Consider the following 57,671-nt stretch of genomic DNA (forward strand, 5'->3'; position numbering starts at 1 on the left):
GGAAAGGAGTGGAATGCGCTGATTCCGAGCCGGTCGGCTTTCAGCCGCCGAGGGTGAACGCGAGTCCTCCCGCGCGCAGTTCGTCCTCGGTCTGGGTGAGTCCGCCGCGGTGGGAGACCTCGACCGTGTAGAACTTCGAGCCCGGCGCGATGTCGTCGACCGTGAACGGGAACTCGCAGCCCAGCTCCGTCTTCTGGCCGAGGCCCAGGCTTCCCATGGCGACGAGGGTTCCGGCGGCGTCGGTGACGTTGACCTGGGTGCCGAAGTCGATGTCGGAGTAGCCGTCCGTCCCGGAGCACAGTTCCTCGGGGTCCAGACCCGCGCCGATCCCGGTGACGGTGAGGGTCCCGTCAGTGCTGAACGGCCCCTCCACCTCCTCGGCCCGCTCGGCGCTCACGGAGGGCGAAGCGGACGCACCGGCTGAGGGCGCGTCGGTCCCGCCGCCACCGGCCAGGGACATCCCTGCCCAGCTCGCTCCCACCACGGCGGCGCCGAGCCCGGCACCGATCGCGAGGACCGTGCCGCGCGACAGCCGCGACCAGCGGGAGGCGGAGCCAGAAGTGGGGCCCGGCTCCTCGGCCGTCACCCCGGGCGCCTCGGGAGCCGTGTTCGGGGGAGGGGGGTGAGGCTGCTGCTCCGGGACGGACATCGCGGGACTTCCTTTCGGGCGGGTGGCGGAGGGCAAGCGAGGGGCGGGCGGTCCGGTCTCGGCGGACCGCCCGCCCTGGGTCCGCCGCGTCCCCCCACGAGCGCGGCGGCGTGTGCGGCGGCCGGTCAGCCGACCTTGGTCCACTCCTGGCAGCCGTTGGACTCGAAGTACTCGCCCTTGTTGACCGTCACCCGGCCCTGACCCTGGAGGTTGTCGTTGGCGATGATCGCGCCGAACTCACCGGAGGCATCCTTGGTACGCGCCCAGTAGCAGTTCTCGATGATGCTGCTCTTGTCGGGCCCCGCGGTCTTGTAGGTGCCGGCCTGCATGTCCTCGCCGACGAGGTACTGGCCGTCGCCCTCGACCGTGGTGGGCGGTCCGGGCTTCTTGGCGGGCTTCGGCGTGACGGTGACCTTCTCGGTGACCGTGGCGGCCGGCTCCGGCTTGCCGCCCTTGGCGGGCGCGGTCTCGGTGACGGTGGCGGCCGGGGCGGGGGCGGCGGAGTCGTTCTTGCCGCCGGACTCCCCGTCGCCGCCGATGCTGGCGCCGATCACGAGGGCGACGAGCGCGGTCGCGCCGTGGGTGAGCCATGTCTTGCGGCGCGACGGCTTCGGCGCCGTCGGCATGCCCGCCGGAGGCTGCCCGGCACCGGCCGGCGGAACCGGCATCGGCGGTACGGCGCTCCAGCTCGGCGCGTTCCCGAAGCCGGAGGGCTGAGGGGTGCTGGGCGGTGTCGAGGGCGGGTGGCTCATCGCGGTGATCCTCCGGTTCGGCGTCATGGCGCTTGGTGGTCACAAGGTGCCCGCCGTTCCGGTGATGCGCTGAGGAGATCACTGATAACCCGTATTATCAGGTGGGTTTCCTTCCGTGAACCGACCTCGCTGTAGATTACTGACGCCTGCCCCACTGAAGAGGGGTGGCCCGCGAGGCGAGGAAGCCGGCCTCGGTGACCCAGGGGAGAGGGGGACGCGTCCGATGACGACGCACACGACCGCGCGGACGCCCTCCGCCATCCTGCCCGAAACACCGGACTGGCGGATCACATACGCCGAGATCGCCGCCCTCGCCCAGGTCAAGCGCCCGGTCACCACCACGTGGGCCCGCCGCCACCCCGACTTTCCCGCGCCCGTCGCGCACGAGGACGGACGTCCCCTGTTCGACGCCCGCGCGGTTGTCGACTGGCTCGTCTCCACCGGCCGAGGCAACACCGACCACCGCCGGCTCCGCGCCGAGCTCGCTCTGCACACCCTGGCCGCCTGGCGCACCCCGTCCCTGTCCGCGTCCGTCCTGCTCGGCGCGCTGACCTCCTTGGTCTGCCTGCACCAGCAGCTTGACGCCCGCGTCGCGGACGGCCACCCCTGGAGCGCGCTCCTGGAACGGGCCGCCGACCTCGACCCCGACGACCGCTTCCTCCTCTCCGAACTGCGGGCCTTGCCCGACCCGGACCGCACCGGCCCGGCTCTCGCCCACCTCGCCGACGAACTGATCGACGCCGCCTACAACCCCGCCGAGGCCTTCGACTGGATCCTCCAGGCCCGCCACCGCCTCGGCTCCCACGACCCGGCCGCCGACGGACCCACCCCGACCGTGGTCCGCGCCCTCGCTGCCCTTTCCGGCGTCGACACCCTCGACGAGGGAGCAGTGGTCGCCGTCCCGCACGCCCGCGCCGGCGACCTCCCGGCCGCCCTCCACGACCGTGCCGCCGAGGACTCCGGCCACGTCTACCTCGCCGCCGACCCCGACCCGGCCCGCGTGCGCTTGGTCCGCCGGCGGATGCTGGTGCGCGGGGTGTACGAGTTCCGGCTCGACGTCGTCGAGGGCGAGGAACTGACCGCCGACGAGTGGGGCTACCCGAACCTCCTCGTCTGCGCCCTGCCCTACGAGGCCGCCGAGACCCGCGACGCGAAGGCGGTCCTGGAGCAGGTCGCCGCCCTCACCGACTACCTCGACACCGGAGCCACCGCCGTCGTCCTCGGCCCCGCCGACGTCTTCACCGGCCCGCTCTCCCGGCACGGCGACGCCGACCGCCTGCGCCGTTCCTTCCTGAAGCCCGGTTTACTCAAGGCGGCGATCAGCCTCCCCGACGGCGCCTACGCCTACCGCCCCGGCTACCGTACGGCGGTCTGGCTCCTCGCCCGCGTCCCCGAGGACCAGCGCACGGGTCTCGTTCTCCTTGCGGACTACTCCGCCCGGCCGCTGACTGAGCCTGTCCTGGACACGCTCGCCGAGGACATCTCCATCTGGCGTGCCTCGGGATGGACCTCCGACCGGCGTCACGAACCGCGCCACGCCGCGATCGTCCACGGCACCGACCTCGACGGCCGTCCCGGTGCCGCGTTCACGCCGCAGCACCGGACGTTGGCGTCCCGCCACACGCGGACGGTGGCGGAACGCCCGGCGGTCATCGCGGACCTGGAAGGGCGGCTGAGTGAACTCCACGAGCGTTCGCGTACCAGCGAAATTCGGCTACACGCCCAAGCGGAACTGCGCCCCGAGAACCAGCCGGTACGCCGTACGTCCGTCGGCCGTCTCCTGCGCACCCGTCGCCTGCGCCGCCGCCCCGGCCACCGCTTCGCCCCCGAACACCTCATCTCTGAGGGCCACTACACGGTCCTTACCCCCGAGGAGATCCTCGGCACCGCCCGCATCGGTGGCCGTCGCATCGACCGGGGCATCCTCCTCACGGCCTACGAGCACGCCCAGTTCACCGAACCAGGGGACCTTGTCGTTACTGCCCATCCGAACTTCGGCGTTCACGTCGACCCAGAGGGCGTCTCGCTGGTCGCGGCCCCGGCCCGCATTCTGCGCGTGCATCCCGATGCGGACCCGCCGGTACGACCCCGGGTGCTTGCCGCGCTGTTGCGTGCCGCTGCCGCCGAGCACGCCCGCACCAGCGGCGCCGTGCGCGCGTCCCGTCGGATCGAGGACTTGGTCGTCCCCGACCTGAGCCGCGCCGAGGCTGATCTCTACGAGGCCGTCCTTACCGAGATCGAGAACCGGGCGGCACTGCTGCGCGAGCAGACCGCCGCGCTCGACGAGTTGACCCGTGTGATGGCGGCCGGCATGACCGACGGCTCGCTCACCATTCAGCCACTTCCGTACACCGACGCCCACTAAAGGAGACGGTCCATCAAATGCCTGCAAGTAAAGGAAAGCCCGCTGATCAGGCGGAGCTGTTCAGCGCCTCCACCGCCAAGGAGATCCAGGACATCCTCTGGAAGGCAGCCGACAAGCTGCGCGGCTCCATCGACGCCGCCCAGTACAAGGAGTTCGTCCTCGGCCTGATTTTCCTGAAGTACGTCTCGGACGCCTTCGACGAGCGCCGCACCGAGCTCGCCAAGGAACTCATGGAGGAGGGCATCGCCGAGGACCGCCTCGACGACTTCCTGGAGGACCGCGACGAGTACACCGGCGCGCACGTCTTCTGGGTCCCGGAGACCGCCCGCTGGTCCTGGATCGCCACCCATGCCAAGGCCCAGGGTGTCGGCAAGCTCCTCGATGAGGCGATGGACGCGATCATGCGGGAGAACGCCTCCCTGACCGGTGTCCTCCCCAAGATCTTCAACCAGGACCGCGTCGACCAGAAGCGCCTCGGTGAACTCGTCGACCTCATCAGCGACGCCCGCTTCGGCGGCAGCGGGGACAAGCCGGCGCAGGATCTGCTGGGCGAGGTGTACGAGTACTTCCTGGGCAACTTCGCGCGGGCGGAGGGCAAGCGGGGCGGTGAGTTCTACACGCCGAGCTCCGTCGTCCGGCTGATCGTCGAGATCCTGGAGCCGTATGAGGGGCGGGTGTACGACCCGGCGTGCGGGTCGGGCGGCATGTTCGTGCAGGCCAGCAAGTTCATCCAGGCGCATCGGGGCCGGGGCCACAAGGCCGACATCGCGGTCTACGGCCAGGAGCTGAACGAGCGCACTTGGCGCTTGGCCAAGATGAACCTCGCCATCCACGGCATCGACGGCAACCTTGCTGCCCGCTGGGGCGACACCTTCGCCGACGACAAGCACCCGGACCTCAAGGCCGACTTCGTGATGGCCAATCCGCCCTTCAACATCAAGGACTGGGCGAGGGACGAGACCGACCCGCGCTGGAAGTACGGGGTCCCTCCGAAGAACAACGCCAACTACGCCTGGCTCCAGCACATGATCTCCAAGCTGGGGGAAAAGGGAACGGCCGGAATTGTGCTGGCCAACGGCTCCATGAGCTCCCAGGCCAGCGGGGAGGGCGAGATCAGGCAGGCACTGGTGGAGGCCGACCTGGTGGCGTGCATGGTCGCGCTGCCCTCGCAGCTCTTCCGCACGACCCAGATCCCGGCGTGCTTGTGGTTCCTGTCAAAGGACAAATCCCCCCAGGGGGCCCGGCGGCTTGATGACCGGCGGGGTGAGATCCTGTTCATCGACGCTCGTGAGATGGGCGAGATGGTGGACCGCGCGGAGCGCGTTTTCTCGGAGGTCGATCTGAAGAAGATCGCCGAAACCTATCACGCGTGGCGCGGTACGGAATCGGCGCGCCAAGCCCAAATGATTTACGAGGACGTGCAGGGATTCTGCCACTCAGCCGATCTGGAGGAGGTGCGGGAGCAGGGGTATGTGCTGACGCCGGGCCGGTATATGGCGGCTCTCGAGGCGGAGGAAGAGGACGCCGAGGTCATTGCCGAGCGGATCAGCGGTCTGACAGAGGAGTTGTACGGGCTGTTCAATGAGTCGGCGGAACTGGAGTTGACCGTCCGGAAGGCATTGGGGAGCATCGTATGAGCACGTGGGACTCCGCAACCATCGGTGATGTGTCACACGTGGTGACCAAGGGGACCACTCCCACCAGCATGGGACGCCCTTTCACCGCCTCGGGAATTCCTTTCGTCAAGGTTGAGTCCATCAAGGAGAACGGCTCCGTCGATCTGCGAAAGACGGCATTTATTGACGAGGAAACTCATGAGCTCCTGAGACGTTCCGCCCTGAGGGTCGACGACATTTTGTTCACCATCGCGGGCACTATCGGCCGTGCGGCACGGGTGACACCCGACATCGTGCCGGGAAACACCAACCAGGCAGTTGCTGTGATCAGACCGGACGCGCGCAAGGTGGAACCACGTTTTGTCCTTTACTGCCTTCGCGATGAACAGCGTGTCCGAAGGGCGCAGTCACGGGTCGTGCAATCCGTGCAGGCGAACCTGAGCCTGAGTGAACTGCGCTCGGTTGAGATCCTGTTGCCATCGCTCGATGAGCAGAAGGAGATCGTCTCCGTTCTGGGAGCTCTCGATGACAAGATCACCGTCAACGAGCGCATCGCGGCCAAGGCCGACGAGCTGCTACGGGTCATGTACCAGGGTGCTTGCAACCGTACTTTCGAATCGATCGCCATCGGTGCTCTGGGGAAACTGGTCAGGGACGGCGTGTCGGCTTCTTCTCTCACGGGCGAGGAGAGTTACATCGGCTTGGAGCACATGCCGCGGCGAAACATGTGGCTCACCGCTTGGGAGACCGATGCCGATATCACCAGTGGGAAATCGAGGTTTGCTTCGGGTGACGTACTTTTCGGGAAGCTGCGTCCTTACTTCCACAAGGTTGGCCTGGCGCTGAATCCGGGTGTCTGCTCTACGGACATTCTTGTGGTCCGGCCTGTAGAGGCGGTGCGTCTCGGATGGCTCCTGCTCGCGCTGTCGAGTGATGAGGTCGTTGCCCATGCGTCGGCTGTGGGCGACGGCACCCGGATGCCCCGGGCCAAGTGGAAGGACCTGGAGACGTTTCACGTGCCGTGGCCCGAAGAGGAACATGTCAGTCATCTGAATGATGTCGTCCGCTCCATGGCGGCGCGCATCGAGTTCTGCGTCGCGGAGTCCCGCGCGCTCGCTGCCCTTCGCGACACCCTTCTCCCTCGACTTATGTCCGGTCGCCTCCGCATCAAGGACGCCAAGAAGATTGTTGAGGACGCCACATGACAACGTCCCACGACGGAAACGAGCCCGACGACAGAACTCACCGCCGCCCCACCGAAGCCGACTGGGAGCTCCTCGCCCTCGACGAGCTCGCCGAGTTGGCCTGGCAGCCGGCCTCCGGTAACGCGTTCGCCCCCGGTTCCGACCACCGAAAGTCTTGGGACGACCTGATTCTCTACCCGGATCTCCAAGAGGCGATCGAGCGCCTGAACCCGGACCTGCCCCCGGACGCAGTCCGCGAAGCTGTGGCGACCGCCGCCACCCCCGGCTCCCAGGACACCTACGAGGAGAACCGGGCCGCCCACCGCCACCTCACCACCGGCATACGGTCCGTCACCTACACCGACTCCCACGGCGCCGAGCACAACCCCACTATCCGCCTCCTCGACCTGGCGGACCCGGACGCGAACACCTACCGTGCCCTCAACCAGGTCACGGTGATCGACGGCGACAAGAACCGCCGCTTCGACGTCATCCTGTACGTCAACGGCCTGCCCCTCGCCGCCATCGAGCTGAAGCGCGCCGGTGACGAGGACGCGACGCTCCAGACGGCCCACGCCCAGGTGGCGCGGTACGTCCTGGAGTTCCCGACCGCCTTCCGCTACAACACGATCGTCCTGCTCTCCGACGGCATCACCGCGAAGTACGGCACACCGTTCACCCCGTACGAGCACTTCGCCCCGTGGAACACGGACGAGTTCGGTGCCCGTGTCGACCCGCTGACTGCCGACGGTTTCTCGGAGTCGGGGCAGAACCTGGCGCTTCACGGCCTGTTCACCCAGTCCCGCTTCCTCGAACTGATCCAGTCCTTCATCAACTTCGTCCCGTCGAAGCGGATGAAGCGGATTGCGAAGCCGCACCAGTACCACGCGGTCACCCGCGCCGCCGAGGAGGTCCGCACCGCATCGGCGAGCAACGGCAAGGCCGGCGTTGTCTGGCACACCCAGGGTTCCGGCAAGTCGGAGGAGATGGTACTCACCACGACCATGGTGATGCGGGACCCGGCGCTGCTGAACCCGACCGTCGTGGTCGTCACCGACCGCACGGACCTCGACGACCAACTCTACTCGACGTTCCAGGAGAGCGAGATCCTTCCGGAGTCGCCCCGCCAGGTCGTCACCCGCGCCGAACTCCGGGAGGAGCTCGCGGCGAAGAGGACGGGAGGGATCCTCTTCACCACGCTCCAGAAGTTCGGCAAGACCAAGGAAGAGCGGGAGTCGGGCACCGACCACCCGATGCTCTCCGACCGCCGGAACATCGTCGTCATCGTCGACGAGGCCCACCGCAGCCACTACGACGACCTCAACGGCCTCGCCCGCCACCTGCGCGACGCACTCCCGCACGCCACACTGCTTGCCTTCACCGGCACACCGATTTCGGAGGCCGACCGCAACACCCGCGAGGTGTTCGGCGACTACATCGACGTCTACGACCTCAAGCGGGCCGCCGACGACGGCGCGACCGTGAAGGTCTACCACGAGAGCCGCGTGATCCAACTCGTCCTGGACCGCGACATCGACCCGACCACCATCGACGAGGAGGCCGACCGGATCACCGACGGCCTCGACGACACCGAGCGCCGACGCGTCGAACAGGCCGTGGCGACGATGAACGCCATGTACGGGGCGCCGGCCCGCATACGGGACCTCGCGGCCGACTTGGTGGACCACTGGGAGGCCCGCCGGGAGCGGATGAAGCCCTTCGTCGGCGCCTCCGAGTCGGGCGGGGCACCCGGCAAGGCGATGGTGGTGTGCGCGACGCGTGAGATTTGCGTACGCGTCTACGACGCACTGCGCGAGCTGCGCCCCGAGTGGCACAGCGACGAGTTCGAGAAGGGCACGATGAAGATCGTCTTCTCGTCGAACTCCCGCAAGGACCCGGACGCGCTGCTTGCCCACGCGCTGACCGACAGTCGCCGCAAGGCCGTCATCAACCGGGCCAAGGACCCCGACGACGAGCTGGAACTGCTCATCGTCAACAACATGCTGCTGACCGGCTTCGACGCCCCGCCGATCCACACCATGTACCTGGACCGGCCGCTCAAGGGCGCCAACCTGATGCAGGCCCTGGCCCGCGTCAACCGCCGTTTCCGCGGCAAGGAGGACGGCCTCCTCGTCGGCTATGCTCCGCTCACAGAGAACCTCCAGCGGGCCATCGCCGAGTACACCGAGGCCGACCAGCGCGACCGCACCCTCGGCCAGGACGTCGAGCGCGCACTGGACGAGCTGCGCAACGAGTACGACGTCCTGACCGGCATCCTGCGCGGCTTCGCCTGGGAGCCGTTGCTCGACCGGCCCGGTCCCAAGGCGTTCGTCGACGCGGCCCTGCGGAGCGCCGAGTACCTGCTCGACCCCCGCACGCCCGGCAACAACCCGGAGCAGCTCGACGATCCACGCCAGACACTGAGCCGCCGTTTCCGCGAGCACGCCTACCGCCTTGAGCGCTTCTGGGCTCTGGCGGGCAGTTCGAAGCATGTCGGGGACCGGTTCGCCGACCGGCCGGCCTGGAAGCGGCACATCCAGTTCTTCGTCGAGGTCCGCGCTTACGTGGCGAAGTTGGATGCCATGAACCGCGAGGCACGCGGGCTCCCCGTCGCCCGCGACGTCGAGCTGTACCTCTCCCAGCTCACGTCATCGGTGGTGGAGACGGGCGGAGTGACGGATCTGTTCGCCGAGGCCGGGCTGGAGACCGCCGACCTCACCCACCTCACCGACGCACTCGTCGCCCAGCTCCAGAACAGCGACACCCCGCACCTGGCGGCCGAAGCGCTGCGGCGGCTCGTCGAGCGGAAGATGCGCGAGGTCACCCGGCACAACATCGTCCGGCAGACCACGTTCTCCGAGCGCCTCCAGGACCTGATGGTGCGCTACATGCGCCAGCAGTACACCAGCGCCGAACTCATCGCCAAACTGGTCGAGATGGCCAAGGAGGTCATGGCCGACGCCAATCGGGGCGAGAAGTTCGACCCGCCCCTGAACTGGCGTGAACTCGCCTTCTACGACGCCGTCGCCGACCACGGCACGGCCCGCTCGCTCATGGGCGACGAGGTCCTGGCCGGCATCGCCCGCGAACTGGTCACCGAGGTCCGCCGTCAGCTCAAGCCCGACTGGATCGCCCGCGAGTCCGTCCGCGCCCGTCTGCGCAGCACCATCAAGCGCCTCCTGGCCCGCAACAACTACCCGCCGGACCAGCAGAAGGAGGCCATCGACCTGGTCCTCCGCCAGATGGAGCACTTCGCCAACGAGTGGTCCGAGAAGGGGGTCCCGGAGGACTGAACGCCAGAGCCCTGCCGACCGAGACTGAAGTTGGCAGGGCTCTCGCGCCCGTACGAGTGTCAGACGTGCCGCTCCGACGAGGCCAGTCCGACAAAGCCTGCCCAGGCCTCAGGTGAGACCGTAACGACAGGCCCGGTGATGGTCTTCGAGTCACGGACGTGCACAGCAGCCGAACCGGCTGCGACCTCTACACACTGACCGCCCTCGGTTCCGCTGTAGCTGCTCTTGAACCAGGTGAGGTCGGATGCGGCGGTTGAGGACTCAGCGTTGTTCATAGCGATGCCAGCAACCCTTCGATGGACTTCGTTGACTCTCGCGGACTGAGAGCTTGTGATCGGATAATCCCATAGCGTGCAGCCGCGAGAGCCGTCTGTTCCGGGTCGGTCTCAAGAGAACTGGTCGAGTGAGTCTCTGCGTAGACGAACTTCTTGCCATCCTTCCTGGTGACAACCGTGAACGGTCCATTCACGCCTGCGTTCTCCTCGCACTCGGTCGGCATGACCTGGATCTCGACGTTCTGCTTCTGACCGGCGAGGAGAATGAGCTCCAGCTGACCCCGCAGCACATCCGTGCCGCCGTAGCGATGTCGCAACACCGCCTCATTCACTACGAAGCTCAACAGCGGGGCCGACCTGCGGTCGAAGATGTCCTGCCGGGCCAGCCGAGCGGTCACCCGCTGCTCGACCGTTTCCGGGCCAAGGGGCGGTTGCCGCATCGCGAGCAGCGCCCTCATGTAATCCTCGGTCTGGAGCAGCCCGTTGACGACATGTGTGTCGTACATGAGCAGCTCAAGGCACTCCTTCTCCAAGGCCGCCATCCCCTGGAAGAACACCGGATACTGAGCCCGCTCCACCTGCTCCTTCCACAGGCACAGCAACCCGCCGGCCCCCAGCACCTCGTCCGCCCGCTCGATCGTCCGGGGCGTCGGAATCCGCCTCCCCTGCTCAAACGACGCGATCGTGGACGCCGAGTACCCGAGCCGCCGCCCGAACTCCTCGCGCTCCAGGCCCTCCCGCACCCGCAGCGTCTTCATGGTCTGTCCGAACGCGACGACGACGCCTCGCCCCGCCTCGTCCTCCGGGCGCCGCCCGGCCCCGTCGTCGTTCTCCCAGCCGTCTCCGAGACTCACGACCGCCGCTCCCGCGCCGCAGCCGTCGCCGTCACCGTTCTCACGCTCCCCGGGAACCGCCTCGGTCCCGGCCTCCACGCCCGTGCGCTCCGCCATGTCCACCACCGCCTTCTCTCGCTCAACACCCCCGCAAGCGACGCCGTCACGGCGCGCAGCTCCTACTCGCGCGGACGGCGTGCGTACAACCGCCCCCTGTCGCTGCGTCACCACTGGTCACGCTACGCGACCGACGGGACCGTGAGGGGTGTGACGACGAAACCCATCAATCCCACCGACACCACCGAAACCGGCCAGCCCATCACCCCCTGCGCCCCCTTGGAGGTGGTCCCGCCCCCGTCCCGCACCTTCGAGATGCGCTTCACCTCCACACCCCGCGGAGCCCGCCTCGCCCGCCGCCTCGCGGCCGTCCGCCTGGACGCGTGGGGCATCCCGTACGCCACCGGCCCGCACGACGCGGTCGTGCTGATCGTCGCGGAGTTCACCGCGAGCGCCGTACAGCACGGCCACGTCCCCGGCCGGGACTTCCACCTCCGCCTCCACGCGACCCCCGACGGCCGCACCGTACGCGTGGAGGTCACCGACACCCGCGCCGAACGCCACCCGCGCCGCCCCACCGCTCCGGAGGAGATGGACGGCACCGACGAGGCTGGCCGCGGCCTGCTTCTCGTATCGCGGCTTGCGACCCGGTGGGACTGGCACCCGCGCCCGGACGGCCCGGGCAAGACCGTCTGGGCGGAGTACGCGCTCCTGCCCCTGTCCTGGCGGTGAACCGCTTCTCCCCACCTCTGCAACAGTTCCCTATTGCATCGTCAACTTCCTTGATAACCAGGGTTATCGAGCAAGTAAGCCGAAGAAATCCCGCCCGCTCCTACGGTTCCGTCCATCGACAGGCACCCGGCGGCGGCCCGGCCGCCGCCCCGGCGCCTGCCGGTGCTCGCCCCTTCCACGTCAGTACGGGAACCATGGGAGACACTTCATGGACGACGCCACGGACCGGACCCCCGACCACGCAATGCCGCTGCCCGAGCTGGTGGAGGCCCGGCTGGCCGGCGACCGGAAGCTCACCGATCCGGTGAAGGCCCTCATCCGTGAGGCACTCGGCGACTCGGGGAACGCCGAAGACGGCGCAGGCGCCTCCTCCGCCGGCCCCCTCTACCTGGGCAAGGTCACCGTCACCGGATTCCGCGGTGTCGGCTCCCGGACGCCGCTGAAGCTGAAGCCCAAGCCCGGAGTCACCCTCGTCGTCGGACGCAACGGCTCCGGCAAGTCGAGCATCGCCGAGGCCGTCGAGACCCTGTTCACCGGCACCAACGCCCACTACGCGGGACAGCACCCGAGCCACGCCGTCCACTGGCGCAACCTGCACCAGGGCGAACAGACCGTCGTCGAGGCCAAGCTGACCGTCGAGGGCGACCCGTCGCCGAGCACCCTCACCCGCACCTGGACCGGCGACGCCTTCACCGACTCCGAGGCCGTGCTCAGGCGGCCGGGACACGGCACCGTGCCGCTGGAACAGGCCGGCTGGGAGCGGGTGACCCGCGCCTACCGCCCCTTCCTGTCGTACGCCGACCTGGACAACCTGATCAACGGCAAGCCGTCCGAGATGTACGACAACATCGCCGCGATCCTCGGCCTCGACCACCTCAACGCCGCCGCGCGGTGGCTGACGGCGGCGAAGAAGGAACTCGACACCGTCGTGAACGCGGAGAAGGACAAGAAGCCGCTCCTCCACGCGGCCCTGGAGGAGGTCGGGCACGACGACCGGGCGCTCAAGGCCCTCCTGGCGATGGAGGAGAACGGTGGGCCCGACCACGCTGTGCTCGACGCCCTGATCGCCGGAGCGCCCACGTCCGACGAGGGCCGGCTGCGGGAAGCCCGGCTGGAGGCCGCCGCCGAGACCGAGGGGCCCGACCTCGACAAGGTCGGCGCCGCCGTCGACGCACTGCGGCACGCCGTCGCCGACCTCGACGACCTGAAGGGCACCGCGGCCGCCGACGCCCACAGCAGGGCCGAACTGCTCCAGGCGGCCCTCAGCCACAGCGACCGCCACGCCGACGACACGGCCTGCCCGGTCTGCGGCACAGAACAGGTCCTGGACCGGGAGTGGGCCGCGCGCGCCGAGGCGCAGATCGCCGCCCTCCTCCGCGAGGCCGCAGCCGTACGCGAGGCCGAGGCCGGCCTGCGGACCGCGACGCGCACCCTGCACAACCTGGTGCTCCTGCCTCGGGAGATCCCGGCCGTGCTCGCCGAACCGTGGGAGGCCTGGGGAGACTGCCGTCGGATCACCGACCCCGCCGAACTCGCCGAGCGCGCGCTCAAGGCGGCGGTGACACTGACGGACGCGTGCGCGATCGTGGCCGGTGCGGCGCGCGAGGAACTGGCGGCCAAGGACGAACGCTGGCACGCGGTCGTCGGCCTGCTCGCCGAGTGGACGAAGCTCTCCCGGGAGGCCGAAGCCGCCAAGCCCCGTAGGACCGAGGTCAGCGCCGCCCTCAACTGGATCAAGAAGCTCACGACCGAGGTCCGCGACCTCCGCGTCGACGCCTTCGCTGGCCACACGCAGCGGATCTGGGAGAGGCTGCGCCAGCAGAGCAGCGTCGACCTGACCCACGTCGGCCTGCACGGCAGCGAGAGGGCCAACGTGCGCAAGCTGGTCATGGACGTCACCGTCGACGACACCGAGGCCTCCGCCCTGGGCGTCATGAGCCAGGGCGAGCTGCACTCGCTCGCCCTCTCCCTGTTCCTGCCCCGCACCGCCACGGCCGACAGCCCCTTCGGCTTCGTCGTCATCGACGACCCCGTGCAGTCCATGGACCCGGCAAAGGTCGACGGCCTGGCCCAGGTACTCGACGAACTCGGCCGCGACCGGCAGGTCATCGTCTTCACCCACGACACCCGCCTCCCGCACGCCTTCCGCAGCCAGAACCTGCCGGTGACCGTGCTGAAGGTCGAGCGCGGCGAGAAGTCCAAGGTGCACGTCACCTGCGACACCGACCCGGTCAAGGAGGCCATCGACAACGCCATGGCCCTCGCCCAGACCACGAACTGCTCCGAGACGGCCCTACGCCACGTCCTGCCGTCCCTGTGCCGCGAGGCCCTGGCGACGGCGCTCGTCGAAGCGGCCTGGCTCCGCCGCAACCGCACCGGCCGGTCCGCCGAGTACCTCCAGTCCGCCATCGACACGACCGAACGGCTCATCCCGCTCGCGTCGTTCGCCCTCTTCGACGACGGCCTCGTCCACCCCGACGACGACGTCAGGAACCGCCTCCGCCACCTCTACGGCAACGAGTGCACGACCCTGATCCACCAGTGCCAGCAGGGCGCCCACCCCGGCGGCTTCCTCCCGCACCACCCGGTGGACTTCGTCCGGAAGGTCGAGGCCCTCGCCGCTCGGCTCCGCACCCCGGAGGTGAACGCCTGATGCCCGGCACCTCCACCATCACCGCCCTCCTCGCGACGGTCGACGACCTCCTCACCGAAGGACCGGGCGACAGCCCGCTGTCCCGGGCGGGCCGCGACCGCGGAGCGGCCTACGCCCTCCGCATCGCCCTGGAAGCAGCCGTCGACGCGGCCCTCACGGCCCGGGAAACCTCGCTCCGCGAGGTGAGCACGCGCGCGAAACTGCTCTGCCTGCGCCACTACGCCGGCCCTGTCCTGGCCCACCGCGTTAAAGCCCTTTGGAGCCAGCTCAGCGCCGGCTGCAAGTACCACCACGACGAACTCGGACCGACCCACGCCCAGGTGTGGGCCTGGCGGGCAGCCGTTGGGACGCTCGTCACGGAGCTTGCTGCACCCAGGACGATCCCGGAGTTCCCCCGGCAGCTCGGCGCCGAGCGCCTGCCTGCTGAGGTGACGGCGACGGCCCACGATGGGGAGCACACGTAGGGACCGGCAGTAATGGGCTCTGGTTCGCCGGAACTGCCATGACGGCCGATAGGGTTTCGAGCTGTGGAAATCGGATCTTTGGTTGAGCAATGTGCCGACAGTGCCGTACATCGTATAGGTACCGTTCGCGCGCTGGACGAGAAGGAAGTCGTCGTCGAGTGGGAGGGGGATGAGAGCGAGCACTTGCCCGTGCCCGTACCGGAGTCGGTGAGGACTCTCGTCCCGGGAACGATCCGGTACAAGGCCGCTACCGACCTCGCCGCACTCCAGAGCGAGTTCGAGAGTGACCCCGTGAAGGTGCTGGTCGGGCTGCTCCGTGAACTGCGTGAGCAGGTCACCATCACCGCTCTGCGGAAGCGTGTGGAGGGCATGGGGATCCTTGCGAACATGTCGCTCGATGAGTGGGGCCAGATGCATCAAGTGCTCCGCGCCCAGCCCGAGGTGCACGCAACGAGCAAGGGCATGCGGTGGGGCGTGGGTAGGACGAGGTCCCGTGGCTCTCGTCAGCAGTTGTCCGCTTCCGAGGCACTTCGGAGGTTGGTGGGTAAGTCTCCCAAGCAGGCGAAGCAGTCGTTGCCCGCCGCCGTGTCCGCTGGACTGCATGAGTTGTTGCCGTATGAACAGCTCGCGGCACACGCGTGGGGCGTGCCCGTGACCGAGTGGCCGCGCCGCTGGGCGGAGCCCCATCCAGAGCGCGTCCCTGAGGAGATCCGCCTGATCGCCGTAGAGCACATCATCGAGATGTCGCGCGCCCGGAGTCGAATCGTGCTCCCTGGCATCGAACCCAGCCCGGCTGCGCTGAAGGCCGCGGAGATCCCGTCGTCCCTCGAACTCCTGCCGCTGCTCGTCCCCCTCGCTGCGATGCCTGCGTCAAGTTTCGCGGCGGACAAGGCGGCCAAGGCGCTCAGCGGTGAGCATGCGTGGAGCGCCCTGCGTGCGGTCATGGAGTGCTTCGAGCAGGCATTGTCCGTGTCCTCCGGATCCGAGGACGCCCCGGATCAGGAAGAACGGTTGGCCCCTCTCTCGGCCAGGGCAAGAGAACTTCTGAAGACGGTGTTGATGAGGCGGCCCAAGGAGGATGACCTTCCGTGGCTGGACTTCGCGGAGGAGATGGCGTTCGGGGCCTGCGCCTTGTTGGCGGACCCCCGGACTCGGGAGCAGTCGAACGGACCTGTGCGGGAGTGGGCCCGGCACGTGGCCGACCATCCGGCTATTCCCGCCGAGCTTCGAGAAGGGGCCAGAACCGCCCAGGCCGCCGCGACGGTTGAAACCGCCGAAGTGGCGGAGACGGACAGCACAAGTGACGGCGAGAGGAAGCAGGAAGGCCGGGAGGCTGAGGCCGTACCCGAGGCGCCCAAGGTGCCTGCGGGACAGGCTGAGTCCCTGGATGTCGAAGCGGGGGGCGACGCCGCCGCCGGGGTGGAGGCCGCGCTCACGGCAGACGATTCTTCCCCGAGCATGGCGGAGGACGTCCCGGACGAGGCATCGGAGGCGGCGCAGAATGCGGCACAGGAACCCGAGCCTGACCCGCAGGCCGACATCGCGGCTCTGACCCGCCTGCTGGAGGAAGAACGCAGCAACGCCGAAGCGGCCCGGACCGAATACGAACGGCAGCGCCGGGTGGCATCGGAAGCACTGGCCGAGGCGGAAGCAACAGCGAACCGGTTGCAGCTCCGCATCGCGGACGAGGAGAAGCACCGCGCCGAGGCCGAGACGCGTGCCCACGCCGCCGAGACCAAGTGGGAATCGGCCCAGCGGGACCTGGAAGAGGCGGCCCAGCGAGCCGAAGCGATGACACGTCAGCTCCGGCGGCGGGACGACGAGCTGCGACAGTCCCGGCAGACCACACGCGGGGCATCGCAGGCGCAGTTGCGGCAGGCCAGGATCGACACGCTGCGTGTGCTCGCCACGGTCCTCGCCGAAGTCGCGGACCAGGCGGTCCACGAGGGGGAGGAGACAGGGCCGGCGAACGCTCTGTACCGGAGGGTACTGGCACGCGCGGCAGCAGCCGGGGTGCTGGACATCGGAGCACTCGGAGAAGAGACAGATTACGACCCGGTGATTCACCGGGCCCCAGGCGGACCGGCGGCACGGGTGGTGGTGGAGCGGCCCGGCTTCGTATGGCAGGGCCCGCGTGAGCCCGAGCCCATCGTGCTGGAACAGGCCATCGTCCGCCGGGCCGAGCAGTAGGCACAACAGTTGATTTCCGCTGCCGGGGTTGAGGTTCCCGGCAGCCAGGGTCCATGGAGGACATCGGTGCAGCACGACAAGCCCTTGATCGGCATCGACTTCGGTACCGCGACCACCTTGGTGAGCCAACGGCTCCCCGGCGGCTCACCGGAAATAGTGCCGGTCGGTCACGGTACGTCCTGGATGCCGAGCGTGATCGCCGTCTCCGCCTCCGGTGAGCTCCTGTTCGGCGAAGGCGCCGAGGCGGCGGCCGGGGCCTCGGCGCTGCGGTCGGTGAAACAGTGCATCACTCTCGATCTGACGCCGCATGAGCTACCGGGCCGGGAGGGGACCGACCCGATCCGGCACTCCGCTGACGACATGATCGAGCAACTGCTGAGGCACGTGCTGCTGCGTGCCAGGGCAGCCGGAGCGGACACCGAGGACGCCCACTTCCGTCTTGCCTGTCCCGCAATCTGGGACGGACCGCGGCGCAGGAGGCTCGCCACTCTGGCCAGGGCCGCGGGTGTCCCCGTGGCCGTCGGGGACGTCGTTGACGAGCCTGTGGCCGCCGGACTGGCCTGGTCGGAGGGGCTCTACTGGGAACTCGGCGAGGAACGGCCCGACGGGACCACATTGGTCTTCGACTTCGGCGGGGGCACCCTCGACATCGCCGTGGTCGAGGTCACCGAGTCGCTCCAGGACGGCGCCCCCGAGCTCACCGTGCTCTCGGCGCGCGGTGTGGCCAGGGCCGGTGATGATCTGGACCTCCGGATCGCCCGGGATCTTGAACAGGACTTGGAGGCCCAGGGCATATCGGTGAACCGAATGCCCGACCCTGCCACCCTCAGGGCGCTGATCCTTGCGGCAGCCCGACGGCTCAAGGTGCTGCTCTCCGACACGCGGTACGACGAACAGGCGGTTCCGGTCGGCGGCGGATACACCAACCTGCCCCTGCTCACCTATACGCGCGGACGGCTGGAAGAAGCGTTCCGGCCACAGATGCTGGAAGCCCTGGAGTACGTCAGGGCCGCCCTGTGCGAGTCACGGCTGCGTCGGCGCACTACGCCCGACATCGAGCGTCTGAAGCGTATGCCGCTGTGGGAACTGGCGACCGATGTGCAGCATGTGCTGCTCGCCGGCGGCATGTCCCAGGTGCCGCTGGTACGCCGGCTTTTCGAGGAGAACTTCTCCCACGCCCAGGTGGAGTTCGACAGATCCCTGGAATCACCGGAACAGTCGGTCGTGACCGGCCTGGTGGTACACAACTACCATCGCCTCAACCTCCCCCGGCCCGGTTTCGACCTGGTGCTGGAATGGGACGACCTGAGCGGAGGCCGGCGCAGCGAACTGCTCTACCCGGCCTTCCAGCCCCTTTATGAGCCGCATCGGGTGGTGCGCGGTGAGGAACTGGCCCACCGCTGGCGGGGGACACCGGATGTCCATCGGGTCACCAAAGGCCGGCTCCGGGCGAAGGCCGTGGACGGGGAACCGATGGACTTCTCGGTGGACGGTACCGCACTGCCGTATCTGCCCGTTGAACTCCACCCGAGGACAGCCTTCTCGCTTGCCCTGCGGCTCAACGGCGAGATGGTCGTACATGATTCGACGGCCCGGCCCATGATTTTCAGGGTGGAGAGGTGGCCCGTGCTCCGGAAGGGAGAGCAGGAGGCCATCCGCCTGACGCCGGTACGAAAGGGCGCCCTGGTACACCAGCGGGTGTCATTCACCGACGTGTATTCCCATCCGTGGCAGTGAGGGTGCCCGGCGGTGGCCCGGAGCAGCCCTGGGTCACTGCCAGACATCCGGTCGATCACCGTCGGCTAACCGGTCAGTCGCCCTCGACCAGGACGAGGGCGACGGTCTCGGTGGACAGACTGAAGCGCGCGTCCCGCTCCATCTGCGCCAGGAGGGCCTCCCGCCGCGTCTCCAGGTGCGTTGCCCGGCTCTCGTAGAGGCGCCGGATGGACGGGTGGCTCACCTCGTGGGCGAGACGACGGGACCGCGAGATTTTCACGTGGAAGGTGTCGCTCACCGTGGCTCGACGGCCTTCGGCCAGCCGCGCGTTCTCGGCCTCGTAGAGCCGCTTGGTCGTGCGCTCCTGCACGGCCGCGAGGGCCTGCACCTCCTCCAGGGCCTCGGTGAGCAACGCGTCGACAGCGGCGGGTAGCGACTTGTCGGCACTGGTGAGTTCACCGCGGGCGAGAGAGGTGAGCAGCGCGGTCCCGACCTCGGGTACCTCCCGCATCGTCCGGATGTCGACCGCGGTGGTCCACAGCTCACGGCGCGAACGGGTGCCGTCCGTACGCGCCAGCCGGACTTCCACCAGATAGCGGGAGCCGGGTGGCAGGCCGGGTAGCCGTGCCCGCCCGTAGCGCAGGAGCGGCTCGGGTTGCTGCTCGTACCACCACTGGGCGGTGCGCACCAGCGGATGGCGGACACTGAGCAACGGAACCCCGCTTGCCGACGAGGCGCTCGCGGTCAGGCAGAAGCGCGTCGGGGAGCCGCTCTTGAGTCTGGCCAGCAGATCGCCGCGAGGGTGGGGGAAGGCGCCCGTGTCCATCGCCTCGTACATCGTTTTGAGCAGGTCGCCGCTGCCTGCGACGTCCACCAGGTCGTCCTCGTGGGGGACGTCACGCAGCAGTCCGTATCCGCTGTCGGTGAGGAAGCACTCGACGAGTCCGCGGATCTCCTGGGGGCCCAGATAGCGCCCCCTGCCCGGACTGGTTTCGTCGAATCCCTCGATGAGCAGGCCGTCCAGGCCGGTGAGAAGGGCCTGGGCCTTGTTCAGGCTCTCCAGGTCCTTCTCGCGATCCACCCGCGCGACCGCGATCCGGTCGACCTGGCGGCGCCGCTGCTCCGGGGAGAGGTGCGGGTCCAGGACGATGCGGTGCAACTCCTTGAGGCGCCCGCGCAGGATCGGTTCGAGTTCCCCGATGGAGTCCTGGAAGACCCCAATGCGCGAGTAGAGGCGCTGGAAGATGTCGGTCTCAATGGTGCCGGGAACCTGCATGTTGAAGATGAAGATCTTCTCGTGCTGCTGCCCGAACCGGTCGAGCCGCCCGATACGCTGCTCGACCCGCATCGGGTTCCAGGGCAGGTCGTAGTTGACCAGGACGTTGCAGAACTCGAAGTCCAGGCCCTCGCTGCCCACCTCACTCACCAGCAGCAGATCGAACGCGCCGGCGCGGAAGTCCTTCATGATGCGTTCCCGCTCGGCCGGCGGGATCTTCCCGTGCATGACCCGGACCTTGAACTCCGGTGTCAGCCTCTCCTCCAGGTACTCCAGGGTGCGGGTGAAGAAGGAAAAGACCATTGCCTGCCGCATGCCCTTGGTGCGGGCACCGCGCAGCATGTCCTTGAACCGCTCGAACTTGGTGTCCACGGGGAGTTCCCGCAGCAGGGGGCGCAGCATCGAGAGGTCGTCGGCCTGCTTCGCCAGCTCGTGGGCGAGACTCTCGGGCGAGGCGGCCGATCTCGTACGGTTGCCGTTCGGGGTGTCCTCGGAGTCGTCGACGACCTCCGAGTCGTAGAGGAGTTCCTCGGCGGTCTCCTCCTCGGCCGGCCGGGGCGAGAAACGCTCCCGCAGCCGCTGCTGCATGGCCGGGATACAGCTGGCCGCCTGCCGCAGCCACATCTGTGCGGCGAAGCCGGCGGCCATGCCGCTGCGAGCGGCGCGCTCAAGGCACCAGGCGTGCAGGCCGTCGTAGAACGCACGCTCCTGCGAGGTCCAGCGGACCGCGACGTCCTCGGCTTCCCGCAGGGCCTTGCGGTCCGGGGTGTCGGCCTTGCGCGTCCGGTTGACGACACCCGCGAGGGCGTTGAGTTCGGCGATACACCGCCGCGCCTCGGCGCGTTGCCGGGGGGACAGCGGCTCACCGGTGCTCAAGAGTTCCCGGAGACGCCGGAACTCCGGTCGTCGGGCGGTGATCTTTCCGTACGTGGAGGTCTGGACTCGCATGAGCCGGGAGTGCAGGGCTCGAGCGCCGTCCGTGGTGTCCGCGCCGCCCTCGGCGATACCGACGGCCACCGCGTTCAGGTGGCGGTTGGGCTCGAGCTGGTTCTCGAAGACCTTGGGTTCCGGGAAGGACGCCTCGTCGAGAAGGTGAACGAGGTTGTAGAGGTCCTGGTTGCCGAGGTTGAGGGGAGTGGCAGAGAGGAAGATCAGCGCGTCGGCCCAGTCGGCGAGCAGGGCCGCCGCGGCGTGGCTCCGACTGCTCGCGTTGCGCAGATAGTGCGCCTCGTCCACGATCACAAGGTCGAACCGGGGCTGGAGCTCGGCGAGTTCATCGAGCTGCCCGGCCCGCCGAAGCCGTTCCAGAGACACCACTCCGGCGAACGGCTCACTGGTGTCCCCGCTGCGGAACAGCTCCACCAACTTCGTCATGCCCTCTTTGTCGAGGACGCACAGATCCCGGTCGAAGCGGTCGCGCATCTCGTTCTGCCACTTGGTGACAAGGGCGGCAGGGCACACGACGAGCCCTCGGAAGTGGGTGCCACCGCGCCGTCCCGAGGGACGCCGCAGGTGGGTGCGCTGCTCCAGTTCGTTCCAGATCAAGCCGGCTTCGATGGTTTTACCGAGACCGACTTCATCCGCGATCAGCAACCGCTGGCGATCCGAACTCATCAGCTTGAGCACGGGACGGAACTGGTAGGGCCGGAAAATTGTGCGGCTCGACTGGTACGAGTACACGACATCGGTGAGGGGCGTGCTCAGCTTGGCGAGGGTGAGCGCGAGTGCGGTCCGGTCGGCGGGAGTGGGCGGACGGAGAATCCAGTCCTCGGGGTCGTCCGAACTGGGCGGAAGCGCCTCAAGATCCTCCTCGAAGGCCATACGGGAGCGTCCGCCGCTCGCGTCCTGCAATCTGTACTGGACGCCTCCGTCCCGCGTCGGCGTCGCCTTGATCACGGTGAAGGTCTCCCGCCTGCCCGCAAGACGGACGAGGTCGCCACGGACGAACGCGGGTGTGACCTCTTCGGGGACAGCGGCGCACCAATCCCTGTACTGAACGAGGGCCTGGTGAAGCAGATGACCGTCGTCTATGTCACGGAGGCGCTTCCGCTGAGGGGCAACGGCATCTCCACCGTTGCTCAACGCGAACCCGACGAAGATCCGGCTGGCCCGCGATTCGAAGAGGTAGATGCCGTCGGGCAGCTTGTTTTGGGTATCGCTGCCATGTGCTTGCGGCACGGGATGCTGTCGTGCCGCGGGCACCGGGATTCGTTCGGAGCATTCCGGGCTGTCGTAGAAGAAGTGTTGCGCTTCGCTGAGCGCCTCCAGAGCCGTTGCTCCGGTCGGCTCACTCCAGGGGATGTACTGCAGCCGGAGCCGGTCGTCATCGAGTGACACAGTTGCTGCTGCAGAGCGCTTCTCGCTCTCTGATGCCGCTTTCTCCCTCACTTCATCCCCCTGTCCTATGGACACTGTGCCCAGGCACTCAGCGGATCATCTCCCGCCGCCTCGAAGGGGCCAGTGCGACCAGAGCCGTCAAATCGGCCAACAAGGGATGGAAATGATCTGCTGCTGGGCTGTTGCGTGGCGCCGAAACCTTCTCATGGGAGCCGGTTTGGCCCGAGTAAGACTACTTGGCGGCACTCGGTGGCCACGTGTCCCCTCTGTGAATGCCACCGGCGCTTGTCGTCCACTGCCTCAGGTCTGGAGGCGTCCTGGCGCGGTTCCGAGGGGTCGTCACAGGCCCTGCAGCAGCGAGAACCGCGCCCCCTCCGGGTCCGTCGCCGTCGCGATCCGGCCGTGGGCGCTGTCGTGGGGCCGCTTGAGGATCTGGCCGCCCAGGTGCGGGACGTGGTCCACCGTGTCGTCGACGTCGGCCACGCTGAAGTACGTCGTCCAGTGCGGTCCGTGTTCCCTCAGGAGGCCGTTGCCCACGCCGTGGATCCCGGCCACGGGCCGGCCCTCCACGCTCAGGGTCACGTGGTCGATGTCGGTGGAGACCTCGGGTCGCACGGTGTGGCCGAACACCGTCGCGTAGAACTTGGCCACGCGTTCCGACTCGAAGGTCGTCAGTTCGTTCCAGGCGGGTGCGCCGGGAGCCCCGGTGACCGCCTGGCCCAGGTGCGCGGACGCCTGCCAGATACCGAAGACGGCGCCCGAGGGGTCGGAGCCGATCGCCAGCCGCCCGGCCTCGGCGAGGTCCAGCGGGCCGACGCCGATGGTGCCGCCGCACGCTCGCACCGTTTCCGCGGTGCGGTCCACGTCCACCGAGGCGAAGTAGGGCGTCCAGGCCACGGGGAGATCCAGATCCGGCGACAGCATCCCGATGCCGGCCACCTCGCAGCCGTCGAGCAGGGCCCGCGCGTAGGGGCCGAGTTGCTGTGGGCCGGGCCGGAACTCCCAGCCGAACAGCGCTTCGTAGAAGCTCCGGGCCCGGTCCGCTCCATGCACCATGAGACTCACCCAGCAGGGTGTACCGGGTGTGTACCGAACGGGTGCTGCACCGTCTCGGCGGGCGGACTCCCGTGCGTCGGTCATCGTCACTCTCTTCTCGGCCGCCCTGGCGGTGGCCGTGTTCTTCTCGACCCGGGCGAGGGACGCGTCGCGCCGCTCTGTGGATTCGTCCCCGTGCCGGCACTGGCATCGGCCACGGCGTCGCGTGCTCCGGGCCCGCCCCGTACGGCGGTTCCTGTCTCCGGAGGATGCCCGATGTGCGGGCCCCCGTCCTTTTCGGCACGCTTGCCGGAGGATGTCGATCGGTAGTACAGCATGTGCCCGATCCCATACGCCTCGTGATCGGGTCTGCCCGGCCGAGCAGAGTAGCCGGACCTGGGCGGGACGGCCACCCCGTACGTCAGGATGGTTCCCATGAACGCCATCATCTCCACATCCGGACTCGCCGCCGAACTGGCGGGCGGCGACCCGCCGGTGCTGCTCGACGTCCGCTGGCGGTTGAGCACGGCGGCGACGGCCGGCGAGCCGCCGTTCGACGGCCGGGCCGCCTACCGCGAGGGGCACCTTCCCGGTGCCGTATTCGTCGACCTGGACAGCGAGTTGGCCGCAGTATCGACCGGGCGGGGGCGCCATCCGCTGCCCGATCCGGAGGAGTTCGGTGCGGCGATGCGCCGGGCGGGCGTGTCGTCGGGCGTGCCGGTGGTCGTGTACGACGGCGGGACGGGCTGGGCGGCCGCCCGCGCGTGGTGGCTGCTGCGGTGGGCGGGTCACCCGGACGTGCGGGTCCTCGACGGCGGGTTGCCGTCCTGGGACGGTCCGCTCGAGACCGCGCTGCCGGAGCCGGCCGAGGGCGACTTCGTGCCCGTATGGGGGGCGGCCGGGCTGCTCGACGCCGACGGAGCGGGGGAGCTGGCCCGGTCCGGGCTGTTGCTGGACGCCCGCGCGGGAGAGCGCTACCGGGGCGAGGTCGAGCCGATCGACCCGGTCGGCGGCCACATCCCGGGCGCGGTCTCGGCGCCCACCACCGAGAACGTCGGCCCGGACGGACGCTTCCTGCCCGCCGGGGAACTGGCCACGCGGTTCCGGGAGTTGGGCGTGTCCATGGACAAGCGGGTCGGTGTGTACTGCGGTTCGGGGGTCTCCGCGGCGCACGAGGTGCTGGCGCTCGCGGTGGCGGGCATCCCGGCGGAGCTGTACGTCGGCTCCTGGTCGGAGTGGTCGTCGGACCCGGAGCGGCCGGTCGCGGTCGGACCGGACCCGCAGTAAGCCGGAAGGGTGAAAGGGGCACTCGCGCATGACGAGCGCCCCTTTCATGGCAGCTCAGGCCGGTTCGTCCGATGCGGTGGCCGCTCCCGCGGGGTCACTCCTGCTTCTTGCGCCGGGTCCCGAACACGATCTCGTCCCAGCTCGGCACCGCCGCGCGGCGGCCCGGACGCACCCCGTCCGCCTCCGCCTGACGGTCCGTGGAGCCGACGAGACGGTCCCGGTGACTGGTGACGGCGCGGGGCATCAGGACATCGGCGTAGGCGGAACCGGCCGAGGCCGCGGGAGCCGGCGGCTCCTCCGCCTCGGGTTCGCCGTCCGGCTCCTCGGCGGCCGGCTCGGGGGCCCGCTCGGGAACCACCAGGTCGCCCCGGAAGCTCGGCACCGCCTCCAGCAGACTGGTGAGCGAGTCCCGCTCACCGCCGGCCGTGGCCACCAACTCCTCATCGGGTTCGAAGTCCTGACCCGGTGGCAGGCTCTGTCGCTCACGGTCACCCGGACGGTCGCGGGGCAGCCGGGCGATGCGCGGCACGAACGGGAAGCTGGGCTCGGGCGTCGCGGCGAGATCGTCGGACTCGCCGATCAGTGAGCGCGCCTCGTCGTCGACGGCCTGGACGAGCCGCCGGGGCGGGTCGTACGTCCAGCTGGCCGAGTGCGGTTCACCCGCGACCCGGTAGACCAGCAGTACTTCCCAGGTACCGTCGTCGCGGCGCCAGGAGTCCCACTGCACGGTGTCCTTCTCCGCGCCGCGCAGCGTCAGCCGTTCCTGCACGGCCTCGCCCAGCGGCGGACCGGAGTTCTCGCCGGGGCGGCGGACGGGGGTCTTGCGGGCACGTTCCGCCATGAAGGCGCGCTCGGCGAGGACGGGGCCCTCGAAGCGGCGGACGCGGTCCACGGGGATGCCGGCCATCTGGGCGACCTCTTCCGCGGTCGCACCGGCTCGTATGCGTGCCTGGATGTCGCGGGGGCGGAGATGGCTCTCCACCTCGATCTCGATCTGGCCGAGGCGGGGACGGTCGCCGCGCACCGCGGCGCGCAGGCGTTCGTCGATCGGAAGCATGTACTCCGTGCTGTCCGCAGCCTTCAGCACCAACCGTGTGCCGTCATTCGAGACGGCCACGACACGCAGTTCGGGCATGGGGACCTCCCGGGTGGTGCCTGCCGACGTCACGTGCGTCGCTGCTTCCGCTAGTCGAGTGTGACCTGCCCGGGTGCAGCCTGCCACAACCTTGCCGAGTTGCCCGGCGTGTCGGGCGTGGGCCCCGGCTCGCCGTTATGGCACGGTTACTTATTCGCAACGCTGAGTGAGCAGCTGCGTCACCCTGTGCAACTGGCCCCCTCCCTGACGGTCCTCAAGGGACTCGAGCACCCTGACGGGCGGCCGGACCCAGGGCTCGCAACAGTACTCCATTCGGGCCAAGTGCGCGGATCGGCGCGCTGTCCCGACTTTCCGCAAGGGGCGCTACTTGGCCGCGCCGGCCCGGATCCGCCGAATCCGGGCGTGGGGAACCTCACGCAATCACCAGAAATGGAACTAATGGTTTCGGTCGGGCGTCCACTTGTCGTGCAGTTGATCGTTCGTGTGCGGGAATGTGCGGGAAGGCAGGCAAGATCCAGGAATGCGTGAAAGGCCGGTTGTCGCGGGTGAGCACGGTGGAACGGAGGAGGGGAAGCGCGCGCGGATCGATCTGAGCGTGCCGCAGGTCGCGGGCAGCGGGGTGGCCGCGGTGCTGGGCGCTCAGCTCGCCTCGTCCTTCGGCGTCTACGGGACGATCATCGGCGCCGGAGTCATGAGCATCGTCGCCACCTGCGGCGGAACGGTCTTCCAGCACTTCTTCAAGCGCACCGGTGAGCAGCTCCGGGTGGCCGCCACGGCACCGGGCCGGGCGTCCGCGGCACCGGCCGGGAGGCAGCCCGCGCGGGCGCCGGGCGAGTTCACCGAGGGCACCGTGTACCGGGGCCGGGCCAGGGGAGTGCGGCAGGGCTGGAAGCGGACCGTGGTCGCGGCCGCGCTGGTGTTCGGGGTCACGATGGCCGGAATAACCGTCTACGAACTCGCCTCGGGCCAGAGCCTCAGCGGCGCACCGAACACCACCGTCGGCAACGCGGTCACCGGTGAGAACACGTCCGGCTCCGGTGACTCGTCCGGCTCCGGCGGTTCGTCCGGCTCCGGCGGTTCGTCCGGCTCCGGCGGTCCGGACGAGCAGGGCTCCGGTACCTCCGGCGACTCGGGGACGCCGGACGACTCCGGCACCTCGGAGGACTCCGGTGACTCGGGCGGGGACGGACCGGTCCCCGCGCCCTCCGCGACGCCTCGGGGCGAGGGTGCGGCCACCGGCTCCGGCGGCGGCGCGCCGGACGGCGGGGACCCGCCGGCGGGCACCCCGGACGGCACCGGGAACCAGGACTCCGACGGCACCGCGAGCCCGGAACCGGACGCGTCCGCTACGTCCCCAGGACCCTCCGCAGATAGTCGTTCCGGAACAGGCGTTCCGGATCGAGGCGATCCCGCAGTGCCGTGAACTCGGCGAAACGCGGATACACCCGGGAGAAGTACTCGGCGTCCTGGGTGTTGATCTTCCCCCAGTGGGGCCGGCCCTCGTGGGCGGTGAAGATGCGCTCCGCCGCCGTGAAGTACCCCTGATAGGGGGTCCCCCGGAACATGTGGACCGCGATGTACGCGGTGTCGCGGCCGGAGGCCGTGGACAGGGTGATGTCGTCGGCCGGGGCCGTGCGCACCTCGACGGGAAAGCTGACCCGCAGGGGGGAGCGGTCGACCATGGCTTTCAGTTCACGCAGCGTGTCCACCAGGGCCTCGCGCGGCACCGCGTACTCCATCTCCACGAAGCGCACCCGGCGCGGCGATGTGAACACCTTGTACGGGAGGTCGGTGTAGGTCCGCGCGGACAGGGCCCTGCTGGAGACGCGCGCGATGGCGGGGACGGTCGCGGGCACCGCGCGGCCGACCCAGTTCGCCGCCTGGAAGACGCCGTTGGAGAGGAACTCGTCGTCGATCCAGCCCCGGACGGGATGCACCGGCCGTTCCGGCCCGGCGCTGCGGTTGTTCCGTTTGGTGTTGGTGCTCCCGGTGTGCGGGAACCAGTAGAACTCGAAGTGCTCGTTCTCGGCGTGCAGTTCGTCGAACTCGGCGAGCACCCGGTCCAGGGGCATCGGCTCCTCGCGGGCCGTGAGCAGGAAGACCGGCTCGACCGCGAAGGTGATCGCGGAGACGATACCGAGGGCGCCGAGACCGATCCGGGCGGCGGCGAAGACCGCGCGCTCCTCGGCGGTCCCCTCCTCCGAGCAGGTGAGCACCGAACCGTCGGCGGTGACCAGCTCCAGACCCCGGATCTGCGCGGCGAGGGAGGCCGAGTCGCGGCCGGTCCCGTGGGTGCCGGTGCTGGTGGCCCCGGAGACGGTCTGCTCCATGATGTCGCCCATGTTGGTGAGCGACAGCCCTTCCCGCGCGAGAGCCGTGTTGAGCCGTTTGAGCGAAGTGCCGGCCCCGACCGTGACGGTGCCGGCCGCGCGGTCGATGTCACGGATGCCCGCCAGCAGATGAGGGCGGATCTGCACGCCGTCGGTGGCCGCGATCGAGGTGAAGGAGTGCCCGGTGCCCACCGCCTTCACCGGGAGGCCGTCCTCCGCGGCACGGCGTACGGCCGCCGCCAGTTCGTCGACGGAGGCCGGCGTGACCTCCCGCGCGGGGCGGGCGAGGACGGTACCTCCCCAGTTACGCCATGTTCCGTTCCTCGTGCTCGCCGTGCTGCCCAACGGAGCCTCCCCGACCCGGAGCCGGCCGCTTGAGCCGGCGGTACCCGAGGAAACCGACCGCGACCGCGACGGCTCCGGACACCGCCGGAACCCCGTACCCGGCGCGCGCCCCGGCCGCGTCGATCACCCAGCCGGACGCGGCGGAGCCGAGAGCGACCCCGACCGCGAGCCCGGTGCTCACCCAGGTCATGCCCTCGGTGAGCTGTGCGCGTGGTACGTGCTCTTCGATGAGGGACATTGTCGTGATCATCGTGGGAGCGATGGACAGACCCGCAACGAACAGCGCCACGGCCAGAAACGGCAGGTTCCCGACCAGTAGGAGGGGGATCATACTCACGGCCATGGCACATACGCCCAGCAGCCAGCGGCGCTCGGGCGCCCCGGCGAAGCGCATCAGCCCGAACGTCAGGCCCGCCACGCAGGAGCCCAGCGCGTACACGGCGAGCACCACACTGGCGGCGGCCTTGTGCCCGCGCTCCTCCGCGAAGGCCACGGTGACCACGTCCACGCCGCCGAAGATCGCCCCCGTCGCCGCGAAGGTGACCACCAGGACCTGCAGACCCGGCGAGCTCAGCGCCGTGCCGCCGCCCGCGCCCTTGGCGCCGTCGCCGGTGCGCCCGCGCGGGTGCGGGTCCGGTTCGGTGGCGCGCTGGGCCGTCAGCCAGAAGACGCCGACCGCGAGGAAGCAGGCCGCGAGCAGCGGACCGGCCTCGGGGAACCACGCCGTGGACAGCCCGATGGAGATGATCGGGCCGAAGACGAAGCACATGTCGTCCACCACGGACTCGAAGGAGTACGCGGTGTGCAGCTGCGGGGTGCCGCGGTACAGGGCGGCCCAGCGGGCCCGGATCATCGCGCCGAGGCTCGGCACGCAGCCGATGCCGGCGCAGGCGACGAAGAGCACCCAGTCCGGCCAGCCGTAGTGCGCGGCGAACAGCAGCAGCGCCGCGGCGGCGAGCGCGAGCGACGTCGCCGGACGCAGGACCCGCCGCTGCCCGTACTGGTCCACCAGGCGGGAGATCTGCGGGCCCGCCAGCGCGGCGGCCAGGGCGACGGTCGCCGACAGGGCGCCGGCGAGCCCGTACCGGCCGGTCAGCTGGGAGATCATCGTGACCACGCCGATGCCCATCATGGACAGCGGCATCCGGCCGATGAACCCCGCGGCCGAGAAGGCCTTGCTGCCGGGGGCCGCGAACAGGGCGAGATAAGGGCTGGGCACGAGGTCTCCGGAGATCTCGGTAAGGCGCGACAGATCTCAGTAAGGCGCGACCATAGACGATACGGCTTACTGGTTAGGCAACCCTAACGTCTCCTGGGTGTGAGGTCGCGGCCCGGTCGGCCCCCCGCCGTTGCCCTGCCGCCCGCGACGGGTGGCAGGATCGAGACATGCCTGACGAGCTCGATCCCACCCCCTACGACGCCCTGCTCCTGCTCTCCTTCGGCGGCCCCGAAGGCCCGGACGACGTGGTCCCGTTCCTGGAGAACGTGACGCGCGGGCGCGGTATCCCCAAGGAACGCCTGAAAGAGGTCGGGGAGCACTACTTCCTGTTCGACGGGGTCAGCCCCATCAACGAGCAGAACCGCGCCCTGCTGGACGCCCTGCGCAAGGACTTCGCCGGCCACGGCCTCGGCCTCCCGGTCTACTGGGGCAACCGCAACTGGGCGCCCTACCTGACCGACACCCTGCGCGAGATGGTGCGCGACGGCCGCCGCCGCATCATCGTCCTGGCCACCAGCGCCTACGCCTCGTACTCCGGCTGCCGCCAGTACCGCGAGAACCTCGCCGACTCCCTGGCGACGCTGGAGGCCGAGGGCCTGGAGCTGCCCCGGGTCGACAAGCTGCGGCACTACTTCAATCACCCCGGCTTCGTGGAGCCCATGGTCGACGGGATCGTCCGCTCGCTCGCCGACCTGCCCGAGGAGGTGCGCGAGGGCGCGCACATCGCCTTCTGCACCCACTCGATCCCCATCGCCTCCACCGACACCTCGGGACCCGTCGAGCAGCACGGCGACGGCGGCGCGTACGTGGCACAGCACCTGGACGTGGCCCGGCTGATCACCGACGCCGTGCGGGAGCGCACCGGAGTGGAACACCCCTGGCAGCTCGTCTACCAGTCCCGCTCCGGCGCCCCGCACATCCCCTGGCTGGAGCCCGACATCTGCGACCACCTCGAGGAGCGGCACGCGGCCGGGGTCCCGGCCGTGGTCATGGCCCCCATCGGATTCGTCTCCGACCACATGGAGGTCCTCTACGACCTCGACACCGAGGCCACGGCCAAGGCCGGGGAACTGGGGCTGCCGGTGCGCCGCTCGGCGACCGTGGGTGCCGACCCGAGGTTCGCCGCCGCGATCCGCGACCTGGTCGTGGAGCGCGCCGCCACCGAACGCGGCCAGGAGGTCACCCCCTGCGCCCTGGGCGAACTCGGCGCGAGCCACAACCTCTGCCCGGTGGGCTGCTGTCCGGCCCGTGCCCCGCGTCCCGCCGCCGCGGGTGCCGACAGCCCCTACGCCTGAGGAGCACCGTGACCGACCCCCTGCACGCGGAACTGCTGCAACTGGCCCGCGAGGCGGCACGCCGCGCGGGCGAGCTGCTGCGGGACGGCCGCCCGGCCGACCTCGAGGTCGCCGCGACCAAGTCCAGCCCGATCGACGTCGTCACCGAGATGGACATCGCGGCCGAGAAACTGATCACCGGGCTGATCGCCGAGCACCGGCCCGACGACGGTGTCCTCGGCGAGGAGGGCGGCTCGACGGAGGGCACCAGCGGCGTCCGCTGGGTGATCGACCCGCTCGACGGCACGGTCAACTACCTGTACGGGCTGCCCACCTGGTCCGTCTCCATCGCCGCCGAGCAGGACGGCGAGACCGTCGTTGGGGTGGTCGCCGCCCCGATGCGGGGCGAGACGTATCACGCGGTCCGCGGCGGCGGGGCGCGGGCCACCGGCGCGTGGGCGGGCGAACGCACGCTGACCTGCCGCCCGGCGCCGCCCCTGGACCAGGCGCTGGTCTCGACCGGCTTCAACTACGTCACCGAGGTCCGTGCCCACCAGGCCGGTGTCGCGCAGCGGCTGATCCCGCTGCTGCGGGACATCCGGCGCGGCGGCTCGGCCGCGGTCGACCTCTGCGACCTGGCCTGCGGCCGGCTCGACGGCTACTACGAGCGCGGGCTGCACCCCTGGGACCTGGCCGCGGGGGACCTGATAGCCCGGGAGGCGGGCGTGCTGACCGGTGGACGGCCCGGTGAGCGCCCTTCATGGGACCTCGCGGTCGCGGCCACCCCGGGTGTCTTTGAGCCCCTCCAGCGGCTGCTGGAGGACTTCGGCGCCTGGCACGACTGATGGGCTCTCCGGGACGCCGGTCCCGGGGAACCCGGAGAACCCGGAGAGCGATGAAGCGGGCCCCGGCGCTGGATTCGCCGGGGCCCGCTCATGTCGAACTGATTGCATCGGGTTGCATCGGGCTGATCAGACGCGGGCCACGCCGACCTCCACACCGTGCTCGGCGGCGAGCCGGCGCAGGTCGTCGAGCTCGCTCTGCTCCACCTCGACGAGGAAGTCGTCGCCCTCGTCGCGGGCCCGGGACAGATCGGACTCGGTCGTCCTTATGCGCTGCAGAAGTCCTGCGGTGAAAGCGTCCATGCTGCGCCCCCTCGTCCTGGGTCGTGGGTCGATGGCACGGGGGTGTGCCGATTCGAAAGGGGCGATCACGTCTGCGGTGGATGACCGGCGCCGCTCGGCCGGGGGGCTACGGCTTCGGGCATCCGGGTCCGCTCTGCGGAAACGGACCGAAGCGCACCGCATGGTGGCGCGGTGCGAGCAGAGCGTGATCGCGGGATGTAAACCCGTCCTCCCCAAGCTCCCTTCCGCGGAAACCTCACCGGACGAGAAAATCTCGTATTCCCCTCCCGTCCCCGGGATGTTCTCCGGTCTTCCGCCCCCGCGCCACCGCCCGTTTCCCGCTCCCGTGCCGGCCCGCCATCCGCCCGTTTCCCGGAGCTGTGGCCGTCCGCCGGGGCCTGCTGTCCGGCCCCGTTCCCTCCCGCCGCCCGCCCGTTCCCCGGCTTACAGCCGACTTACGGCCGAAAAGGGCAGGATGGAGGCAACACACTCACCAGGACCCTGCGCGCGTGCGCTCCGGAGCGCTGCCCGGCAGGACGTAGGAAGGACAAGCGACGTGCGCGTACTCGTCGTCGAGGACGAGCAACTGCTCGCCGATGCGGTGGCTACCGGACTGCGCCGGGAGGCCATGGCCGTCGACGTCGTGTACGACGGTGCGGCCGCCCTCGAGCGCATCGGCGTCAACGACTACGACGTGGTCGTCCTCGACCGCGACCTCCCCCTCGTGCACGGCGACGACGTGTGCCGCAGGATCGTCGAACTGGGCATGCCCACGCGCGTGCTGATGCTCACGGCCGCCGGCGACGTCAGCGACCGCGTCGAGGGCCTGGAGATCGGCGCCGACGACTATCTGCCCAAGCCCTTCGCCTTCAGCGAGCTCATCGCGCGCGTACGCGCCCTGGGACGGCGTACCAGCGTGCCGCTGCCGCCGGTGCTGGAGCGTGCCGGGATCAAGCTCGACCCCAACCGCCGCGAGGTCTTCCGCGACGGCAAGGAGGTCCAGCTCGCGCCCAAGGAGTTCGCCGTCCTGGAAGTGCTCATGCGCAGCGAGGGCGCCGTCGTCTCGGCCGAACAGCTCCTCGAGAAGGCATGGGACGAGAACACCGACCCGTTCACCAACGTGGTGCGGGTGACCGTCATGACCCTGCGCCGCAAACTGGGCGAGCCGCCGGTCATCGTGACCGTGCCCGGCTCGGGCTACCGGATCTGATCCCGTGGCCACCACTCCCACCCCCACACCACCGCCCCCGCCGGCACCTCCGAAGCCCACCTGGGACCCCCGACGTCCCGTACCGCCCTTCCCCTGGCTGCGCCCGACCATCCGGATACGGCTCACGCTGCTCTACGGCGGCATGTTCCTGATCGCCGGGATCCTGCTGCTGTCGATCATCTACCTGCTCGCCGCGAACGCGCTGAACGTGGGCAGCGACCTGCCCTTCGAGATCGTGTCCGGGCAGGTGTCCAGCGACATCTGCCAGCTGCGCAGCACCCGGCTGCCCGCCGAGGAGCTGAACGCCGCGCTGAACGCCTGTGTCAACGAGCAGCGCCAGCACGCGCTGGACAACCTGCTCAGCCGCTCCCTGCTCGCCCTGCTCGGCCTCGCCGTCATCGCCTTCGCCTTCGGGTACGCCATGGCCGGCCGCGTCCTGTCGCCGCTGGGCCGGATCACCCGCACCGCGCGCGCGGTGGCGGGCTCCGACCTGTCCCGCCGGATCGAGCTGGACGGCCCGGACGACGAGCTCAAGGAGCTGGCCGACACCTTCGACGACATGCTGGAGCGGCTGCAGCGTGCCTTCACCGCCCAGCAGCGCTTCGTGGGCAATGCCTCGCACGAGCTGCGCACCCCGCTGGCGATCAATCGCACGCTGCTCGAGGTGCACCTCTCCGACCCGGACGCGCCGGTCGAGCTCCAGCAGCTCGGCAGGACGCTGCTGGCCACCAACGAGCGCAGCGAGCAGCTCGTGGAGGGCCTGCTGCTGCTCGCCCGCAGTGACAATCAGATCGTCGAGCGCAAGTCCGTGGATCTCGCGGAGGTGGCCTCCCAGGCCATCGACCAGGTGCACGCCGAGGCGCAGGCCAAGGGTGTGGAGATCCGCGGAGCGCGGAAGCCCGCGGTCGTCCGGGGCAACGGCGTCCTGCTGGAGCGGATCGCCCTGAACCTGCTCCAGAACGCCGTGCGCTACAACGTGGCCGAGCGGGGGTGGGTGGAGGTCACCACCGACGTCGAGCACGGACAGGCGGTCCTGGTGGTGTCCAATACGGGCCCGGTGGTACCGGCGTACGAGATCGACAATCTGTTCGAGCCCTTCCGGCGGCTGCGTACCGAGCGGACGGGCAGCGACAAGGGGGTCGGCCTGGGGCTCTCCATCGTCCGGTCGGTGGCGCGGGCCCATGGCGGGCACATCTATGCCCAGCCGCGTGAGGGCGGTGGGCTCGTGATGCGGGTCACCCTGCCGATCTGACATCATGTCGCCGACGCGACGGGGTGTTCGCTTTGGGCGGAATCGCCGGAGGGCCCCTCCGGTGCCCGCCTGTGGGATCGATCACAGGGGGGATGTTCGACCCGCCGACACTCCGTGATCATGAAGTCCCCGGAAGGCCGGGTATATCCCGGTTTTCAGGGGCTTCGATTACGGGAAGTACACGGTGAGGCGGCTTTGAAGTGCCGCGTTCGGACCGTGTACGGTCCCCCTCGCCATCCAAGCCGAACACTCATGAGGGGTTCGGTTGGGTGTCGATTGAGTAACAGACCTTGATGTGAGGCAAAATCTCCGCCTCGGGTCGGGCACAAGTCCGGCCCCTCGCGCGTTACGTGCGCTGAAGAGACCGCATACACCCAGAGGGGGAGAGCGACCATGGCAACCGATTACGACACTCCGCGCAAGACCGACGACGACGTCGACTCGGACAGTCTCGAAGAGCTGAAGGCCCGCCGCAACGACAAGTCGGCCTCGGCCGTGGACGTCGACGAGTTCGAGGCCGCGGAAGGCCTCGAGCTGCCCGGCGCAGACCTGTCGAACGAAGAGCTGGCCGTCCGGGTCCTGCCCAAGCAGCAGGACGAGTTCACCTGCATGAGCTGCTTCCTGGTGCACCACCGCAGCCAGCTGGCCCGGGAGAAGAACGGCCAGCCGATCTGCCGCGACTGCGACTGAGGGCGGGTCGGCCGTGACTGGCTCGACCCCTCCTCGGAAGCGCCGCTTCCTTTCGAAGGGAGCGGACTCGGGGCCGCAGGACGGCCCCCGGCGCGACGCGCGCGACCACGAGCGAGGCTCAACCGATACCGGCTCGGCCGATACCGGGGCGGCCTCGCTCGGACCCGCAACCGATCGCGGTGACCTCCCGGCACCCGTGGAGGTCACCGCCACCGCCCCGGTGGCCCGCAGACGTGCCGCGGCGTTCCGGGACAAGGCCAGGGAAGGCGCCCGGAAGGGCGGTGACCGCGCGCGTGCGGGCCTGGCGTATCTCGTGGACCGGATCATCGAACTCACCCCGCGGGTGCCCGTACGGGACCTGGAGACGCTGCGCAGGCAGTTCCCCGGGCTGGGTCCCGAGGAACTCGCGGAGAAACTCGTGGCGGGCGCCTCCAGGGCCACGGCGACGGTCGGGGCCGGCGTGGGCGCGGCGGCCGCGATGCCGGTGCCTCCCGCGATGCCGACGGAGCTGGCAGCCGAGATCACCGGCGTCGCGGCGATCGAACTCAAGCTGATCGCCGAACTCCACGAGGTCTACGGCGTACGCCCGGCCGGCCACCTAGGGCAGCGCAGCACCGTGTACCTGAACTCCTGGTCGCAGGAGCGCGGGATCGAGGCGACCAAGCCCTCGACCGTGAGTGCGGCACTGAACAGCCGCATGAAGCGCGAACTGCGTCAGCGGATCATGAAGCGCACCCTCCGCAACCTGCCGAACCTGATGCCGTTCCTGGTGGGAGCCGCCGTCGGCGCGCTCATGAACCGCCGGGACACCAGAAAGCTCGCCACCCGTATCCAGGCCGACCTCCGCAAGATCCAGGTGCCCTGGGACGCGTTGCCCGCCCTCCCCGCCCTCGAGACCCCGGCCGACGCCCTGGAGATGGACAAGCTCACCGGCGGTGCCCTCCGCAAGGCACTCGGCAGCCTCGACGGTCACCCGGACGGGAGCGACGGCCCCGGGAGGGGCTGAGGGAGGGGCTGACCCGGCCGATCCGGGTACGGCAGCACCGCGGAAACGGAACAGGCCGGTGGGCGACGAACCTCGTCGGGCTCCCCGATCCCACTACTCACCGGACGACAGCCGGCCCGGGTGCTTCCCGCCGCGCTACGCGGCGGCCTTCGCCGCACGCAGGGCCTCCGCCAGCCGTTCCGGCTCGCGCGTCGACAGGAAGGCGTACGGCGTCGGGTCCTCCGGGTCGGTGATCTCCACCCGCAGCGCCCCCGGCACATAGGCCCGCAGCAGCATGAAGCAGCGCGGATCCGCCCGGTGGGTGCGCCAGGCACGAGCCTCCTCGGCGTCCAGAACTTCCATCGCGCCCAGCGCCGACACCGGGATCTTCGCCTCACCGGCGATCAGCAGGCCGCCCACGACCCGGATCCGCACCGAGCCGTACGCGCTGGCCACCACCGCGGCCACCACGCTGCCGCCGGCCAGGCCGCCGAGCATCGGCAGGATGCCCAGAGGCAGCACGATCAGCGCCATCGAGACACCTGAGAGCAGGCAGATCAGCCACCAGGAGCGGGGAGCGGTCAGGCGTTCTTCGTAGGGCAGGGCGGAGAGCTGCATGGATCCAAGCTTGGCACGGTGCCGGCCCAGGGCCGCAGCCAGGGCGGTCGGCGTGGAGTGCTGTCGGGCGGGGCGGTGGTGGGTGACGGGCGAGTCGGGGCGGTCTGCGTGGAGCGCTGTCGGGCGGGGCGGTGGTGGGTGACGGGCGGGTCGGGGCGGTCGGCGCGAAGCGCTGTCGGGCAGGGCGGTGGTGGGTGACGGGCGGGCGGGTAAGGTCTGCGCCTGTGAGTGGTACTTCCTCGACTCTTCCTCCCCCCGCCGACGCGGTGCCGCCGGTGCGCCACCCGGATGCTCCCGCACCGGGTGAGCTGCTCGGCGCCCACTACGACCAGTGCTTCGGCTGCGGCGGCGAGCAGCCCCACGGGCTGCACATCGAGGCGCGGGCCGGCGAAGGCGTGTCGGTCACCGCCGTGTTCACCGTGCGCCCCGTCCACCAGGGCGCCCCCGGCCTCGCGCACGGCGGGGTGCTCGCCAGTGCCCTGGACGAGACGCTCGGCGCGCTGAGCTGGCTGCTGCGCACGATCGCCGTGACCGGCAGGCTCGAGACCGACTACGTCCAGCCCGTGCCGGTCGACGCCACCCTCCATCTGGAGGCGGAGGTGACCGCGGTGGCCGGACGGAAGATCTACTCCACCGCGACCGGACGCATCGGCGGACCCGACGGCCCGGTCGCGGTCCGTGCCAAGGCGCTGTTCATCGAGGTCAAGGTCGACCACTTCGTCGACCACGGCCGCGAGGAGGAGATCCAGGCGGCCATGGACGACCCGGACCAGGTCCGTCGCGCCCGCGCCTTCGAGGTGAACCCGTGACCGGACCGCACGGCGACGCGCGCTCCGACGGCCGGCTCGAGGTGCTGATCCGGCGCGTCGACCCGGACGTACCGCTTCCGGTGTACGAGCACCCCGGTGACGCGGGTGCCGATCTGCGGACCACCGAGGCGTGCGAGCTGGCACCCGGGGAACGGGCCGTCCTGCCCACCGGAGTGTCTGTGGCGCTGCCGGAGGGGTACGCGGCCTTCGTGCACCCGCGATCCGGACTGGCCGCGCGCTGCGGCGTCGCCCTGGTGAATGCCCCGGGGACGGTTGATGCCGGGTACCGTGGGGAGATCAAGGTGATCGTGGTGAATCTCGACCCGCGTGAGACTGTGCGGTTCGAGCGTTTCGACCGGATTGCCCAACTGGTCGTTCAGCAGGTCGAGCGGGTCCGTTTCGTGCCGGTCGCGGAGCTGCCCCGCTCGGTGCGGGCCGAGGGGGGCTTCGGATCCACCGGCGGCCACGCCGCGGTGGAAGGTAAGAGCGGCACAAGCGTTCAGGCCGCCGTCGGCGGCACAGCGGGTGGGAATCGATACGCTTCGGTCGTAGCCGACCGGGAAGGACAATGACGTGTTCGGACGTCGCAAGAAGAGGGATGCCGCCGAGGACGCGGCCGGCGAGGCCGAGCAGGTCGTCGACGGTGTCGACACGGAGGCGGACGGTGGGGCCGAGCGGCTGAGGCTCGAGCCGGCGCCGCGGCCCGACGGGCCCTGGGACGGCTCCGAGGTGAGAGAGCCCGGCGAGGGCAGGGTCGACCTGGGCGGTCTGTTCGTGCCCGGAGTGGACGGCATGGAGCTGCGGGTCGAGGTCGCCGGCGACGCGATCGTCGCGGCCACCGTCGTGCTGCGCGACAGCGCCATCCAGCTGCAGGGTTTCGCGGCCCCCAAGCGTGAGGGCATCTGGGGCGAGGTCCGTGAGGAGATCGCGGCCGGCATCACCCAGCAGGGCGGCATCATCGACGAGGTCGAGGGACCGCTGGGCTGGGAGCTGCGGGCCCAGGTGCCGGTGCAGCTGCCGGACGGTACGGGCGGTTTCCAGGTCGTCCGGTTCGTCGGCGTGGACGGCCCGCGCTGGTTCCTGCGCGGGGTGATCTCGGGTCAGGGCGCGGTGCAGCCGCAGGCCGCCGGGCTGCTGGAGCAGATCTTCCGGGACACGGTCGTGGTGCGCGGGGAGGGCCCGATGGCGCCGCGTGACCCGATCGTCCTGAAGCTGCCGGACGACGCGCAGATGGTCCCCGAGGGCGTGCAGCAGGAGGAGGCCCCCGAGGGCTCCCGCTTCGCGGGCGGCATGGGACAGCTGGCGCGCGGACCGGAGATCACCGAGGTCCGCTGATCGCGTAGCGCTTCACAGCCACGGCGGCGGGGCCGCGCCCGACCGGGACACTGTCGACCGACAGTGTCCCACCGGGTGCGGCCCCGCCGCCGTCGGCGGGTTCCCCGACAGGAACCCCGACAGGAACCCCGACGGCCCGCCCGCAGCCGCCCGTCAGGGTTCGTCAAGCCCGGTCGGGGTTCCGCCAAGCCCGTCAGGGTTCCGTCAAGGACGGGTCACCGCATCCCGGCCGCCGTCTTCGGCCGCCCCGGACGAACGTAGGGTCGACTCCGCGCAGACAGCGGTGAACCGGTGACCGGCAACCGGTGACCGCACTGCCCGGGACCGGAAGACAATGAGGGCATGGGACGCGGCAGACTTCGGATTCACCTCGGCGCGGCACCGGGCGTCGGCAAGACGTACGCGATGCTGTCCGAGGCGCAGCGCCGTGTCGAACGGGGCACCGACTGTGTGATCGGGTTCGTCGAGCACTACGACCGGCCGCGTACCAGGGCACTGCTGGAGGGCCTGGAACAGATACCGCGCCGGGAGCTGGAGCACCGCGGCGCCGTCCTCCCCGAGATGGACCTCGACGCCGTCCTCGCCCGCCGCCCCCAGGTGGTCCTCGTCGACGAACTCGCCCACACCAACGTGCCCGGCTCGCGCAACGCGAAGCGCTGGCAGGACGTGGAGGAGCTGCTGGCCGCCGGGATCGACGTGCTGTCGACCCTCAACATCCAGCACCTGGAGTCCCTCGGCGACGTCGTGGAGTCGATCACCGGCGTCCGGCAGCAGGAGACCGTACCGGACGAGGTGGTGCGGCGGGCCGACCAGACGGAGCTGGTCGACATGACGCCCGAGGCGCTCCGCCGCCGGATGGCGCACGGCAACGTCTACCAGCCGGACAAGGTCGACGCGGCCCTGTCGAACTACTTCCGTCCCGGCAACCTCACCGCGCTCAGGGAACTCGCGCTGCTGTGGGTGGCCGACCGGGTCGACGAGTATCTCCAGCGGTACCGCAGCGAGCACGACGTCTCGGCGATCTGGGGGTCACGCGAACGGATCGTGGTCGGTCTGACCGGCGGTCCCGAGGGCCGCACCCTGATCCGCCGTGCCGCGCGGCTGGCCGAGAAGGGCGCCGGGGGAGAGGTGCTCGCGGTCTACATCGCCCGCGGGGACGGTCTCACCGCGGCCTCGCCCGGTGAGCTGGCCGGGCAGCGGACCCTGGTGGAAAGCCTGGGCGGTACCTTCCACCATGTGGTCGGGGACGATGTCCCGGCCGCCCTGCTCGCCTTCGCGCGCGCGGTGAACGCCACCCAGATCGTGCTGGGCTCCTCGCGCCGCAAGACGTGGCAGTACGTCTTCGGCCCCGGCGTCGGCGCGACCGTCGCGCGGGACTCCGGTCCCGACCTGGACGTGCACATCGTGACCCACGAGGCGATCGCCAAGGGACGCGGACTGCCGGTGGCCCGGGGCGCCCGGCTCGGGCGGTCGCGGGTGGCGTGGGGCTGGGCGGTCGCAGTGGCGGGGCCCCCGGTGCTGGCCGTGCTGCTCAGCGCCTTCGACCCGGGCCTGGCCAACGACATGCTGCTGTTCCTGTCGCTGACCGTGGCCGCGGCGCTGCTCGGCGGGCTCCGGCCGGCCCTGGCCTCGGCGGCGTTCGGCTCGCTGCTGCTGAACTACTTCTACACGCCGCCCCTGCACCGCTGGTCGGTCTCCGACCCGAAGAACATCATCGCCATCGTGATCTTCGTCGCCGTCGGCGCTGCGGTGGCGTCCGTCGTCGACCTCGCGGCCCGCCGCACGCACCAGGCGGCCCGGCTGCGCGCCGAGTCGGAGATCCTGTCGTTCCTCGCCGGTAATGTGCTGCGCGGCGAGACGGGTCTGGAGGAGCTGCTGGAACGGGTCCGCCAGACGTTCGGCATGGAGTCGGCGGCGCTGCTGGAACGCGCGGGTGACGTCGAACCGTGGACCTGCGCCGGACGGACCGGCACCGGACCGGCCCTCGGGCGGCCTGACGACGCCGACGTGGACGTTCCGGTGGGGGACCACATGGCGCTCGTGCTGACCGGCCGGGTCCTGCCCGCCGAGGACCGCCGGGTGCTGGGTGCCTTCGCCGCCCAGGCCGCCGTCGCCCTGGACCGCCGCCGGCTGCGCGCCGAGGCGGACCGGGCGCGCACCCTCGCCGAGGGCAACCGCATCCGCACCGCCCTGCTGGCCGCCGTCAGCCACGACCTGCGCACCCCGCTGGCCGGGATCAAGGCGGCGGTCTCCTCGCTGCGCTCCGAGGACGTCGACTGGTCGCCCGAGGACCGGGCCGAGCTGCTCGAGGGGATCGAGGGCGGTGCCGACCGCCTGGACCACCTGGTGGGCAACCTGCTCGACATGTCCCGCCTGCACACCGGCACGGTCACCCCGCTGATCCGCGAGGTCGACCTGGACGAGGTGGTGCCCATGGCGCTCGGCGGGGTGCCCGAGGGCAGCGTCACCCTGGACGTCCCGGAGACCCTTCCCATGGTCGCCGTCGACCCGGGCCTGCTGGAGCGGGCGATGGCCAACCTGATCGAGAACGCCGTCAAGTACGCTCCCTCCGGTACCCCCGTCCTGGTGGCCGCCAGTGCGCTCGCCGACCGGGTCGAGGTGCGGGTGGTCGACCGCGGCCCCGGCGTCCCCGACGACGCGAAGGACCGCATATTCGAGCCTTTCCAGCGCTACGGCGACGCCCCGCGCGGAGCCGGGGTGGGCCTCGGCCTGGCGGTGGCCCGCGGCTTCACCGAGGCCATGGGCGGCTCCCTGAACGCCGACGACACCCCGGGCGGCGGCCTCACCATGACACTGACCCTCCGCGCGGCGACGCCGGCGGCGACAACGCCGGCGGCGCAAGCAAAGGCGGCGACGCAAGCAACGGCCGCGACGCAAGCAGCGTCGGAGACGCAAGCGACGGCCGTGACGAGGGCCCCCACGGCGACCCGCGCGGCGCCCGCGGGTCTCGCCGGCCCGGCGGAGCCCGTTCGCCCAGCAGAATCGGGGCCCGCAGGCCCCGCAGAACCGGAAAGGCACTCCTCATGACCCGTGTGCTGGTGGTCGACGACGAACCGGCGATCGTGCGCGCCCTGGTGATCAACCTCAAGGCCCGCTCGTACGAGGTCGACTCCGCCCACGACGGTGCGGAAGCCCTCCGTCTGGCCGCCGCCCGCCACCCCGACGTGGTCGTCCTGGACCTGGGCCTGCCCGACATGGACGGCGTCGAGGTGATCCGGGGCCTGCGCGGCTGGACCCGGGTGCCGATCCTGGTGCTGTCCGCCCGGCACGCCTCCGACGAGAAGGTCCAGGCGCTCGACGCGGGAGCCGACGACTACGTCACCAAGCCCTTCGGCATGGACGAACTGCTGGCCAGGCTGCGGGCCGCCGTGCGCCGCGCCGAGCCCTCCGGCGAGAACGAGGACGAGGGCGACCTGGTGGTGGAGACCGACGGGTTCACCGTCGACCTGGCCGCGAAGAAGGTGCACCGCGACGGCAGGGACGTACGGCTGACCCCCACCGAATGGCATCTGCTGGAGGTGCTCGTACGCAACGGCGGCCGGCTCGTGGCACAGAAGCAGTTGCTCCGGGAGGTCTGGGGGCCGTCGTACGGCACGGAGACGAACTACCTGCGCGTGTACATGGCGCAGCTGCGCCGCAAGCTGGAGGCCGACCCGGCCCACCCGAAGCACTTCATCACCGAGCCGGGCATGGGCTACCGCTTCGAGCGGTGAGTGACCGCCCACGGTGCGCGCCACCCGCAGTGCGCGCCACCCGCAGTGCGCGCCGCGCGCGGTGCCTGCCGTGCACGCGGTGCGCGCCGCGCGTGTGGTGGGTGCGCGTGGCGGGGAACGGCCGGTTCGGGCCGGGCGGGCAGCGGGTACGTAACCCTCGGAGCGCCCCGGTACGCTTCACGTATGGGTGCTGTTCCTCGCTCGGAGAAACCGGCGGGCCGGTTCCGGCGCATGCTCGACCGGCTCTCCTCGTCGCAGGAGGACCTGGAGTCCGAGGAACTGCGCGAGGACACCGAGACCGCCGGCTGTACACGGATAGGTGACTGCCAGGACCGGCAGATAGTGACGGTTACTGGTACCTTGCGCACGGTCACGCTGCGGCCGCGCGCGGGAGTCCCGGCCCTGGAGGCCGAACTGTTCGACGGCTCCGCCGCGCTGGATGTGGTGTGGCTCGGCCGGCGCTCCATCGTCGGGATAGAACCGGGGCGCAAGCTGATCGCATCGGGCAGGATCTCCCTGAGCAGAGGCCGCCGGGTGCTGTTCAACCCGAAATACGAACTGAGACCCCTCGGACGGGAGTAGCCGGTGACGTCACTCGACAAGCCGACAACCGAAGACACATCCGCGGACGATGCCAGGGCGGTGACCGAGGCCGCCCTGTTCGAGGCGTTCGGCGGGGTGCGGGGCATGGTCGAGACGGTGCTGCCCGGTCTGCTGTTCGTCAGCATCTACACGATCAACAAGAACCTGCACATGGCGGCGATCGCGGCACTCGTCGTGTCGCTGGCGATGGTCGTGGTCCGGCTGGCGAGGAAGGACACCGTCAAGCACGCCTTCAGCGGCGTCTTCGGCGTCGGCTTCGGCGTGGTCTTCGCGATGATGACCGGCAACGCCAAGGACTTCTACCTGCCGGGCATGCTCTACACCACGGGCCTGGCCCTGGCGTACATCATCACCGCGATGGCCGGTGTCCCGCTGATCGGCCTGATGCTGGGCCCGATCTTCAGGGAGAACCTCTCCTGGCGCACCCGTAACCCGGGCCGCAAGAAGGCTTACACCAAGGCCAGTTGGGCCTGGGGTCTGATCTTGCTCGGCAAGAGCGCGATCCTGTTCCCGCTGTACTGGTGGGCGGACACGACACAGCTGGGCTGGGTGCTGATCGCGCTGAAGATCCCGCCGTTCCTGCTCGCGGTGTACCTGACGTGGGTGTTCCTGGCGAAGGCGCCGCCGCCGATCGACGTGTTCGCGGAGATGGAGGCGGAGGAGCGCGCCGAGGAGGAGCGCAAGGCCGCGCGCGAGCAGGAGAAGGCGCGGTACGCGGAGGACGGCGAAGCGACGACCACAGGCCGGCACCGCCGCCCCTGAGCCGCCTCGTTCTGTACACGAGTGGGGGCGCCCGGAGATCTCCGGGCGCCCCCACTCGTGTACTCACGCGCCACCGCCACCGCCACCGCCATCAGCACCGGGCCGGTACCAGCGCACGGTGTCAGCGCACGGTGTCGGTCCTGCGTACCGACAGAAGGTCCTCCAGCTGCTCCTCGCGGGCCTGGGCGGCCACGAAGAGCAGCTCGTCGCCCGCCTCCAGGGAGTCCTCCCGGGTCGGGGTGAGGACGCGCGTCCCCCGGATGATCGTGACCAGCGAGGTGTCCTGGGGCCACTGGACGTCGCCGACCTGGGTGCCGGCCAGCGCCGACTCCTCGGGCAGGGTCAGCTCGACCAGGTTGGCGTCCCCGTGGCTGAAGCGCAGGAGCCGGACCAGGTCGCCGACGCTGACCGCCTCCTCGACCAGGGCCGACATCAGGCGCGGGGTGGAGACGGCCACGTCCACGCCCCAGGACTCGTTGAACAGCCATTCGTTCTTGGGGTTGTTCACCCGGGACACGACGCGCGGAACGCCGTACTCCGTCTTGGCCAGCAGGGAGACGACCAGGTTGACCTTGTCGTCGCCGGTCGCGGCGATGACGACGTTGCAGCGCTGGAGCGCCGCCTCGTCCAGGGAGGTGATCTCGCAGGCGTCGGCGAGCAGCCACTCGGCCTGCGGAACGCGCTCGACCGAGATGGCGGTCGGCGCCTTGTCGATGAGCAGGACCTCGTGCCCGTTCTCCAGCAGCTCACCCGCGATCGAGCGACCCACCGCGCCGGCCCCGGCAATGGCGACCCTCATCACTGACCGCCCTCCTCTTCTTCGGGTCCTTTGGCGAACGCCGCCTCGACCCGGTCGATCTCGTCCGTGCGCATCATCACGTGCACCAGGTCCCCTTCCTGCAGCACCGTCTGGGAGCTGGGCAGGACCGCCTCGCCGAGCCGGGTGAGGAAGGCCACGCGGACGCCGGTCCAGTCCTGCAGTCTGCTGATCCGGTGCCCCACCCAGGCCTGCGAGGTGTGCACCTCGGCGAGCTGCACACCGCCGGTCGGATCGCGCCACAGCGGCTCGGCGCCCGAGGGGAGCAGCCTGCGCAGCATCTGGTCGGCCGTCCAGCGGACCGTCGCCACCGTGGGGATGCCCAGGCGCTGGTAGACCTCCGCGCGGCGGGGGTCGTAGATGCGGGCGGCGACGTTCTCGATGCCGAACATCTCGCGGGCCACCCGCGCGGCGATGATGTTGGAGTTGTCCCCGCTGGAGACGGCGGCGAAGGCGCCCGCGTCCTCGATGCCCGCCTCGCGCAGGGTGTCCTGGTCGAAGCCGATCCCGGTGACCCGGCGGCCGCCGAACGAGGAGCCCAGCCGGCGGAAGGCGGTCGGGTCCTGGTCGATGACGGCGACCGTGTGCCCCTGCTCCTCCAGGGTCTGGGCCAGGGCGGAACCCACGCGCCCGCACCCCATGATCACAATATGCATCGCGTCACACCGCGCTTCCTGCAGGCCCGTCGACCTTCATGACCATGGTGCTCATGTCTCTCTTTCGGCTCGCCGGGCAACCCGTGGCGGCCCGAGTACGGGCCGCCGGGCAATATCATGCCGGGACGGCGCGGCCCCGGTACCCTCCGGGGGCCGACCGTCACGCCCGGAGGGTACCGGGGGCCGACCGTCGTGCCCGGATGCCCGGATGCCCGGATGCCCGGGACCAACGTATCCGCGCGGGGAGGCGGTCAGCGGCGGGTGATGCTGCGCACGCTCGCCAAGGTCAGGGCCCCGAGGCCGAGCAGCGTGGCGAGGGCACCGATCAGTTCTGCGGGCGCGTGCATGGGAACCTCCACGGGGCGGCTGGGCCGAACGGACGGGGCACGGCCGCCCGTCCGGGCCGGCCGCCCCGGACGACGGACCGGGGCGGCCGGCCGTGACGGACAGCGGCCCAGTCATATAGGCATGAAACCGATGCGCAGCACAGAAACCGCAGCGCCGCCACCCGGGATTTCACCCGGAGAGCAGAGGCCGTACGCCCGCACCACGGCGGTGACGCGAGTGTCGTAGGGAAGCCGTATGGATCCGGGTGGCGGAGGGGTCGCCCCCTGTCCGAAGGCCTACGATCCACTGTTGTGTCCAAACTGACCGACGTGCCCAAACGCATTCTCATCGGGCGCGCGTTGCGCAGCGACCGGCTGGGCGAAACGCTTCTTCCCAAGCGCGTCGCACTCCCCGTCTTCGCATCCGACCCGCTGTCCTCCGTGGCGTACGCGCCCGGTGAGGTTCTGCTCGTCCTCTCCGTCGCGGGTCTGTCGGCCTACCACTTCAGCCCCTGGATCGCGGTCGCGATCGTCGTCCTGATGGTCACCGTGGTGGCCTCCTACCGCCAGAACGTGCATGCCTACCCCAGCGGCGGCGGCGCCTACGAGGTGGCGACCGTCAACCTCGGTGCCCGGGCGGGCCGGACGGTCGCCAGCGCCCTGCTCGTGGACTACGTCCTCACCGTGGCCGTGTCGATCTCCGCCGGCATCGAGAACCTGGGCTCGGCGATCCCGTTCGTCGTCGAGCACAAGGTGGCCTGCGCGATCGCCGTGATCGTGCTGCTGACGCTGATGAACCTGCGGGGCGTGCGGGAGTCGGGCACCCTCTTCGCGATCCCGACCTACGTGTTCGTCGCCGGTGTGTTCACCATGATCGCGTGGGGCACCTTCCGCTCGGTGGTGCTCGGCGACGAGATGCGGGCACCGACGGCGGACTACGAGATCAACCCCGAATACCCGGGCCTGACGGGCTTCGCCCTGGTCTTCCTCCTGCTGCGCGCCTTCTCCTCCGGCTGTGCCGCGCTCACCGGCGTCGAGGCGATCTCCAACGGCGTACCGGCCTTCCGCAAGCCCAAGTCCAAGAACGCGGCGACCACACTCGCGCTGATGGGCCTGCTCGCCGTCACCATGTTCTGCGGCATCATCGCGCTGGCCGCCGCGACCGACGTCCGCATGGCCGAGAAACCCGCCACGGACCTGTCCCACAACGGGGTACCGCTCGGCCCGGACTACGTGCAGCACCCGGTGATCTCGCAGGTCGCCGAGGCCGTGTTCGGCGAGGGCAGCCTGCTGTTCCTCGTCCTGGCCGCCGCCACCGCGCTGGTGCTGTTCCTCGCCGCCAACACCGCATACAACGGCTTCCCCCTGCTCGGCTCGATACTCGCCCAGGACCGCTACCTCCCGCGCCAGCTGCACACCCGCGGCGACCGGCTCGCCTTCTCCAACGGCATCGTGCTGCTCGCCGGTGCCGCCATTCTGCTGGTGTGGGCCTACGACGCCAGCACCACGCGCCTGATCCAGCTCTACATCGTCGGCGTCTTCGTGTCCTTCACCCTCAGCCAGATCGGCATGGTCCGGCACTGGAACCGCCTGCTGGCCACCGAGAAACAGCAGGCCGCACGCCGTCACATGATCCGCTCCCGGGCCATCAACGCCTTCGGCGCCTTCTTCACCGGCCTGGTCCTGGTCGTCGTGCTCGTCTCCAAGTTCACCCACGGCGCCTGGGTCGCGCTGCTCGGCATGTGCGTCTTCTACGTGCTGATGACAATGATCCGCAGGCACTACGACCGCGTCGCCGAGGAGGTCGCCGCCCCCGAGGGGCCCAGCGCCGACATGGTGCGCCCCTCCCGCGTCCACTCGATCGTCCTGGTCTCCAGGATCCACCGCCCCACGCTGCGCGTCCTCGCCTACGCCAAGCTGATGCGCTCCGACAGCCTCGAGGCGCTCAGTGTCAACGTCGACGCCGCGGAGACCCGGGCCCTGCACACGGAATGGGAGCGGCGCGGCATCGAGGTGCCCCTGAAGGTCCTGGACTCCCCGTACCGCGAGGTCACCCGGCCGGTCATCGAGTACGTCAAGAACCTGCGCAAGGAGTCCCCGCGGGACGTGGTGTCCGTGTTCATCCCCGAGTACGTGGTCGGCCGCTGGTACGAGCAGCTGCTGCACAACCAGAGCGCGCTGCGGCTGAAGGCCCGGCTGCTGTTCACACCGGGCGTGATGGTGACCTCGGTGCCGTACCAGCTGCAGTCCTCCGAGGCGGCCAGGCAGCGCGCCCGCAAGCGGCAGAACTGGGCGGCGCCGGGCTCGGTGCGGCGCGGTCCGGCGGAGCGGTCGAAGGACTCCTCCCCGCACACGTAGACTGGACGGCTGTTGTCGCGGGCCATCGCCCGCACCTTCGCCCCCAAGTTGTGGAGTCACCCCGCCATGCAGGCAGAACCGAGGAAATCACTGGTGGGGGAGGAGTACGAGGTCGAGATCGGCCCCGTCGCCCACGGCGGCCACTGCATCGCCCGTACGTCCGAGGGCCAGGTGCTGTTCGTCCGGCACGCGCTGCCCGGCGAGCGGGTCGTCGCGCGGGTGACCGAGGGCGAGGAGGGCGCCCGCTTCCTGCGCGCGGACGCGGTGACGGTGCTGGACGCCTCCAAGGACCGGATCGACGCCCCCTGCCCGTACGCCGGGCCCGGCCGCTGCGGCGGCTGCGACTGGCAGCACGCCAAGCCGGGAGCGCAGCGCCGGCTCAAGGGCGAGGTCGTCGCCGAGCAGCTCCAGCGGCTCGCCGGGCTCACGCCCGAGGAGGCCGGCTGGGACGGCACCGTCGTGCCCGCCGAGGGCGACAAGCTCCCCGCCGGCCAGGTCCCGGCGTGGCGCACGCGCGTGCAGTACGCGGTGACCGCCGACGGCCGCGCGGGCCTGCGCCGGCACCGCTCGCACGAGGTCGAGCCGATCGACCACTGCATGATCGCCGCGGAGGGCGTCAGCGAACTCGGCATCGAGAAGCGGGACTGGACCGGCATGGACTCCGTCGAGGCGATCGCCGCGACCGGCTCCCAGGACCGCCAGGTCGTCCTGACCCCGAAGCCGGGCGCGCGCCTCCCGCTGGTCGAACTCGACCGCCCGGTCTCCGTCCTGCGCATCGACGAACGCACCGGCCAGGTCCACCGCGTCCACGGCCGCCCCTTCGTCCGCGAACGCGCCGACGGCCGCACCCACCGGGTCGCCAACGGCGGCTTCTGGCAGGTCCACCCGCAGTCGGCGGACACCCTGGTCACCGCGGTCATGCAGGGCCTGCTGCCCCGCAAGGGCGACATGGCCCTCGACCTGTACTGCGGCGCCGGCCTGTTCGCGGGCGCCCTCGCCGACCGGGTCGGCGACACGGGAGCCGTCCTCGGCATCGAGTCCGGCAAGCGCGCCGTCGAGGACGCCCGGCACAACCTCGCCGACTTCCCCCGCGTCCGCATCGAACAGGGCAAGGTCGACTCCGTCCTGCCCCGCACGGGCATCACCGAGGTCGACATCGTCGTCCTGGACCCGCCTCGCGCGGGCGCCGGCCGCAAGACGGTCGAGCACCTGTCGTCGCTGGGCGCGCGGAAGATCGCCTACGTGGCCTGCGACCCGGCCGCGCTGGCCCGCGACCTGGCGTACTTCCGGGACGGGGGGTACCGGGTGCGAACCCTGCGGGCGTTCGACCTGTTCCCGATGACGCACCATGTGGAGTGCGTGGCGATCCTTGAGCCGGTCAAGAAGGACGCCTGACCTGCGGTTTTGTCAGTGTGCATTATGTGCGGTGTGGGCGTTACGGGCGATATCTTGACGCTGAAATGACGCTCGTGACGCTCATTTGACGCTCGTTCTGATGGGGTGTCAAGTGTGTTGTTGGGCTGGTCAGGGCATCTGAAGGGGCTGGGGTGGCAGAGGTCTTGTCTGCAGGAACGCTGACTCCATGAAAAGGCCATGACGATGTGAGGGGGTGCCCGTAAAGTCATGACATGGGCAAGTTCTTCAAAAGGCCGAAGCTGAAGCGCCGCCACCACACCGTGCCGCGTCTGCTTCTGCGACGCTTCGCCGATGGCGAGCAGATCATCCGCGTGCCTCTTGACGGGGGCGAGCGCCGTTCGGTCGGGATCGCCGACGTCACCGTCCGCCGCGACTTTTATTCGATGCTGGATCAGGAAGGCCAGCTCGACGACACTGTGGAGGATCTGCTCGCCGAGCTTGAGGACAAGGCGGCGAAGGTCATCCGCAAGGTCATCAACGGGGCGTGGCCCCTGCCGATCGACGAGCGGGCGGTCCTCGCCGAGTGGATCGCGGCACAACACGCGCGGATCCCTGCTGCCCGTGCGAGAAACAACGAGATCGCCGATCATCTTGGCAAGGTCCTGATTGCCATGGGTGGCAAGCCCGAGATCCGCAAGCGCCTCGAAGGGAACGCCGCAGAGCCCGTCCCGGACGAGAAGGTCGAGGCGCTCTGAGAAGAGCTAACGGACTTCGAGGGCTACTACGCCGAGATGTCAGTCAACGACCACATGGCGGCGATGGGCGAGTCCATGAAGACGGCGTACGAGGTGTTCATGGCGCGCTCCTGGGGTCTGATCAAGTTCGAGCGCCGCACGCTGCTCATCCCAGATCATCCGGTGACGCTGGTGCGCGAGGAGAACATGCCGAGGTTTTTGGGCGTCGGCATCGGCAACGCAGCTGCGATCCTGATGCCCATCGATCGCCGGGCGGCCATCATCATGGCGTCGCCGGGACACGATGACTTCGATGTGCGAACCCATACCAAGCTGGCCAAGGAGCTGAACCAGTGCTTCGCATGCAACGCGCGCAGGGAACTGTTCCACCACCCCGACGACACCCCTTTGCAGGGAGTTGAACTGCCGCCAGCGCGGGACCGCGAGATGCAGGTCAGTCAGCCGCCACAGCGGTACCTGATGCCCGACGGGCCCTCCGACGCCTTCGGGGCTTGACCCTGGATCGTGGACACCGTTTGCTATGCGGCAGTGGCCAGCGTAATCGATCGTTGTTCGTAGGCGATCGGGCTGATCTGGCCGAGTGCGGAGTGTCTCCTTCTCGTGTTGTAGCGAGTGACCCACCGGAACACCGCAAGGCGGGCCTCACGCGCTCCTGACCAGCGTTTCCTTCTCTGCAGGGTCTCCCGTTTCAGGCTTGCGTTGAAGGATTCGGCGGCGGCGTTGTCCGCCGACGTTCCGACGGCTCCGCGTGATCTGGTGACGCCGAGTTCACGGCACACGTTCGCGAACTCCTTCGATGCGTACTGGGCGCCGTTGTCGCTGTGGAATATCGCCCCGTCAAGGGTTCCGCCGCGGGTACGGGCTGCGGATCTGAGAGTGCGGGATGTGAGCTGATGTCCGTTTCGGGGTTGGGTCTGGGTGAGGAGCCCTGGTCGGCGGGGCGAGTGGACGGTCAGGGACGGGGCTGAGCGAACAGGCCGGGCTCGGGTTCGGTGAGAATGCCCCGTGTGACCAGGCGTTTCAGCTTGGACCGGATGCCTTCGGTGTTCTTCGGGACGATGGGCAGGTCGAGGGCCTGGCAGAGGTCGCGGGCTCGCAGCGGCTTTCCGGTGTCGGCGAAGGCGGTGAGGATCTGCTGGTAGGCCGGGTGGTCCGGGACGTCGGGTCGGGCCGGTTCGTCGGCGGGGGCCGGTGCGGGGATGTCGAGGAGGGTCTTGCGGGTGATGCGCAAGTTCTCGCTCTCCGCGTCGAGTTCGCCCAGCCGGGCGGTGAGGTCCTCAATGCGGGAGCGAATCTCTCCAGCCTGCTCGCCGAGTTCGGCCTCACGGGCCTCGACGTACTCCAGGACGGCCCTGACCTGCGGGTTGTCGCTCACGCTGTCCTCCGGGAGGCGAGGGTGGATCCGGTGAGGCGGCGGGCCATGACGGAGGTCATCGCCCAGAACACCCGGGAGCGGGAGCTGGCGGGCCGGTGCTCGTAGTCGCGCACGAGACGGCGGTAGAACATCAAGATCCCGTTGGTCTGCTCGATGATCCACCGCTTGGCCTGCGGGACGAAGCCGGTGTCGGCCGGGTTGCGCTCGACTATCTCCACGTCGATGCCGTACCGCTTGCCGTGATCGACCACGGTCTTCTTGAACCCCTGGTCGACCAGGGCTTTTTCGACCCTGTCGGTCTGTGCGGCCACGCCGTCCAGCAAGGCGGTGCCCGCGGCGTTGTCGTGCGCGGACGCCGGCAGCACGACGGCCTCGACGACCAGGCCCAAAGTGTCCACGGCCAGGCATCTCTTCCTGCCCGGCACCCGTTTCGCGGCATCCCTGCCGGTCGTGGTGGCCGGCACCCCGACGGAGACGTGGATGCTCTGGGTGTCCATGACGATCAGGCTCGGGTCGGCTAATCGCTTCTTCTTCTCCCGCAGATGCCACCGCAGCAGGTCGTGCACGGTCTGGTCGGTGCCGTCGTCGCGCCAGAGGTAGAAGTAGTACTTCACCGCGCCGGGCGGAGGCATGTCGTGGGGCAGGAACTCCCACTGGCAGCCGGTGCGGTTCTGGTACAGGATCGCGTTCACGATCTCCCGCATCGCGTATTTGCCCTGGTGACCGCTGACCGAGGGGTGCTGGGCCTTCCATGCCGTGATCACCGGCTCGGCCAACGCCCACTGCTCGTCGGTGAGATCACTCGGATACGGCTTGCGCATGTCCATGCCGCAACCCAAGCGAACCTCGAACGTCCGACCGGCAGCGATGCCCCAACGTCACACCATCGAGCGATGACAAGCCGGACGGAAGGTCACATCCCGCACTCTGAGGGCGTCGGTGATCAGCCCGGTGCGCATGTGGTCGGCGATCGACCAGCCCGCCAGCCGTTTCGAGCACAGGTCCAACACCGTTGCCAGGTAGAGGAATTGGCCGTCGCCGATGGGCAGGTAGGTGATGTCTCCGACGTACTTGGTGTTCGGCTCACTCGCGGTGAAGTCACGCCGCAGCAGATCGGGCACCGGCGTCGCGGACGGCTCGGGGACGGTGGTTCGGACCTTCTTGCGCAGGTGCACGCCCTGCAGGCCGATCCGGGCCATCACACGCGCGACCCGTTTGTGGTTCACCTCGATCCCGGCGTCCCACAACTCGGCCGTGATCCGCGGGACGCCGTAGGTACCGTCGGACTCCTTGTGGATCTCCCGTATCCGCCGGGCCGGGCGGGCATCGGACCGCGCCCGCTCGATGCGGGCCGGGGCGCCCTTCAGCCACCGGTAGAACCCGGACCGGGAGACCTCCAGGACCCGGCACAGCCGCTTGACGCCGAAGGCGCCGCGATGATCATCAACGAACTGGAAACGGCTCAGGAGCCGTAATTTAACTACTGCCGGAGTTGATCTCGTTGTCGTGGTGCTCGATCACGCGCTTCAAGGCTTCGAGCGTGCGGGGAGGGCGGGTCCGGCGGAAGACGAGGACTCTGGCGAGTTCGGGCCCGGCGAAGGCCAGCATCGGCTTGGACCTCCCGGCGTGGTAACTCAGCACGTTGCGCTTGCGGCCCATCAGCTCGGCCGCGAGGGTCAGGGTGACGGTGTTGCGGCTGCGGAGCACGGCGACCAGGACGCGGTGGCGGTGATCGAGGGTGCCGAAGCCGGGGTTGCGGCCGCGGCCGTCCCTGCCTGCGCTCTGGCGTTCGACTTCGGTCAGGACCTGTTGGCATGGTTCGAGCTGGAGCACGAGCTGTTCGAACTGTTCTCGGGGCATGCCCGTGAGTGCGGGGTGGGTGAGGAGGAAGGTGGCCTCGGTCGGGACCGGAGGTCCCGACTCGTCGCGTGGATCTTCCGGAAGCTGCTGGTCGGGGTCCTGCGGGGCGATGGTGTAGTTCCACTCGCCGTGGAACTCGTCCCGTTTGACCCGCCGCTCGGCGCTCTTGCGTTCAGCTCGGGTGAGCACGCGGCCGGTGGGGTAAGCATTCTCGTCCAGTGCGGCATGAACGGTCAGTCCGGTGCTGGTGCGGGTGGCTGAGATGGTCTCCAGCAGCACTTCGTAGCTGGTCAGAGGCTGCCCGCGCAGGCTGTGGGTGATCCGGGAGAACAGCCGGTGTTCCACTTTGTTCCATTTTGAAGTACCTGGCGGGAAGTGCATGACGGTGATGCTCAGTCCGCACTCGTCTGCGAAGTCGGCCAGGCCCATCTTGAACAGGCGGGAGTCGGCCGAGTTGGCCCCTCCGGAATCGGCGGTGACCAGCAAGCGGTCCACGCTGGGGTAGTCGAGGCGCCCTTGGATCTTCCACCAGCGGCGCAGGGACTCCACCGCGAAGGCGGCGGTGTTTCGGTCGGTGCCCACGTTTACCCAGCCGCTGTCGCGCCCCAGGTCGTAGATGCCGTACGGAATGGCGACCGGGGTGTCGGGGCCGACGAAGTCGTGGTCCGGGGCGGTGATCGGCTGGCCTTTGGGGCGGTAGGTGCGGCCGGGCCGGGCGAAGTCGCCGATCGGTTCCTTCTGTTTCGTGTCCACGCTCACCACCGGCAGGCCCCCCGCCAGGAAGCGTTCGGCGGCGGTGTTGATGTGACGGAACTGGGCGTCTCGGTCGGGCACCTGACTGCCGGCTTGAGTCTTGGCCATGCCCTGCAGGCTGAAGCCCATCGCACGCAGTAGGCTGCCGACCACTGGGGCGCTGACCGGATGACCGGCATCGGTCAACTCCCGGGACAAGTCCCGCAGCGAGGCAGTGGTCCAGCGCAGCGGGGACACCGGATCACCCACCTCACGCGGCTCGATCAACAACTCGAGAGCCGCCACCAGACCGGGATCGCGCTCGGCGGCAGACTTGCGCCCGCCGCCGGGTCTGCGCACCCGCCCCAACGCCTGTGTTCCGCCCGCGAGTTCCTCACGCCCTCGTGCGACGGTCGACTCCGAGACCTCCGCCAGCCTGGCCACGGCCGCGATCCCTCCATGCCCCAGCGCCTCGGCCTCGGAAGCCAGATACAGACGGCGCTGCCGCTCGTCCAGATGCGGCAGCACCGCCGCGAACTTCGTATCCAGTACCGCCAGGACTTCATCCGGAATCGCCACAACAGCTCAACTACCACACAGAACCGAGATATTGACCCGAATCCGGCAGTAGTTAAATTACGGCTCCTCACCAGCGCGTCTCGCCGGCGAAATACTTCGCTGCCCTCCGCAGGATCTCCCGCTCGGTCTCCAGCTCCCTGATCCGGGCCCTGAGCTGCTTGTTCTCTTCCTTCAGCACATCGTCGGAGGGTACATCGACGGCCTGCTCGACCCGCGGCAAGCGACTCGTGCCCGCCGCGCGGCCCTGCCGGGCCCGCTCGACCCGCACCCAGTTCCGCAGCGTTTCCCGGCTGACTCCGAGGTCCTTGCTGACACCCTCGAACGTATTCTTCGGGTCCGACAGGTACAGCGCGACAGCGTCCGCCTTGAACTCCGCCGAGTACACCTTCATCACCATCAGTGACATCTCTTCCTCTGGACCCTCAAGGTCCAGTGTCCAAGGTGTCCACGATCCGGGGTGAAGCCCCGCTGCCGGTGTAGCCGCCGTCGGCCCACACCAGCTCCAGCCGGTGGTGGGCGTCGGCCACCCGCGCCAGCAGTTCCTTCGCGGCGGTGCGGTCCCCGGTATCCGCGGCGGTGACCATCACGCCCAGCAGCAGGCCGAGGGTGTCGACCACGACGTGCCGTTTGCGCCCGTTGACCAGTTTGCCGCCGTCGAAGCCGCGGCTGTCGGTGCCGACCACGGCGTCCGCCTTGATGGACTGGGAGTCGATCACTCCGGCCGTCGGCTCCGCGTCCCGGCCCAGCTTCTCGCGGACCTTCGCGCGCAGCCGGTCGTGGAACTCCTGGACCAGGGCGTGGTCGCGCCAGCGGCGGAAGAACGCGTACACCCGGTCCCACGGCGGGAAGTCGGCGGGCATCGCCCGCCACTTGATCCCGTTGTCGACGAGGTAGCGGACCGCATCGAGCACCTGCCGGTGGCAGTACCCCTCGGGCCGGCCGCCCCGCCCCTGGAGCCAGGCCGGCACCGGCAGCAGCGGCCGGACGGCCGTCCACTCCGCGTCCGTCATGTCGGTCGGGTACCGGCGCTGCCGCTCGGGCCGGTCGGCCGCGTTGCCGTACACGTGCGCGAGGCAATCACACGATGGAGCAGCCGGGTTGGACTGCCCGCCCATCGACACGGAAGACTGCGGCACCGGGGCCTCCTGTTGCTCTATGGATTCGACACCCACGAGCTGTTCAGGAGGCCCCGCCTTCATGCCCTCACCCCGGCAGGATCACCCGACCGGGAACCCGCGTTCGACCACCACCGCTCAAGATCGAAAAGACAACAGCTTCTCAGCTTGACTCTGTCGGGGATCTTGGAGTTTCGCGGTGCGGCAGCGTGGTCAACGGGCATGCTCGGGTAGTTCCGGTTACCGATGCAGCTGTCGAGGTGCCCGTTGTCCCTCCGTCCCCGTTCCGGTGAGCAAGTCCCGCCTCTGACCGTGCAGATCGCGCGGGCGAGCAACCCGGACGGCACGACGGCAATATGGGTGCGGGACCGCCTCGACGGGCTGTGGCGCGACGAGGACTTCGCCGACTGGTACCCGCGTGACGGGCGTCCGGGCCTCTCGCCCGCTCAACTGGCCACTGTCTGCGTGCTGCAGTTCCTGCTCGGCCTGTCGGACCGGCAGGCTGCCGAGGCGGTGCGCTGCCGCATCGACTTCAAGTACGCGATGGCCATGGAGCTGGACGACTCCGGCTTCCACCACAGCGTGCTGGCCGACTTCCGCGACCGCCTCACCGAAGGCGACCGAGCTGACCACCTCCTCGACCTCGTACTTGCCCGTCTCAAGGAGTCCGGCCTGGTGCGCGAGCGCACCACACAGCGCACCGACTCCACCCACGTCCTGGCCGCGGTGCGCGACCTGACCCGCCTGGAACTGATCACCGAGGCGGTACGCGCCGCACTGGAAGAAGTCGCCGGCACCTCTCCTCACCTGCTGGACGAACTGGTCGACGAGGACTGGGCACGCCGCTACGGCCGACCGGTCCGCCTGGGCAAGAACCCCACCAAGCCCCAGACCAGGATCCTCGCCACCGGAAACGACGCCGTCCGGCTCCTGGAACACCTCTACCAGCACGGTTCAGACCGCACATCCGGCCCCCGTGTCCAGGCCCTGCGCCAGATCATGGTGCAGAACTACCACCGCGACACCGCAGGCCGCCTGCGCTGGCGCACCGCCGAGACGGAAGGCGGGCCCGGACTGCCGCCCTCATCCCAGGCGATCGTCTCTCCCTACGACACCTCGGCCCGCTACGCACGCCACGGACACATCATCAGCTGGAAGGGGTTCTCCGCTCACCTGACCGAGACCTGCGCCCCCGACGGCCCCAACGTGATCACGGACGTGGCCACCACTGCGGCCACCACGCACGACAGTAAAGTCTTGCCCGGCATCCACACCCGCCTGCACCGCCGCGGCCTGCTGCCCGCCGAGCACTTGGTCGACAGCGGCTACACCTCCCTGGTCCACCTGGACCAGGCCACCCGACAACATCAGGTCACCGTCACCGGACCGCTGCCCGGCAACCCCACCCGCCAGCACCGCCGAGGCGAGGGCTTCGGCCGGGACGACTTCCACATCGACTACGACCGCCGGCAAGTCACCTGCCCCCAGGGCCAGGTCAGCCAGGGCTGGCACGGCCCCTACCCGACCTCCTCACCCACCGCGGCCCCGCTGATCGTGGCGAAGTTCGCCAAGAGCCAGTGCCACCCTTGCCCCGTCCGCGCCCGGTGCACCAGCTCGCGCGACGGCTCACGGAACGTCGGCT

The 57,671-nt window shown here is 69.8% G+C and carries 45 protein-coding genes and 4 pseudogenes (1 of these 49 cut by a window edge); 29 read left to right on the forward strand and 20 right to left on the reverse strand.

Going from position 1 to position 57,671, the window contains the following annotated elements; all coding sequences use genetic code 11:
* Positions 1-40: 40 nt before the first annotated feature.
* Together V4Y04_RS27780 and V4Y04_RS27785 are read right to left on the reverse strand one after the other, a co-directional pair.
* A complete protein-coding gene (locus V4Y04_RS27780) occupies positions 41-649 on the reverse strand; it encodes a hypothetical protein (RefSeq protein ID WP_332431075.1) in 609 nt (202 codons plus the stop codon).
* Between the two features lie 125 nt (positions 650-774).
* Positions 775-1,401: a hypothetical protein gene (locus V4Y04_RS27785; protein WP_332431076.1), complete on the reverse strand. Its 627-nt coding sequence runs from the start codon at positions 1,399-1,401 to the stop codon at positions 775-777.
* 223 nt (positions 1,402-1,624) lie between these two features.
* On the opposite strand from V4Y04_RS27785, the gene V4Y04_RS27790 reads away from it, so the two are divergent.
* From V4Y04_RS27790 to V4Y04_RS27805, 4 genes are read left to right on the forward strand one after another with little or no spacing between them, the layout of a single operon-like run.
* Complete coding sequence (locus tag V4Y04_RS27790) at positions 1,625-3,766, forward strand: hypothetical protein (RefSeq protein ID WP_332431077.1); 2,142 nt, start codon at positions 1,625-1,627, stop codon at positions 3,764-3,766.
* A gap of 17 nt (positions 3,767-3,783) precedes the next feature.
* Positions 3,784-5,403, forward strand: coding sequence for a class I SAM-dependent DNA methyltransferase (locus V4Y04_RS27795; RefSeq protein ID WP_332431078.1), 1,620 nt, complete (start codon positions 3,784-3,786; stop codon positions 5,401-5,403).
* Positions 5,400-6,587, forward strand: coding sequence for a restriction endonuclease subunit S (locus V4Y04_RS27800; protein WP_332431080.1), 1,188 nt, complete (start codon positions 5,400-5,402; stop codon positions 6,585-6,587). Before V4Y04_RS27795 ends, V4Y04_RS27800 begins: the two co-directional genes overlap by 4 nt.
* Positions 6,584-9,859 (forward strand): type I restriction endonuclease subunit R, encoded by a 3,276-nt coding sequence (locus tag V4Y04_RS27805; RefSeq protein ID WP_332431081.1) that lies wholly within the window; start codon positions 6,584-6,586, stop codon positions 9,857-9,859. The genes V4Y04_RS27800 and V4Y04_RS27805 overlap by 4 nt, the downstream gene beginning before the upstream one ends.
* 59 nt (positions 9,860-9,918) lie before the next feature.
* Here the strand turns inward: V4Y04_RS27805 and V4Y04_RS27810 are convergent, their stop codons facing one another.
* Positions 9,919-10,134, reverse strand: a complete 216-nt coding sequence (locus tag V4Y04_RS27810) for a DUF397 domain-containing protein (protein ID WP_332431083.1) — start codon at positions 10,132-10,134, stop codon at positions 9,919-9,921.
* The gene (locus V4Y04_RS27815; RefSeq protein ID WP_332431084.1) at positions 10,131-11,084 is read right to left on the reverse strand and encodes a helix-turn-helix domain-containing protein; all 954 of its coding nucleotides are present in this window, start codon (positions 11,082-11,084) and stop codon (positions 10,131-10,133) included. The genes V4Y04_RS27810 and V4Y04_RS27815 overlap by 4 nt, the downstream gene beginning before the upstream one ends.
* A gap of 150 nt (positions 11,085-11,234) precedes the next feature.
* On the opposite strand from V4Y04_RS27815, the gene V4Y04_RS27820 reads away from it, so the two are divergent.
* The 5 genes from V4Y04_RS27820 (at position 11,235) to V4Y04_RS27840 (ending at position 18,800) form a co-directional block, all read left to right on the forward strand.
* A complete protein-coding gene (locus V4Y04_RS27820; RefSeq protein WP_443080098.1) occupies positions 11,235-11,756 on the forward strand; it encodes an ATP-binding protein in 522 nt (173 codons plus the stop codon).
* Between the two features lie 208 nt (positions 11,757-11,964).
* Positions 11,965-14,409, forward strand: a complete 2,445-nt coding sequence (locus tag V4Y04_RS27825) for an AAA family ATPase (RefSeq protein WP_332431085.1) — start codon at positions 11,965-11,967, stop codon at positions 14,407-14,409.
* A complete protein-coding gene (locus V4Y04_RS27830; protein ID WP_332431086.1) occupies positions 14,409-14,873 on the forward strand; it encodes a hypothetical protein in 465 nt (154 codons plus the stop codon). The genes V4Y04_RS27825 and V4Y04_RS27830 overlap by 1 nt, the downstream gene beginning before the upstream one ends.
* 291 nt (positions 14,874-15,164) lie before the next feature.
* Positions 15,165-17,063, forward strand: coding sequence for a hypothetical protein (locus V4Y04_RS27835; protein ID WP_332431088.1), 1,899 nt, complete (start codon positions 15,165-15,167; stop codon positions 17,061-17,063).
* Between the two features lie 66 nt (positions 17,064-17,129).
* Positions 17,130-18,800 carry an Hsp70 family protein gene (locus tag V4Y04_RS27840; RefSeq protein WP_332431089.1) on the forward strand — a complete coding sequence of 557 codons (1,671 nt, stop codon included), beginning with the start codon at positions 17,130-17,132 and terminating at the stop codon, positions 18,798-18,800.
* A 73-nt stretch (positions 18,801-18,873) separates the two neighbouring features.
* Here V4Y04_RS27840 and V4Y04_RS27845 read toward each other — a convergent pair whose 3' ends face one another.
* Positions 18,874-21,951 carry a helicase-related protein gene (locus V4Y04_RS27845; protein ID WP_332431091.1) on the reverse strand — a complete coding sequence of 1,026 codons (3,078 nt, stop codon included), beginning with the start codon at positions 21,949-21,951 and terminating at the stop codon, positions 18,874-18,876.
* 111 nt (positions 21,952-22,062) lie between these two features.
* On the opposite strand from V4Y04_RS27845, the gene V4Y04_RS27850 reads away from it, so the two are divergent.
* Positions 22,063-22,389 carry a hypothetical protein gene (locus V4Y04_RS27850; RefSeq protein ID WP_332431092.1) on the forward strand — a complete coding sequence of 109 codons (327 nt, stop codon included), beginning with the start codon at positions 22,063-22,065 and terminating at the stop codon, positions 22,387-22,389.
* A gap of 342 nt (positions 22,390-22,731) precedes the next feature.
* Here V4Y04_RS27850 and V4Y04_RS27855 read toward each other — a convergent pair whose 3' ends face one another.
* The gene (locus tag V4Y04_RS27855; protein WP_332431093.1) at positions 22,732-23,532 is read right to left on the reverse strand and encodes a VOC family protein; all 801 of its coding nucleotides are present in this window, start codon (positions 23,530-23,532) and stop codon (positions 22,732-22,734) included.
* A 330-nt stretch (positions 23,533-23,862) separates the two neighbouring features.
* Here V4Y04_RS27855 and V4Y04_RS27860 point away from each other — a divergent pair, with 330 nt between their 5' ends.
* Complete coding sequence (locus V4Y04_RS27860; protein ID WP_332431094.1) at positions 23,863-24,714, forward strand: sulfurtransferase; 852 nt, start codon at positions 23,863-23,865, stop codon at positions 24,712-24,714.
* 94 nt (positions 24,715-24,808) lie between these two features.
* Here V4Y04_RS27860 and sepH read toward each other — a convergent pair whose 3' ends face one another.
* On the reverse strand, positions 24,809-25,849 hold the full coding sequence (gene sepH / locus V4Y04_RS27865; RefSeq protein ID WP_332431095.1) for a septation protein SepH: 1,041 nt from the start codon (positions 25,847-25,849) through the stop codon (positions 24,809-24,811).
* Between the two features lie 481 nt (positions 25,850-26,330).
* On the opposite strand from sepH, the gene V4Y04_RS27870 reads away from it, so the two are divergent.
* Positions 26,331-27,233 (forward strand): hypothetical protein, encoded by a 903-nt coding sequence (locus tag V4Y04_RS27870; protein WP_332431096.1) that lies wholly within the window; start codon positions 26,331-26,333, stop codon positions 27,231-27,233.
* Here V4Y04_RS27870 and V4Y04_RS27875 read toward each other — a convergent pair.
* Both V4Y04_RS27875 and V4Y04_RS27880 read right to left on the reverse strand, forming a co-directional pair.
* A complete protein-coding gene (locus V4Y04_RS27875) occupies positions 27,157-28,485 on the reverse strand; it encodes a D-arabinono-1,4-lactone oxidase (protein ID WP_332431097.1) in 1,329 nt (442 codons plus the stop codon). The two genes, V4Y04_RS27870 and V4Y04_RS27875, sit on opposite strands and share 77 nt — an antisense overlap.
* A complete protein-coding gene (locus V4Y04_RS27880) occupies positions 28,445-29,704 on the reverse strand; it encodes an MFS transporter (protein ID WP_332431098.1) in 1,260 nt (419 codons plus the stop codon). Before V4Y04_RS27880 ends, V4Y04_RS27875 begins: the two co-directional genes overlap by 41 nt.
* Positions 29,705-29,871: 167 nt before the next feature.
* Between V4Y04_RS27880 and V4Y04_RS27885 the strand changes: the two genes are divergently transcribed.
* Positions 29,872-30,999, forward strand: coding sequence for a ferrochelatase (locus V4Y04_RS27885; protein ID WP_332431099.1), 1,128 nt, complete (start codon positions 29,872-29,874; stop codon positions 30,997-30,999).
* Between the two features lie 8 nt (positions 31,000-31,007).
* Positions 31,008-31,823 carry an inositol monophosphatase family protein gene (locus V4Y04_RS27890; RefSeq protein ID WP_332431100.1) on the forward strand — a complete coding sequence of 272 codons (816 nt, stop codon included), beginning with the start codon at positions 31,008-31,010 and terminating at the stop codon, positions 31,821-31,823.
* A gap of 126 nt (positions 31,824-31,949) precedes the next feature.
* On the opposite strand, the gene V4Y04_RS27895 is transcribed toward V4Y04_RS27890, so the two are convergent.
* Positions 31,950-32,123, reverse strand: coding sequence for a hypothetical protein (locus V4Y04_RS27895; RefSeq protein ID WP_332431101.1), 174 nt, complete (start codon positions 32,121-32,123; stop codon positions 31,950-31,952).
* A gap of 535 nt (positions 32,124-32,658) precedes the next feature.
* On the opposite strand from V4Y04_RS27895, the gene V4Y04_RS27900 reads away from it, so the two are divergent.
* From V4Y04_RS27900 to V4Y04_RS27915, 4 genes are all read left to right on the forward strand, one after another.
* On the forward strand, positions 32,659-33,312 hold the full coding sequence (locus V4Y04_RS27900) for a response regulator transcription factor (protein WP_332431102.1): 654 nt from the start codon (positions 32,659-32,661) through the stop codon (positions 33,310-33,312).
* A gap of 4 nt (positions 33,313-33,316) precedes the next feature.
* Positions 33,317-34,564 carry a sensor histidine kinase gene (locus tag V4Y04_RS27905; protein WP_332431103.1) on the forward strand — a complete coding sequence of 416 codons (1,248 nt, stop codon included), beginning with the start codon at positions 33,317-33,319 and terminating at the stop codon, positions 34,562-34,564.
* 393 nt (positions 34,565-34,957) lie between these two features.
* Positions 34,958-35,254 carry a DUF4193 domain-containing protein gene (locus V4Y04_RS27910; protein WP_003993510.1) on the forward strand — a complete coding sequence of 99 codons (297 nt, stop codon included), beginning with the start codon at positions 34,958-34,960 and terminating at the stop codon, positions 35,252-35,254.
* 13 nt (positions 35,255-35,267) lie between these two features.
* Positions 35,268-36,260, forward strand: a complete 993-nt coding sequence (locus V4Y04_RS27915; RefSeq protein ID WP_332431104.1) for a hypothetical protein — start codon at positions 35,268-35,270, stop codon at positions 36,258-36,260.
* 135 nt (positions 36,261-36,395) lie between these two features.
* On the opposite strand, the gene V4Y04_RS27920 is transcribed toward V4Y04_RS27915, so the two are convergent.
* Complete coding sequence (locus tag V4Y04_RS27920) at positions 36,396-36,857, reverse strand: DUF3093 domain-containing protein (protein WP_332431105.1); 462 nt, start codon at positions 36,855-36,857, stop codon at positions 36,396-36,398.
* Positions 36,858-37,081: 224 nt separating this feature from the next.
* Here V4Y04_RS27920 and V4Y04_RS27925 point away from each other — a divergent pair, with 224 nt between their 5' ends.
* The 7 genes from V4Y04_RS27925 to V4Y04_RS27955 all read left to right on the forward strand — a co-directional run bounded on the left by V4Y04_RS27925 (position 37,082) and on the right by V4Y04_RS27955 (position 44,100).
* Positions 37,082-37,666 (forward strand): PaaI family thioesterase, encoded by a 585-nt coding sequence (locus V4Y04_RS27925; protein ID WP_332431106.1) that lies wholly within the window; start codon positions 37,082-37,084, stop codon positions 37,664-37,666.
* Entirely contained in the window at positions 37,663-38,238 is a 576-nt protein-coding gene (dut, locus tag V4Y04_RS27930) for a dUTP diphosphatase (RefSeq protein ID WP_332431107.1), read from the forward strand. The genes V4Y04_RS27925 and dut overlap by 4 nt, the downstream gene beginning before the upstream one ends.
* 1 nt (position 38,239) lies before the next feature.
* A complete protein-coding gene (locus tag V4Y04_RS27935) occupies positions 38,240-39,001 on the forward strand; it encodes a DUF3710 domain-containing protein (protein ID WP_332431109.1) in 762 nt (253 codons plus the stop codon).
* A 342-nt stretch (positions 39,002-39,343) separates the two neighbouring features.
* A complete protein-coding gene (locus tag V4Y04_RS27940) occupies positions 39,344-42,049 on the forward strand; it encodes a sensor histidine kinase KdpD (protein WP_332431110.1) in 2,706 nt (901 codons plus the stop codon).
* Positions 42,046-42,735, forward strand: a complete 690-nt coding sequence (locus tag V4Y04_RS27945) for a response regulator (RefSeq protein ID WP_332431111.1) — start codon at positions 42,046-42,048, stop codon at positions 42,733-42,735. Before V4Y04_RS27940 ends, V4Y04_RS27945 begins: the two co-directional genes overlap by 4 nt.
* 183 nt (positions 42,736-42,918) lie before the next feature.
* Positions 42,919-43,317, forward strand: coding sequence for an OB-fold nucleic acid binding domain-containing protein (locus V4Y04_RS27950; protein WP_332431112.1), 399 nt, complete (start codon positions 42,919-42,921; stop codon positions 43,315-43,317).
* A 3-nt stretch (positions 43,318-43,320) separates the two neighbouring features.
* Complete coding sequence (locus V4Y04_RS27955; protein ID WP_332431113.1) at positions 43,321-44,100, forward strand: DUF3159 domain-containing protein; 780 nt, start codon at positions 43,321-43,323, stop codon at positions 44,098-44,100.
* A 121-nt stretch (positions 44,101-44,221) separates the two neighbouring features.
* On the opposite strand, the gene V4Y04_RS27960 is transcribed toward V4Y04_RS27955, so the two are convergent.
* Positions 44,222-44,899, reverse strand: a complete 678-nt coding sequence (locus V4Y04_RS27960; RefSeq protein WP_332431114.1) for a potassium channel family protein — start codon at positions 44,897-44,899, stop codon at positions 44,222-44,224.
* Positions 44,899-45,573, reverse strand: coding sequence for a potassium channel family protein (locus V4Y04_RS27965; protein ID WP_332431115.1), 675 nt, complete (start codon positions 45,571-45,573; stop codon positions 44,899-44,901). Before V4Y04_RS27965 ends, V4Y04_RS27960 begins: the two co-directional genes overlap by 1 nt.
* A 638-nt stretch (positions 45,574-46,211) precedes the next feature.
* Between V4Y04_RS27965 and V4Y04_RS27970 the strand changes: the two genes are divergently transcribed.
* The 3 genes and pseudogenes from V4Y04_RS27970 to V4Y04_RS37830 all read left to right on the forward strand — a co-directional run bounded on the left by V4Y04_RS27970 (position 46,212) and on the right by V4Y04_RS37830 (position 50,863).
* The gene (locus V4Y04_RS27970) at positions 46,212-48,257 is read left to right on the forward strand and encodes an APC family permease (RefSeq protein WP_332431116.1); all 2,046 of its coding nucleotides are present in this window, start codon (positions 46,212-46,214) and stop codon (positions 48,255-48,257) included.
* 66 nt (positions 48,258-48,323) lie between these two features.
* The gene (locus V4Y04_RS27975) at positions 48,324-49,652 is read left to right on the forward strand and encodes a class I SAM-dependent RNA methyltransferase (RefSeq protein WP_332431117.1); all 1,329 of its coding nucleotides are present in this window, start codon (positions 48,324-48,326) and stop codon (positions 49,650-49,652) included.
* 233 nt (positions 49,653-49,885) lie between these two features.
* Positions 49,886-50,863, forward strand: a pseudogene (locus V4Y04_RS37830) (DUF4238 domain-containing protein).
* Positions 50,864-50,886: 23 nt separating this feature from the next.
* On the opposite strand, the pseudogene V4Y04_RS27990 reads toward V4Y04_RS37830, so the two are convergent.
* The 7 genes and pseudogenes from V4Y04_RS27990 to V4Y04_RS28020 form a co-directional block, all read right to left on the reverse strand.
* Positions 50,887-51,240 (reverse strand): annotated as a pseudogene (locus tag V4Y04_RS27990) (transposase); the annotation flags it as partial.
* Between the two features lie 80 nt (positions 51,241-51,320).
* A complete protein-coding gene (locus V4Y04_RS27995; protein WP_332431120.1) occupies positions 51,321-51,743 on the reverse strand; it encodes a hypothetical protein in 423 nt (140 codons plus the stop codon).
* Complete coding sequence (locus V4Y04_RS28000; RefSeq protein WP_332431122.1) at positions 51,740-52,570, reverse strand: IS5 family transposase; 831 nt, start codon at positions 52,568-52,570, stop codon at positions 51,740-51,742. The genes V4Y04_RS27995 and V4Y04_RS28000 overlap by 4 nt, the downstream gene beginning before the upstream one ends.
* A 99-nt stretch (positions 52,571-52,669) precedes the next feature.
* A pseudogene (locus V4Y04_RS28005) lies at positions 52,670-53,212 on the reverse strand (IS3 family transposase); the annotation flags it as partial.
* Between the two features lie 7 nt (positions 53,213-53,219).
* On the reverse strand, positions 53,220-54,914 hold the full coding sequence (locus V4Y04_RS28010; RefSeq protein WP_443079942.1) for an ISAzo13 family transposase: 1,695 nt from the start codon (positions 54,912-54,914) through the stop codon (positions 53,220-53,222).
* A gap of 82 nt (positions 54,915-54,996) precedes the next feature.
* Positions 54,997-55,311: pseudogene (locus V4Y04_RS28015) on the reverse strand (transposase); the annotation flags it as partial.
* Positions 55,312-55,336: 25 nt separating this feature from the next.
* Positions 55,337-55,978 (reverse strand): IS5 family transposase, encoded by a 642-nt coding sequence (locus V4Y04_RS28020; RefSeq protein ID WP_332431123.1) that lies wholly within the window; start codon positions 55,976-55,978, stop codon positions 55,337-55,339.
* A 363-nt stretch (positions 55,979-56,341) separates the two neighbouring features.
* Here V4Y04_RS28020 and V4Y04_RS28025 point away from each other — a divergent pair, with 363 nt between their 5' ends.
* Positions 56,342-57,671, forward strand: partial view of an IS1182 family transposase gene (locus V4Y04_RS28025; RefSeq protein ID WP_332431124.1) — the 5' portion only. Its footprint extends 332 nt past the window's final position; 1,330 of the gene's 1,662 nt are visible here — the first part of the coding sequence; it begins with the start codon at positions 56,342-56,344; its stop codon lies beyond the right edge, outside the window.

The sequence above is a fragment of the Streptomyces sp. P9-A2 genome, assembly GCF_036634175.1.
Classification (GTDB): domain Bacteria; phylum Actinomycetota; class Actinomycetes; order Streptomycetales; family Streptomycetaceae; genus Streptomyces; species Streptomyces pratens.

What these genes read in the sequence shown, in the direction of transcription:
- V4Y04_RS27830 (WP_332431086.1), top strand. Translation starts at nt 14,409, where the DNA reads ATGCCCGGCACCTCCACCATCACCGCCCTCCTCGCGACGGTCGACGAC.
- V4Y04_RS27825 (WP_332431085.1), top strand. Translation starts at nt 11,965, where the DNA reads ATGGACGACGCCACGGACCGGACCCCCGACCACGCAATGCCGCTGCCC.
- V4Y04_RS27810 (WP_332431083.1), bottom strand. Translation starts at nt 10,134, where the DNA reads ATGAACAACGCTGAGTCCTCAACCGCCGCATCCGACCTCACCTGGTTC.
- V4Y04_RS27945 (WP_332431111.1), top strand. Translation starts at nt 42,046, where the DNA reads ATGACCCGTGTGCTGGTGGTCGACGACGAACCGGCGATCGTGCGCGCC.
- V4Y04_RS28000 (WP_332431122.1), bottom strand. Translation starts at nt 52,570, where the DNA reads ATGGACATGCGCAAGCCGTATCCGAGTGATCTCACCGACGAGCAGTGG.
- V4Y04_RS27920 (WP_332431105.1), bottom strand. Translation starts at nt 36,857, where the DNA reads ATGCAGCTCTCCGCCCTGCCCTACGAAGAACGCCTGACCGCTCCCCGC.
- V4Y04_RS27855 (WP_332431093.1), bottom strand. Translation starts at nt 23,532, where the DNA reads ATGACCGACGCACGGGAGTCCGCCCGCCGAGACGGTGCAGCACCCGTT.
- V4Y04_RS27940 (WP_332431110.1), top strand. Translation starts at nt 39,344, where the DNA reads ATGGGACGCGGCAGACTTCGGATTCACCTCGGCGCGGCACCGGGCGTC.
- V4Y04_RS27975 (WP_332431117.1), top strand. Translation starts at nt 48,324, where the DNA reads ATGCAGGCAGAACCGAGGAAATCACTGGTGGGGGAGGAGTACGAGGTC.
- V4Y04_RS27860 (WP_332431094.1), top strand. Translation starts at nt 23,863, where the DNA reads ATGAACGCCATCATCTCCACATCCGGACTCGCCGCCGAACTGGCGGGC.
- V4Y04_RS27960 (WP_332431114.1), bottom strand. Translation starts at nt 44,899, where the DNA reads ATGAGGGTCGCCATTGCCGGGGCCGGCGCGGTGGGTCGCTCGATCGCG.
- V4Y04_RS27885 (WP_332431099.1), top strand. Translation starts at nt 29,872, where the DNA reads ATGCCTGACGAGCTCGATCCCACCCCCTACGACGCCCTGCTCCTGCTC.
- V4Y04_RS27805 (WP_332431081.1), top strand. Translation starts at nt 6,584, where the DNA reads ATGACAACGTCCCACGACGGAAACGAGCCCGACGACAGAACTCACCGC.
- V4Y04_RS27910 (WP_003993510.1), top strand. Translation starts at nt 34,958, where the DNA reads ATGGCAACCGATTACGACACTCCGCGCAAGACCGACGACGACGTCGAC.
- V4Y04_RS27895 (WP_332431101.1), bottom strand. Translation starts at nt 32,123, where the DNA reads ATGGACGCTTTCACCGCAGGACTTCTGCAGCGCATAAGGACGACCGAG.
- V4Y04_RS27800 (WP_332431080.1), top strand. Translation starts at nt 5,400, where the DNA reads ATGAGCACGTGGGACTCCGCAACCATCGGTGATGTGTCACACGTGGTG.
- V4Y04_RS27815 (WP_332431084.1), bottom strand. Translation starts at nt 11,084, where the DNA reads ATGGCGGAGCGCACGGGCGTGGAGGCCGGGACCGAGGCGGTTCCCGGG.
- V4Y04_RS27795 (WP_332431078.1), top strand. Translation starts at nt 3,784, where the DNA reads ATGCCTGCAAGTAAAGGAAAGCCCGCTGATCAGGCGGAGCTGTTCAGC.
- V4Y04_RS27790 (WP_332431077.1), top strand. Translation starts at nt 1,625, where the DNA reads ATGACGACGCACACGACCGCGCGGACGCCCTCCGCCATCCTGCCCGAA.
- V4Y04_RS27780 (WP_332431075.1), bottom strand. Translation starts at nt 649, where the DNA reads ATGTCCGTCCCGGAGCAGCAGCCTCACCCCCCTCCCCCGAACACGGCT.
- V4Y04_RS27965 (WP_332431115.1), bottom strand. Translation starts at nt 45,573, where the DNA reads ATGCATATTGTGATCATGGGGTGCGGGCGCGTGGGTTCCGCCCTGGCC.
- V4Y04_RS27785 (WP_332431076.1), bottom strand. Translation starts at nt 1,401, where the DNA reads ATGAGCCACCCGCCCTCGACACCGCCCAGCACCCCTCAGCCCTCCGGC.
- sepH (WP_332431095.1), bottom strand. Translation starts at nt 25,849, where the DNA reads ATGCCCGAACTGCGTGTCGTGGCCGTCTCGAATGACGGCACACGGTTG.
- V4Y04_RS27870 (WP_332431096.1), top strand. Translation starts at nt 26,331, where the DNA reads ATGCGTGAAAGGCCGGTTGTCGCGGGTGAGCACGGTGGAACGGAGGAG.
- V4Y04_RS27950 (WP_332431112.1), top strand. Translation starts at nt 42,919, where the DNA reads ATGGGTGCTGTTCCTCGCTCGGAGAAACCGGCGGGCCGGTTCCGGCGC.